General features: G+C 58.7%; 48 protein-coding genes, 6 tRNA genes, 1 pseudogene and 1 riboswitch (2 of these 56 running past the window's edge). Of the genes and pseudogenes, 40 read left to right on the forward strand and 15 right to left on the reverse strand.

The features are described from left to right. Both ACTG2T_RS00510 and lrp read right to left on the reverse strand, forming a co-directional pair. Positions 1-633: pseudogene (locus ACTG2T_RS00510) on the reverse strand (DNA translocase FtsK 4TM domain-containing protein); it reaches 1,883 nt to the left of the window's first position. Between the two features lie 203 nt (positions 634-836). After that, positions 837-1,328, reverse strand: a complete 492-nt coding sequence (gene lrp / locus ACTG2T_RS00515; protein WP_005300047.1) for a leucine-responsive transcriptional regulator Lrp — start codon at positions 1,326-1,328, stop codon at positions 837-839. Positions 1,329-1,478: 150 nt separating this feature from the next. Here lrp and ald point away from each other — a divergent pair, with 150 nt between their 5' ends. The 3 genes from ald to ACTG2T_RS00530 all read left to right on the forward strand — a co-directional run bounded on the left by ald (position 1,479) and on the right by ACTG2T_RS00530 (position 5,040). Next, on the forward strand, positions 1,479-2,594 hold the full coding sequence (ald, locus tag ACTG2T_RS00520) for an alanine dehydrogenase (RefSeq protein ID WP_330124426.1): 1,116 nt from the start codon (positions 1,479-1,481) through the stop codon (positions 2,592-2,594). A gap of 185 nt (positions 2,595-2,779) precedes the next feature. Continuing rightward, entirely contained in the window at positions 2,780-3,730 is a 951-nt protein-coding gene (gene trxB / locus ACTG2T_RS00525) for a thioredoxin-disulfide reductase (protein ID WP_019445530.1), read from the forward strand. Between the two features lie 62 nt (positions 3,731-3,792). Continuing rightward, positions 3,793-5,040 (forward strand): diguanylate cyclase, encoded by a 1,248-nt coding sequence (locus ACTG2T_RS00530; RefSeq protein ID WP_330124427.1) that lies wholly within the window; start codon positions 3,793-3,795, stop codon positions 5,038-5,040. Positions 5,041-5,148: 108 nt separating this feature from the next. Here the strand turns inward: ACTG2T_RS00530 and ACTG2T_RS00535 are convergent, their stop codons facing one another. Then, complete coding sequence (locus ACTG2T_RS00535; RefSeq protein WP_005337104.1) at positions 5,149-5,619, reverse strand: glycine zipper 2TM domain-containing protein; 471 nt, start codon at positions 5,617-5,619, stop codon at positions 5,149-5,151. Between the two features lie 19 nt (positions 5,620-5,638). On the opposite strand from ACTG2T_RS00535, the gene aat reads away from it, so the two are divergent. The 3 genes from aat (at position 5,639) to infA (ending at position 7,346) form a co-directional block, all read left to right on the forward strand. Then, positions 5,639-6,346, forward strand: coding sequence for a leucyl/phenylalanyl-tRNA--protein transferase (gene aat, locus ACTG2T_RS00540; RefSeq protein ID WP_069527212.1), 708 nt, complete (start codon positions 5,639-5,641; stop codon positions 6,344-6,346). Next, positions 6,343-7,059, forward strand: a complete 717-nt coding sequence (locus ACTG2T_RS00545; protein WP_005351203.1) for an arginyltransferase — start codon at positions 6,343-6,345, stop codon at positions 7,057-7,059. The genes aat and ACTG2T_RS00545 overlap by 4 nt, the downstream gene beginning before the upstream one ends. Before the next feature lie 68 nt (positions 7,060-7,127). After that, positions 7,128-7,346 (forward strand): translation initiation factor IF-1, encoded by a 219-nt coding sequence (gene infA, locus ACTG2T_RS00550; protein ID WP_005300033.1) that lies wholly within the window; start codon positions 7,128-7,130, stop codon positions 7,344-7,346. 68 nt (positions 7,347-7,414) lie between these two features. On the opposite strand, the gene clpA is transcribed toward infA, so the two are convergent. Together clpA and clpS are read right to left on the reverse strand one after the other, a co-directional pair. After that, complete coding sequence (gene clpA, locus ACTG2T_RS00555) at positions 7,415-9,670, reverse strand: ATP-dependent Clp protease ATP-binding subunit ClpA (RefSeq protein WP_330124428.1); 2,256 nt, start codon at positions 9,668-9,670, stop codon at positions 7,415-7,417. 59 nt (positions 9,671-9,729) lie between these two features. Continuing rightward, positions 9,730-10,047 (reverse strand): ATP-dependent Clp protease adapter ClpS, encoded by a 318-nt coding sequence (gene clpS, locus ACTG2T_RS00560; protein WP_005337111.1) that lies wholly within the window; start codon positions 10,045-10,047, stop codon positions 9,730-9,732. A gap of 229 nt (positions 10,048-10,276) precedes the next feature. Here clpS and cspD point away from each other — a divergent pair, with 229 nt between their 5' ends. Then, positions 10,277-10,495, forward strand: a complete 219-nt coding sequence (cspD, locus tag ACTG2T_RS00565) for a cold shock-like protein CspD (protein ID WP_005300025.1) — start codon at positions 10,277-10,279, stop codon at positions 10,493-10,495. Between the two features lie 117 nt (positions 10,496-10,612). On the opposite strand, the gene folD is transcribed toward cspD, so the two are convergent. Continuing rightward, complete coding sequence (folD, locus tag ACTG2T_RS00570) at positions 10,613-11,467, reverse strand: bifunctional methylenetetrahydrofolate dehydrogenase/methenyltetrahydrofolate cyclohydrolase FolD (RefSeq protein WP_005346435.1); 855 nt, start codon at positions 11,465-11,467, stop codon at positions 10,613-10,615. Positions 11,468-11,680: 213 nt separating this feature from the next. On the opposite strand from folD, the gene ACTG2T_RS00575 reads away from it, so the two are divergent. The 8 genes from ACTG2T_RS00575 (at position 11,681) to ACTG2T_RS00610 (ending at position 18,016) form a co-directional block, all read left to right on the forward strand. Continuing rightward, a tRNA-Pro gene (locus ACTG2T_RS00575) sits at positions 11,681-11,757 on the forward strand. 37 nt (positions 11,758-11,794) lie between these two features. Next, a tRNA-Arg gene (locus ACTG2T_RS00580) sits at positions 11,795-11,871 on the forward strand. A gap of 52 nt (positions 11,872-11,923) precedes the next feature. Then, positions 11,924-11,999 (forward strand) — tRNA-His (locus ACTG2T_RS00585). A 309-nt stretch (positions 12,000-12,308) separates the two neighbouring features. Next, positions 12,309-13,019: a two-component system response regulator RstA gene (gene rstA / locus ACTG2T_RS00590; RefSeq protein WP_330124429.1), complete on the forward strand. Its 711-nt coding sequence runs from the start codon at positions 12,309-12,311 to the stop codon at positions 13,017-13,019. A 21-nt stretch (positions 13,020-13,040) separates the two neighbouring features. Next, positions 13,041-14,366 carry a two-component system sensor histidine kinase RstB gene (gene rstB, locus ACTG2T_RS00595; protein ID WP_330124430.1) on the forward strand — a complete coding sequence of 442 codons (1,326 nt, stop codon included), beginning with the start codon at positions 13,041-13,043 and terminating at the stop codon, positions 14,364-14,366. A gap of 54 nt (positions 14,367-14,420) precedes the next feature. Next, complete coding sequence (locus ACTG2T_RS00600; RefSeq protein ID WP_042055686.1) at positions 14,421-14,603, forward strand: hypothetical protein; 183 nt, start codon at positions 14,421-14,423, stop codon at positions 14,601-14,603. Between the two features lie 153 nt (positions 14,604-14,756). Beyond that, positions 14,757-17,306, forward strand: a complete 2,550-nt coding sequence (gene mprF / locus ACTG2T_RS00605) for a bifunctional lysylphosphatidylglycerol flippase/synthetase MprF (RefSeq protein WP_330124431.1) — start codon at positions 14,757-14,759, stop codon at positions 17,304-17,306. Positions 17,307-17,317: 11 nt separating this feature from the next. Continuing rightward, entirely contained in the window at positions 17,318-18,016 is a 699-nt protein-coding gene (locus tag ACTG2T_RS00610; RefSeq protein ID WP_330124432.1) for an AcvB/VirJ family lysyl-phosphatidylglycerol hydrolase, read from the forward strand. 309 nt (positions 18,017-18,325) lie between these two features. Here ACTG2T_RS00610 and ACTG2T_RS00615 read toward each other — a convergent pair. Next, positions 18,326-18,413 (reverse strand) — tRNA-Ser (locus ACTG2T_RS00615). 183 nt (positions 18,414-18,596) lie between these two features. Beyond that, positions 18,597-20,333: a C4-dicarboxylic acid transporter DauA gene (gene dauA / locus ACTG2T_RS00620; protein WP_330124433.1), complete on the reverse strand. Its 1,737-nt coding sequence runs from the start codon at positions 20,331-20,333 to the stop codon at positions 18,597-18,599. Between the two features lie 487 nt (positions 20,334-20,820). Between dauA and ACTG2T_RS00625 the strand changes: the two genes are divergently transcribed. After that, positions 20,821-20,896 (forward strand) — tRNA-Asn (locus ACTG2T_RS00625). A 4-nt stretch (positions 20,897-20,900) separates the two neighbouring features. Continuing rightward, a tRNA-Asn gene (locus ACTG2T_RS00630) sits at positions 20,901-20,976 on the forward strand. Positions 20,977-21,200: 224 nt separating this feature from the next. Here the strand turns inward: ACTG2T_RS00630 and ACTG2T_RS00635 are convergent. Continuing rightward, entirely contained in the window at positions 21,201-22,190 is a 990-nt protein-coding gene (locus ACTG2T_RS00635; protein WP_330124434.1) for a DUF2860 family protein, read from the reverse strand. Positions 22,191-22,467: 277 nt separating this feature from the next. On the opposite strand from ACTG2T_RS00635, the gene ACTG2T_RS00640 reads away from it, so the two are divergent. The 8 genes from ACTG2T_RS00640 (at position 22,468) to ACTG2T_RS00675 (ending at position 32,235) form a co-directional block, all read left to right on the forward strand. Further along, positions 22,468-22,953 (forward strand): YqhA family protein, encoded by a 486-nt coding sequence (locus ACTG2T_RS00640; protein WP_005333692.1) that lies wholly within the window; start codon positions 22,468-22,470, stop codon positions 22,951-22,953. A gap of 128 nt (positions 22,954-23,081) precedes the next feature. Continuing rightward, complete coding sequence (locus ACTG2T_RS00645; RefSeq protein ID WP_330124435.1) at positions 23,082-23,531, forward strand: hypothetical protein; 450 nt, start codon at positions 23,082-23,084, stop codon at positions 23,529-23,531. A 4-nt stretch (positions 23,532-23,535) separates the two neighbouring features. Further along, positions 23,536-26,526, forward strand: a complete 2,991-nt coding sequence (locus tag ACTG2T_RS00650; RefSeq protein ID WP_330124436.1) for a YncE family protein — start codon at positions 23,536-23,538, stop codon at positions 26,524-26,526. Further along, positions 26,526-27,365 carry an FTR1 family iron permease gene (locus ACTG2T_RS00655; RefSeq protein ID WP_100645635.1) on the forward strand — a complete coding sequence of 280 codons (840 nt, stop codon included), beginning with the start codon at positions 26,526-26,528 and terminating at the stop codon, positions 27,363-27,365. Before ACTG2T_RS00650 ends, ACTG2T_RS00655 begins: the two co-directional genes overlap by 1 nt. A gap of 102 nt (positions 27,366-27,467) precedes the next feature. After that, positions 27,468-28,892, forward strand: a complete 1,425-nt coding sequence (locus ACTG2T_RS00660) for an NAD(P)/FAD-dependent oxidoreductase (RefSeq protein WP_330124437.1) — start codon at positions 27,468-27,470, stop codon at positions 28,890-28,892. A 34-nt stretch (positions 28,893-28,926) separates the two neighbouring features. Continuing rightward, complete coding sequence (locus ACTG2T_RS00665) at positions 28,927-29,487, forward strand: hypothetical protein (protein ID WP_330124438.1); 561 nt, start codon at positions 28,927-28,929, stop codon at positions 29,485-29,487. 158 nt (positions 29,488-29,645) lie between these two features. Further along, complete coding sequence (locus tag ACTG2T_RS00670; RefSeq protein WP_330124439.1) at positions 29,646-30,953, forward strand: hypothetical protein; 1,308 nt, start codon at positions 29,646-29,648, stop codon at positions 30,951-30,953. A 70-nt stretch (positions 30,954-31,023) separates the two neighbouring features. Then, positions 31,024-32,235: a Bcr/CflA family multidrug efflux MFS transporter gene (locus tag ACTG2T_RS00675; RefSeq protein ID WP_042055658.1), complete on the forward strand. Its 1,212-nt coding sequence runs from the start codon at positions 31,024-31,026 to the stop codon at positions 32,233-32,235. Between the two features lie 75 nt (positions 32,236-32,310). Here ACTG2T_RS00675 and nhaD read toward each other — a convergent pair whose 3' ends face one another. Both nhaD and ACTG2T_RS00685 read right to left on the reverse strand, forming a co-directional pair. After that, positions 32,311-33,735 carry a sodium:proton antiporter NhaD gene (gene nhaD / locus ACTG2T_RS00680; protein ID WP_330124440.1) on the reverse strand — a complete coding sequence of 475 codons (1,425 nt, stop codon included), beginning with the start codon at positions 33,733-33,735 and terminating at the stop codon, positions 32,311-32,313. Between the two features lie 107 nt (positions 33,736-33,842). After that, the gene (locus tag ACTG2T_RS00685) at positions 33,843-34,310 is read right to left on the reverse strand and encodes a DUF4357 domain-containing protein (protein WP_005333716.1); all 468 of its coding nucleotides are present in this window, start codon (positions 34,308-34,310) and stop codon (positions 33,843-33,845) included. Positions 34,311-34,507: 197 nt separating this feature from the next. Between ACTG2T_RS00685 and ACTG2T_RS00690 the strand changes: the two genes are divergently transcribed. From ACTG2T_RS00690 to dgt, 6 genes are all read left to right on the forward strand, one after another. After that, complete coding sequence (locus ACTG2T_RS00690) at positions 34,508-35,188, forward strand: ABC transporter ATP-binding protein (RefSeq protein ID WP_265776054.1); 681 nt, start codon at positions 34,508-34,510, stop codon at positions 35,186-35,188. 30 nt (positions 35,189-35,218) lie between these two features. Then, on the forward strand, positions 35,219-37,642 hold the full coding sequence (locus tag ACTG2T_RS00695) for an ABC transporter permease (protein ID WP_265776053.1): 2,424 nt from the start codon (positions 35,219-35,221) through the stop codon (positions 37,640-37,642). An 88-nt stretch (positions 37,643-37,730) separates the two neighbouring features. Next, positions 37,731-38,804 carry a lipocalin-like domain-containing protein gene (locus ACTG2T_RS00700; protein WP_330124441.1) on the forward strand — a complete coding sequence of 358 codons (1,074 nt, stop codon included), beginning with the start codon at positions 37,731-37,733 and terminating at the stop codon, positions 38,802-38,804. 234 nt (positions 38,805-39,038) lie between these two features. Beyond that, positions 39,039-39,521 carry an MgtC/SapB family protein gene (locus tag ACTG2T_RS00705; protein ID WP_240337334.1) on the forward strand — a complete coding sequence of 161 codons (483 nt, stop codon included), beginning with the start codon at positions 39,039-39,041 and terminating at the stop codon, positions 39,519-39,521. 585 nt (positions 39,522-40,106) lie between these two features. Further along, on the forward strand, positions 40,107-40,841 hold the full coding sequence (locus tag ACTG2T_RS00710; protein ID WP_330124442.1) for a hypothetical protein: 735 nt from the start codon (positions 40,107-40,109) through the stop codon (positions 40,839-40,841). Between the two features lie 67 nt (positions 40,842-40,908). Further along, a complete protein-coding gene (dgt, locus tag ACTG2T_RS00715; RefSeq protein ID WP_181221962.1) occupies positions 40,909-42,363 on the forward strand; it encodes a dGTPase in 1,455 nt (484 codons plus the stop codon). Positions 42,364-42,547: 184 nt separating this feature from the next. Here dgt and ACTG2T_RS00720 read toward each other — a convergent pair whose 3' ends face one another. Continuing rightward, entirely contained in the window at positions 42,548-43,339 is a 792-nt protein-coding gene (locus ACTG2T_RS00720; RefSeq protein WP_181221961.1) for an alpha/beta fold hydrolase, read from the reverse strand. A gap of 118 nt (positions 43,340-43,457) precedes the next feature. On the opposite strand from ACTG2T_RS00720, the gene ACTG2T_RS00725 reads away from it, so the two are divergent. From ACTG2T_RS00725 to ACTG2T_RS00735, 3 genes are read left to right on the forward strand one after another with little or no spacing between them, the layout of a single operon-like run. Further along, positions 43,458-43,841, forward strand: a complete 384-nt coding sequence (locus ACTG2T_RS00725) for an MmcQ/YjbR family DNA-binding protein (RefSeq protein ID WP_330124443.1) — start codon at positions 43,458-43,460, stop codon at positions 43,839-43,841. Then, positions 43,838-44,326, forward strand: a complete 489-nt coding sequence (locus ACTG2T_RS00730; RefSeq protein WP_265776051.1) for a GNAT family N-acetyltransferase — start codon at positions 43,838-43,840, stop codon at positions 44,324-44,326. Before ACTG2T_RS00725 ends, ACTG2T_RS00730 begins: the two co-directional genes overlap by 4 nt. 57 nt (positions 44,327-44,383) lie before the next feature. Next, complete coding sequence (locus ACTG2T_RS00735) at positions 44,384-44,719, forward strand: DUF3802 family protein (RefSeq protein WP_005333735.1); 336 nt, start codon at positions 44,384-44,386, stop codon at positions 44,717-44,719. A gap of 261 nt (positions 44,720-44,980) precedes the next feature. Here ACTG2T_RS00735 and msrA read toward each other — a convergent pair whose 3' ends face one another. Then, entirely contained in the window at positions 44,981-45,613 is a 633-nt protein-coding gene (gene msrA, locus ACTG2T_RS00740) for a peptide-methionine (S)-S-oxide reductase MsrA (protein WP_005333739.1), read from the reverse strand. Between the two features lie 268 nt (positions 45,614-45,881). On the opposite strand from msrA, the gene argA reads away from it, so the two are divergent. Then, positions 45,882-47,210, forward strand: coding sequence for an amino-acid N-acetyltransferase (argA, locus tag ACTG2T_RS00745; RefSeq protein ID WP_330124444.1), 1,329 nt, complete (start codon positions 45,882-45,884; stop codon positions 47,208-47,210). Between the two features lie 107 nt (positions 47,211-47,317). After that, a riboswitch (Lysine riboswitch) is annotated at positions 47,318-47,541 on the forward strand. 90 nt (positions 47,542-47,631) lie between these two features. Then, complete coding sequence (gene lysC, locus ACTG2T_RS00750) at positions 47,632-48,984, forward strand: lysine-sensitive aspartokinase 3 (protein ID WP_005352746.1); 1,353 nt, start codon at positions 47,632-47,634, stop codon at positions 48,982-48,984. 82 nt (positions 48,985-49,066) lie between these two features. On the opposite strand, the gene ACTG2T_RS00755 is transcribed toward lysC, so the two are convergent. Continuing rightward, positions 49,067-50,152, reverse strand: coding sequence for a hypothetical protein (locus tag ACTG2T_RS00755; RefSeq protein ID WP_330124445.1), 1,086 nt, complete (start codon positions 50,150-50,152; stop codon positions 49,067-49,069). A 255-nt stretch (positions 50,153-50,407) separates the two neighbouring features. On the opposite strand from ACTG2T_RS00755, the gene ACTG2T_RS00760 reads away from it, so the two are divergent. Next, positions 50,408-52,663 carry an LTA synthase family protein gene (locus ACTG2T_RS00760; RefSeq protein ID WP_330124446.1) on the forward strand — a complete coding sequence of 752 codons (2,256 nt, stop codon included), beginning with the start codon at positions 50,408-50,410 and terminating at the stop codon, positions 52,661-52,663. A gap of 64 nt (positions 52,664-52,727) precedes the next feature. Here ACTG2T_RS00760 and ACTG2T_RS00765 read toward each other — a convergent pair whose 3' ends face one another. Next, positions 52,728-53,744, reverse strand: a complete 1,017-nt coding sequence (locus tag ACTG2T_RS00765) for a S66 family peptidase (protein WP_330124447.1) — start codon at positions 53,742-53,744, stop codon at positions 52,728-52,730. Between the two features lie 265 nt (positions 53,745-54,009). Here ACTG2T_RS00765 and ACTG2T_RS00770 point away from each other — a divergent pair, with 265 nt between their 5' ends. The 3 genes from ACTG2T_RS00770 to asrB all read left to right on the forward strand — a co-directional run. Further along, a complete protein-coding gene (locus tag ACTG2T_RS00770; protein ID WP_330124448.1) occupies positions 54,010-54,852 on the forward strand; it encodes a patatin-like phospholipase family protein in 843 nt (280 codons plus the stop codon). Between the two features lie 200 nt (positions 54,853-55,052). Beyond that, a complete protein-coding gene (gene asrA / locus ACTG2T_RS00775; protein ID WP_330124449.1) occupies positions 55,053-56,111 on the forward strand; it encodes an anaerobic sulfite reductase subunit AsrA in 1,059 nt (352 codons plus the stop codon). A gap of 1 nt (position 56,112) precedes the next feature. Beyond that, positions 56,113-56,951: the 5' portion of an anaerobic sulfite reductase subunit AsrB gene (gene asrB / locus ACTG2T_RS00780; protein WP_019446166.1), read on the forward strand. Its footprint extends 1 nt past the window's final position; only the first 839 of its 840 coding nucleotides appear in the window; the start codon lies at positions 56,113-56,115; the stop codon is cut by the window's right edge — 2 of its three bases fall inside, at positions 56,950-56,951.

The following is a 56,951-nucleotide window of genomic DNA, read 5'->3' on the forward strand; positions in this document are numbered from 1 at the left end:
ACGCCAGCCACCGGTCAGCCAGCGGCCGAGGGTGGTCGGGAAGTGGTAAACAGCGCTGACCGAACCGGTACAGGCCGCACCGATCTGCTCGACGATGGTGAGCCAGGACCAGCCGGTAAACAGGGTGATGCCGGTTGCCACGAAGCAGAGCAGCATCAGGTTGGCACCGACGCCGCCAAACAGCGGCACCACCGCGGAGGCGATCACATCCCCCACCAGACCACCGGCGGAGAAGTTTTGCATATCGTTGAAGTTCATGCTGGCAATGGCCGACATGCCGAGTACGGTCAGGATAAAGCCGATGATCCGCACCCCCAGGGTGAGGTAATCCACATCGAGCAGACGGCTCGGGCGCCAGAACAGACTCCAGCCCAGCAGCACCACCAGCGGCGGCACCAGATAGGAGAAGGCACCAAAGGTAAACATGGTGATGTCAGCGAGCCAGGCTCCGGCACTACCGGCGAGGTTCTTCACCTCCCCTTGCCAGGAGGTCTGGGACCAGCCGGGATCAGCGGGATGATAGGACAACAGGGCAAGCAGAAGATAAGCAGCCATCAGGGTGATGGCGATCAAGACGGCTTCGAAGATCCGTTGTGTACCTGATAAAGGAGTAAACAGCTTTTTATCGGCCAAACTCCGGCTCCTTTCTGAAAACATGTAATGCAGGAAATAAGGGGGCCTAGTATCCCCGAAAAGCCCATCGATTGTCAGCCAGAGCCTGATGGGACGGGGGCCATATTTGCAATTATCTTTACAAGAAGAAACGAGCGGACCGGCCGCTCGTTTCTGACTGTCATGGTGTCTCATATGGAAAAGATACCACGGCATAACCTGCTTTATCGGGTGCTGATCACCAGACGACTGCTCTGCTTGACCTCTTCCATCACCACGTAGGTGCGGGTGTCATTGACACCGGGCAGACGCAGCAGGGTTTCCCCCAACAGACGGCGGTAAGCCGACATGTCGCTGACTCGGGTCTTGAGCAGATAGTCGAAGTCACCGGAAACCAGATGACACTCCTGGATCTCTTCGAGCACCTGAACAGCCTTGTTGAACTGTTCAAACACATCAGGCGCCCCGCGATTGAGGGTTATCTCTACAAACACCAGCAGAGATGCGTCCAGATAATGAGGGTTCAGAATAGCGGCATATCCTTCGATATAACCTTGTCGCTCGAGGCGACGAACCCGTTCCAGACACGGTGTAGGACTCAGGCCAACTCGCTTGGACAACTCAACATTCGAAATCCTGCCATCCTTTTGCAGTTCATTAAGAATGTTGCGGTCAATCCTGTCCAAATCCTTTAGCCGACTCTTAGCTTCCATCATTTTATTCCATCCTTTGGCTATTTTTTGGTAAGAATCACCAGTCATTTTATAATTATGGTCACAAATCCTGTCAATACCTGAATATACTAGGCGCAAATGTTGGTTAACATTTTGGCAACATGAAACACCAATCTATAGACGAGGGATAGCATGATTATCGGTGTACCTAAAGAGATAAAAAACCATGAATACCGCGTAGGCATGGTTCCGGCCAGTGTACGTGAACTGACAGCACGAAACCATACTGTTTTCGTCCAAAGCGGTGCCGGAAACGGCATTGGCTTCAGCGATGCAGATTATATCGCTGTTGGAGCCGAAATTTTGGCCTCTGCAGCAGAGGTTTTCGCCAAAGCCGAGATGATCGTCAAGGTCAAGGAACCTCAGCCTGTCGAATGTGCCATGCTGCGTCCGGGTCAAACCCTGTTCACCTATCTGCATCTGGCGCCAGACTTGCCCCAGACCGAAGCCCTGCTGAAAAGCGGCGCCATCTGTATCGCCTATGAAACCGTCACCGACGGCCGTGGCGGCCTGCCCCTGCTGGCCCCCATGTCGGAAGTGGCCGGACGCATGTCTATTCAGGCGGGTGCTCAGGCGCTGGAAAAATCGCGCGGCGGTAGCGGTGTTCTGCTTGGTGGCGTACCCGGTGTCGAACCGGCCAAGGTGGTGATCATCGGTGGCGGCGTGGTCGGCTCCAATGCAGCCCGCATGGCCATTGGCCTGCGCGCGGATGTAACCATCCTCGATAACAACGTCGATACCCTGCGCCGTCTCGATAACGAGTTCCAGGGAGCGGCCAAAGTGGTCTACTCCAACAGCGAGACGCTGGAGCACCATCTGCTGGCGGCCGATCTGGTCATCGGCGGCGTGCTGGTGCCGGGTGCCACTGCGCCAAAACTTGTCCGCCGTGACCACATTGCGCGCATGAAGCCGGGTTCTGCCATCGTCGATGTGGCCATCGATCAGGGCGGCTGTGTGGAAACCTCCCACGCCACCACCCACCAGGATCCGACCTATATCGTCGATGAGGTGGTGCACTACTGTGTCGCCAACATGCCAGGGGCGGTGGCCCGCACCTCGACCGTGGCGCTCAACAATGCCACCCTCCCCTTTATTATCAAGCTGGCCCAGCAAGGGTATCGTCAGGCACTGCTGAGCGATCCCAACCTGTTGCACGGGCTCAACGTGATGGAGGGCAAGCTCACTTGCAAGGAAGTAGCCGTGGCACATGGCCTTGCCTACACGGATCCCCTGACCCTGCTGAACTGATCTGCGCTGGCCTGCGCCAGTTGGAGATGAGTGAAAATCCGCCCGCGATGGGCGGTTTTTTTATTCCTTTATTTTGCATGTCATCCCTTGTGAACACGATTAGTGCAATCGACTCACCAGCCTTTGACCCCGGATCACGAATTACCTACAATCGCGCAAACTCATCACATCCCGGAAATGACATCATGAGCCAAGTCACTCACAGCAAATTGCTGATCTTAGGGTCAGGCCCGGCCGGTTACACCGCGGCCGTCTACGCCGCCCGCGCCAACCTCAATCCCCTGCTCATCACCGGCATGCAGCAAGGGGGTCAGCTGACCACCACCACCGAAGTGGAAAACTGGCCCGGTGATCCGGAAGGCCTGACCGGCCCGGCCCTGATGGAGCGCATGAAAGAGCATGCAGAGAAGTTCGATACCCGCATCCTGTTTGATCACATCAACAGTGTCGAACTGACTCAGCGCCCGTTCCGCCTCAAAGGAGACAACGGCGAATACACCTGCGATGCCCTGATCATCGCGACCGGCGCCTCCGCCAAGTATCTGGGTCTGCCCTCCGAAGAGGCCTTCAAGGGTCGCGGCGTCTCCGCCTGTGCCACCTGTGACGGTTTCTTCTACCGCAATCAGGAAGTGGCGGTGATCGGCGGCGGCAACACCGCAGTTGAAGAAGCCTTGTATCTGGCCAACATCGCCAAGAAAGTGCACCTGATCCACCGCCGCGACGAATTCCGTGCCGAGAAGATCCTGATCAAACGTCTGCACGACAAGGTCGCGAGCGGCAACATCGTGCTGCACACCCACCAGACCCTGGACGAAGTGCTGGGGGATCAGATGGGGGTCACCGGTGTGCGCCTGCGCAACACTCAGGACAACAGCACCAGCGAGCTGCCGCTGATGGGCGTCTTCATCGCCATCGGCCACCAGCCCAATACCCAGATCTTCGATGGCCAGCTGGAGATGCAAAACGGCTATCTGAAGGTACGTGGCGGCCTCGACGGTTTTGCCACCCAGACCAGCATTGAAGGTGTCTTCGCTGCCGGCGACGTGGCCGACCACAACTACCGTCAGGCGATCACCTCTGCCGGTACCGGCTGCATGGCAGCCCTCGATGCCGAACGCTACCTCGACGCGCAATAAACAAGCGTAGTTGTGATATAAGGCATACCAGTCGGTATGCCTTTTTTATTTAAAGGAGTCTAATGAAACAGAAGATATTGATTGTCGAAGATAGCCTGACCATCCGCCGTATGCTGACTCAGGCCATTGCCCAGCAGACAGGCCTCGAGATTGACGCCTTCGATACCCTCGAAGGAGCCCGTCACTGTCGGGGCGAGGAGTATGTGGTCGCGCTGGTGGACCTGACCTTGCCGGATGCGCCCCGTGGCGAAGCGGTCAACGAGCTGCTGGCTCGAGGTTTGCCGGTGGTGATCCTCACTGCCGACATCAGCGAGGATAAACGTGCCGCCTGGCTGGAAACCGGCGTGCTGGACTATGTGATGAAGGATTCGCGCCACTCGCTGCAATATGCCGTCAGTCTGGTGCACCGCCTCTATCTCAACCAGTCCATCGAAGTGCTGGTAGTCGACGACTCACGCACCTCCCGTCACCGCACCATGGCCCAGTTGCGCAAGCAGTTGTTGCAGGTGCATGAGGCCAGTCATGCCCGTGAAGCGATGGCGATGCTGGAGCAACACCCGGACATCCGGCTGGCACTGGTCGACTACTATATGCCGGATATCGATGGCATCAGTCTGGTACGGATGCTGAGAGAGCGTTACAGCAAGCAGCAGCTCGCGATTATCGGGATCTCGGTCTCGGACAAACGCGGTCTCTCTGCTCGCTACCTCAAGCAAGGCGCCAACGACTTTCTCAACCAGCCGTTCGAGCCGGAAGAGCTGCAGTGTCGGGTCAGCCACAATCTGGAAGCGCTCGAGCAGTTCAACAGCATTCAGGAGTCAGCCAATCGTGACTACCTGACCGGTCTCTACAACCGGCGCTACTGGTTCAACGAAGGGCAAAAATGGTTTGAAGAGCATCAGCGCCAGCAGACGCCTCTTGCACTCTGTGTGCTCGATGTGGATCACTTCAAGCAGGTCAACGATCACTGGGGCCATGCCATCGGCGATCAACTGCTCTGCCATCTGACCCGGCTACTGACCCAGTTCTTCCCCGATGCCATGATAGCCCGGTTTGGCGGAGAGGAGTTTGCCATGATGGTGCCTCACTGTACCGTCCCTGTGTTGATCAAGCGTCTTGAAGGGCTGCGTCAGCAGCTGCGCCAGCAACCCTTGTCATCGGAAACCCCGCTCTTTGTTCGCGCCAGTTACGGCGTGATCAGCGTCGGGCGGATATCCATGGACGAGGCGCTGAGCGTAGCGGATCGGCTGCTCTATCAGGCAAAGAACACCGGTCGCGACAAGATAGTCTCTCAAGAGACAGCTATCTGAATCCTCAGGGCATCAGTCCCGTGTATTACCGCCCGACAGACTTTCCAGCAGGAGAGTCTGCGGGTTCCTTTCCTGCCACAGTCTCCCCATCACAATGACTATCGAAAGTCAGTAAGTCTTGTCGACCCGCACCCCATCATCGAAGTAGAGAATGCGCACCTTGTCCCCATTGGCAAAGACCATGGCGGGATCATAATCCTGGATCACGTTAATAAGGGCATTTTGCTCGTTGCGGATCAGCAGCTCCACCAACTTGTTTTCCACCACGGTTCCCCCGGACTGGTATTGCTGCGCAGCCGCAGCTCCCGCCAGCGCCCCGACGGCGGTGGCGATTTCACGACCATGACCGCCGCCAAACTGGTTGCCCAGCAGACCGCCCAACACGGCACCTCCCAGCGTCTTCCAGCCAGAGTGCTCTGACTCCAGGATCTGGCGCTGGGTAATATTGCGCACCGTTTCGACCTGACCAAACACCACCTGATTGACTGGCCGCGCGGTATTGCGCTGGTAGACCTCCGCCCCGGCGGGCGCCGTGACAAAGCAGAGCAAGCTGGATACTATCAGGATAATGGCCTTCATCTATGAACCTCGTTGCCTTATGTCTCGCTATCTTACCCAACTGGATGATGAGCTTTGCTGGTTTCCCGACCCCAGCCATGCGCTGGAAGAGCCCAACGGCTTGCTGGCGATCGGCGGGGATCTCTCCCCAGCCAGATTGCTGGCAGCTTATCACAAGGGGATCTTCCCGTGGAATGAACCCCACCAGCCGACCCTGTGGTGGTCACCGGATCCCCGCGGAGTGATCCGCCCAGACCAACTCCATGTGGGGCGGACACTGCAGAAGATTATCCGCCGTACCCCATTCGATATTTCCGTCAATCGCGCCTTTAATGAAGTCATTACCGCCTGCGCCGCCCCTCGTCGCACTGCCGATGGCACCTGGATCAGCCAACCCATGATCGAGGCCTACCAGCAGTTGCACCAACTGGGTCATGCCCACTCTATCGAGATCTGGCAAGAGGGAGAGCTGCAAGCGGGACTGTATGGCCTCTCTATCGGCCGACTGTTTTGCGGTGAATCCATGTTCAGCCGGATTGATAACGGCGCCAAACTTGCCATGGTGGCACTCTGTCGCCACTTCGCCCGCCATCGCGGCGCCCTCATCGATTGCCAGATGCAAAACCCGTTTCTGGCGACCCTGGGTATCGAGGAGTGGCCACGGGCCCGTTTTCTGGCTGAGCTGGCGCGCCTTGGCCATCAACCACTGTTGGCTTCCTGCTGGCAAGAGGGGGAGATCAGCTTATGACTGAAGAAGTGATCCTCAAAGTAGGGCTGACTCCCAAGCATCCCTGCAGTTATCTGGACCATGAACAGGAGCAGTTGCTGGTGCTGATGGATCACAATCTGCTCAACGCCAACGGTTACGAGCGATTGTTGACTGCCGGTTTTCGCCGCAGTGGCAACGACATCTATCGTCCCCACTGCCCGGCGTGCCATGCCTGCCAATCCCTTCGTATTCACAGTGAACACTTTCGTCCCAGCCGCGGCCAGAAGCGGATCCGCCAGCTCAACAGGGATATCGAGATCGTCCTGAGCTACGACGACAAACCCGAGTATTACCTGCTCTACGAACGCTATATCCGCGAACGCCACCACGATGGCAGCATGTATCCCCCCAACCGCAGCCAGTATCGCGGTTTTCTCCATTGTGACTGGATGCCGCCACTCTATCTGGAGATGCGCAAGGAGGGCCGTCTTATCGGCGTGGCCACCACAGACCTGCTACCCCACTCCTTGAGCGCCATGTACACCTTCTTCGATCCGGATTATGCCGATCGCTCCCTGGGCACCTTTGCCATCCTTTGCCAGCTCGATCTGGCCAGGCGAACCGGGCGAAGCTGGCTCTATCTTGGCTATCTGGTAGAGGCGTGTCGCAAGATGAATTACAAACGCAATTACCTCCCTCATGAGCTGTTAATTCAGGGGGAATGGAAAAATATCGACACCAAGCCCGAGTAAACTTTACACATAGCCTTAAATCCGGCATGATCCAGCGGTTTTTTGTTGTGGCTTATCAAGAGGATTCAATGGCTAAAGAAGACAGTATTGAGATGCAGGGCACTATTCTCGAAACCCTGCCCAATACCATGTTCCGTGTGGAACTGGAGAATGGTCACGTGGTTATCGCTCATATTTCAGGCAAGATGCGCAAAAACTACATTCGTATCCTGACTGGAGACAAAGTAACGGTAGCACTGACTCCCTACGATCTCTCCAAGGGACGTATTGTTTTCCGCTCTCGCTAAGCCAGGAATTCAGCAAAAAACCCCAACCTTTCGGTTGGGGTTTTTTGTCGTTTTCTGATCACTGACGCTTAGTGGGAAACAGCTTCAACATTGACCTGAAAATCAAAGCTGAGGCTGTCATTTACCAACTCAACCTTCACTATCCCCCCGTCAACCAGTGAACCAAACAGGATCTCTTTGGCCAGGGGTTTCTTGAGGTGCTCCTGGATTACCCGACCCATCGGTCTGGCCCCCATGGCTCTGTCATACCCCTTCTCCGCCAACCAGTGGCGGGCACGCTCGGACACCTCGAGAGAAACTCCCTTCGCATCCAGTTGAACCTGCAATTCGACAATAAACTTGTCGACCACCTGATGGATCACCGTCATATCCAGATGGTTGAACCAGATGGTGTGATCAAGCCGGTTGCGAAACTCCGGACTGAAGGTCTTGTTGATCACCGCCATGGCATCGTGGCTCAAATCCTGTTGCTGGAAGCCAATCGATTTGCGCTGGGTCTCCTGCACACCGGCGTTGGTAGTCATGACCAAAATCACGTTACGGAAATCCGCCTTGCGCCCGTTGTTGTCGGTCAGGGTGCCGTTGTCCATCACCTGCAACAGCAGATTGAATACGTCCGGGTGAGCTTTCTCAATTTCGTCAAGCAACACAACGGAATGAGGATGCTTGATCACCGCATCAGTCAGCAGACCCCCCTGCTCAAAACCGACATAGCCGGGAGGCGCACCAATCAGGCGAGATACGGTATGGCGCTCCATATACTCAGACATATCAAAGCGCAGCATCTCCACCCCCAGCGCCTTGCCCAACTGCTGGGTCACCTCTGTTTTACCGACACCGGTAGGACCGGCAAACAGGAAGCAACCAACCGGGCGACGCTCGTTGCCAAGTCCGGAGCGTGACAGGCGAATCGCATCGGTCAGCACCTCGATGGCTTTATCCTGCCCAAAGACCACCATCTTCAGATTGCGCTCCAGGTTCTTCAGTACTTCTTTATCTGAAGAGGAGACTGATTTTTCCGGAATGCGGGCGATCTTGGCCACAATGGACTCAATTTCCTGCACATTGATCACTTTCTTGCGCTTGCTCGCCGGCAGCAACCGTTGACCGGCACCCGCTTCGTCGATCACGTCGATCGCCTTGTCGGGCAAGTGACGATCATTGATGTACTTGGCAGAGAGCTCGGCAGCTGCACGGATCGCCTTGGCGGTATAGCGCACGCCGTGGTGAGCTTCATAGCGACTCTTGAGCCCCATCAGGATGCGAGTGGTGTCATCGATAGTCGGCTCGACAATATCGATCTTCTGGAAGCGACGGGCCAACGCACGGTCTTTCTCGAAGATCTGGGCGTACTCCTGATAAGTGGTGGATCCCACACAGCGGAGCAAACCATTGGAGAGCAACGGCTTGATCAGGTTGGCCGCATCCAGCTGACCACCGGAAGCAGCACCGGCACCAATGATGGTATGGATCTCGTCGATAAAGAGGATGGCCCCTTCCTGACGCTCAATCTGCTTGAGCAGTACCTTGAGGCGCTTCTCGAAATCACCACGGTATTTGGTGCCCGCCAGCAGAGAACCCATATCCAGCGAGTAGATGGTACTACCGGCGATCACCTCGGGCACATCGCCTTTAACGATACGGTAAGCCAACCCTTCGGCAATGGCGGTTTTACCCACGCCCGCTTCACCCACCAGCAGCGGGTTGTTCTTGCGACGGCGGCAGAGCACCTGAATGGTACGATTGAGCTCCTGATCACGGCCAATCAGCGGATCGATGCGCCCTTCCAACACCAGCTGGTTCAGGTTGGTGGCAAAGCTCTCGATCTGTGCGGCCGAAACATCATCATCAGACTCGGGATTGTTATTGCTGCCGAGATCCGGCTTGCTGTCCTTGCGCACCCCGTGGGAGAGGAAATTGACAACGTCGAGACGGCTGATCTCGGCTTTTTTCAGGAAATAGGCAGCTTGTGACTCCTGCTCACTGAAGATAGCGACCAGCACGTTGGCGCCGCTGACTTCGGTATTGCCGGAGGATTGCACATGGAAGACGGCACGCTGCAACACGCGCTGGAAGCCCAGTGTCGGCTGGGTTTCACGATCTTCATCGTCGCGCGGTATGAGCGGAGTAGTTTGGGTGATGAATGCGCGGATCTCCTTGCGCATCTGCTCGACATCGGCACCACAGGAGCTCAGCGCCTCATGGGCTGAACTGTTATCCAGAAGGGCTAACAACAGGTGCTCGACGGTCATGAATTCGTGGCGCTCGTCACGGGCCAGTTTGAAAGCCTCGTTCAGCGTCTTTTCTAGATCTTTATTCAACATAGGCACCTCCCCTAGTACAGCTACAATGTGGTGTCACACTCGCCATCAAGTCATCAGATTCAAGCCTTTTCCATAGTACAGAGCAGTGGATGTTCGTTGTTACGTGCATAGGTGTTGACCTGGACAACCTTGGTTTCGGCGATCTCTGCGGTAAACATGCCGCAGACACCCTTACCACTATAATGCACACTCAGCATGACCTGAGTCGCCTTGTCCAAATCCATACCAAAGAACTTTTGCAGCACCTCCACCACAAACTCCATGGGCGTGTAGTCATCGTTGTTCAACACAACCTTATACATGGGTGGCGGCTGCAGCTTTGTTTTCTCTGCTTCTGCAATCTCTTCATTAGCAAAGAGTTCTTTCTGCTTGCTCATAATCGCGCTTTGGTACCTCTAGATTACTACCGTCTAACACAAGGTTGTCAATAGACTTGTTAACCAGATCACATCAGCTGTTAACAACTTCTTGACTCGCTCAAAAGTTAGACTAGATTGGTTACTTGCTAATCTGTGCCCGTCTGCTATGGGCCCATGTCCCTAGTTATAAAGGGCTGGCGCAGGTTACTCAACGACTTCTGGGTAATCAATAAAAGGATGTAGAAGTATGGCAACCGGCACAGTTAAGTGGTTTAACAACGCAAAAGGATTTGGGTTTATCTGTCCGGAAGGGGGCGGTGAGGATATCTTCGCTCACTACTCCACGATTCAAATGGAGGGCTACAAGACCCTGAAAGCGGGTCAGGCTGTCAATTTTGAACTGCAACAGGGGCCGAAAGGAAATCACGCCTCTGTGATTGTGCCAAACGAAGCACAAAATATGTAAATAACACCCGTTGGATAAATAAAAAACCGGTTCCTCTCTGAGCAACCGGTTTTTTATTGTCAGATTTCTGGCGAATCCTGCCTCCTCACGGGATCACAGGGTTATCACCAGCCATAATCAGTCGTGATATTCACTGCAGGCGATCAGGGTATTTTCCATCAGGCTGGCGACCGTCATCGGGCCCACACCACCGGGTACCGGAGTAATGAAGGAGGCATGGCTGCGCGCCGTCTCAAACTCCACATCACCGACCAGCGAACCATCAGCCAGGCGATTGATGCCCACATCAATTACCAGTGCTCCCGGTTTGATCCACTCCCCAGGTATGAAGTTGGGCTTGCCGACTGCGACAACCAGCAGATCGGCACGGCGTACCTGATCTTCCAGATCCCGGGTAAAACGGTGACAGGTCGTGGTCGTGCAGCCCGCCAGCAGCAATTCGAGGGTCATGGGACGCCCAACGATGTTGGAAGCACCGACCACAACGGCGTGCAAACCATGGGTTTTGACACCGGTGGTCTCGATCAGTGTCATGATCCCTTTCGGAGTGCAAGGGCGCAGCGCCGGAATACGTTGGGCCAGACGACCGACGTTATACGGGTGAAATCCATCTACATCCTTGTCAGGCTGGATCCGCTCCAGCACCTGAGTGGTATCAAAGTGATCCGGCAACGGCAACTGAACCAGAATGCCATCTACGTGGCTATCCGCATTCAACTGGTCGATCAGCGCCAGCAGCTCTTCCTGACTGGCAGTGGCACTCAGGTCATAGGAGCGGGAGAGAAAACCCACCTCCTCGCACGCCCGACGTTTACTGCCGACATAGACCTGAGAGGCTGGATCCGCCCCCACCAGAATGACTGCCAGCCCTGGAGCCCGTTTCCCTGCCGCCAACCGCTGTTGGACTTGCGCCGCGACCTGGCTGCGAATCGTTTGCGCAACCTGTTTTCCATCTATGATTTTGGCAGACATCGTTCTCCACTCACCATGTGTTCAACTGCCGCGCATTGTCGCATTTTTTTAGCCGGGATGTTAGCGGCAGACGCACGCCATACCTGTAGCGGGCAATAAGTAGGCACTTGAATTTACTGGGGGAAAAAGTCGTTGACGCTGGCCCTTACGCTTGGCTATGATGCCCGCCCGTTGCCCAGTACGACTCATGTCGATATGCTGGTCAGGGATTTTCGGTGATTAGCGCAGTCCGGTAGCGCATCTGGTTTGGGACCAGAGGGTCAAAGGTTCGAATCCTTTATCACCGACCATGTTCATCGACTCGTCGTCAAGACGTGTCGATACAAAGCGCCCTTAGCTCAGTTGGATAGAGCAACGGCCTTCTAAGCCGTGGGTCGCAGGTTCGAATCCTGCAGGGCGCGCCATTGATGTTCCCCAATCCTTCTGGATTGGCGAGCGTTGATGAAAATTTCAGTGGTGGCTGTAGCTCAGTTGGTAGAGTCCCGGATTGTGATTCCGGTTGTCGTGGGTTCGAGCCCCATCAGCCACCCCATTATTCTGTCGATAATCGCCGTAAGGTGATGTCCATCGACCTGGTGCAGTGACCTTCTGGTCTGCTTCGCAAAAAACCGGCCTTGGCCGGTTTTTTGTTTTGCGCTCCACAATGCGATGCCTTGTCTGCAAGGCCATCCTCCAGATCGATAAACAGGGCTCCGCCCATTTGTCACGCTTCGCGCTCCCCGTCGATACACAGCCACACTCCCCCGCACATCAGTCTGCCCGGTTCTTTTTCTGTATTTCCCAAGCGCCATTGATATGCTGATCGCTCTTCTTCTCTCCTGCTTTTCGTTGGAGCTTTTCTATGCAACGCATTCTTTTTGTCGAAGATGATCCCGAGATTGGCCAACTCATCAGCAGTTGGCTCGGTCGCCACGATATGGACGTGATCCTCGAGCCCAGAGGGGATATGGCGCTGGCTCGGGTCGAGGCCGAACAGCCCGATCTGGTGCTGCTCGATATCATGTTGCCGGGGCAGGATGGCATGTCCCTCTGTCGGGATCTGCGGCCGCGCTTCGACGGCCCCATCGTGATGCTCACCTCACTGGATAGCGACATGAACCAGATCCTGAGTCTGGAGCTGGGCGCCAACGACTACATCCTTAAAACCACCCCGCCCCCCGTGCTACTGGCCAGACTGAGGGTGCAGTTTCGCCAGCACCAGCAAGCATCAACCCAACCGGCAGCCACCAGCAGCGTTCCACAGCAACTGCAATTTGGTCGGCTGCGGGTGGATGGCCCGGGGCGAGATGTGCTGCTCGATGGCGAGAGCGTTGCCCTCTCGACCGCTGACTTTGATCTGCTGTGGGAGCTCGCCTGTCACGCGGGCCAAATTTTGAGTCGGGAAGCCCTCTTTCGCAGCTTGCGCGGCCGGGAGTATGACGGCCAGGATCGCAGCATGGATGTGGCCATCTCCCGCCTGCGCCGCAAACTGGGTGATAACCCTGACAACCCGACCCGGATCAAGACGGTGCGCCAGAAAGGCTACCTCTTCGTCCCCCACGCCTGGGAATAACCCTCTTTCGGGAGCACCGCCATGCGCCGCCTCTTTATCCAGTTCTATCTGTTGCTGATCGGCTGCTTCACCCTGGCCATCCTGCTGGTTGGTGTGGTCTATCAGGTGACCGCCGAACGGGCGGGTGATCGCTATCTCGAACGCATGATGCAGGGCTCTCTTGGCCTGTTGACCGGCGAGTTGGCAAGAACCCCGCCAGAGCGCTGGCCCGATCGGCTGGCCGAGCAGAGCAGTCAGTTTACCCTCCCCCTCAAGATCGGCGAGCTGGTACGCCAGCCTCTGGCCAGCGAGGATCAGGCGTTTCTGGCCGCCGGCAACATTGTCATCGTCGAGGAGGATGACACCTTCCTGCAGCGCATCCCCGATACCGAGCGGGTGCTGATTGTCGGCCCTGTACCCTACCTCTCCTACCTGCACGAGCTGCACTGGGTCGATGTGGGCCTGCTGCTGGTGATCGGCCTCTCTCTCGGCCTGCCCATCCTTCTGTGGCTGCGGCCCCACTGGCGCGGCTTGCAGCAGTTGGAGCAAACCGCACGTCGCGTAGGCGATGGGGATCTCTCCTGCCGAACCAATCTGCCACCGGGAAGCAGTCTGGCCCGGGTGGGACGCACCTTCGATCAAATGGCGACCCAATTGCAGGCCATGATTGCCAGCCGCAAACAACTGACCGATGCCATCGCCCACGAGTTGCGCACCCCGCTGGTCCGGTTGCGCTATCGGCTTGCCATGCTCGATCCTGCCCCTGCCGAGCAGGAGCAGCAGGCGCTGGAGCGAGATCTGGGAGCGCTGGACGCCCTGATCGAAGAGATGCTCACCTACGCTAAGCTGGATAGACCCGAGCTGCCGTTGCAGCGCGACGAGCTGGAGCTCAGTCACTGGGCACAAGCGCATCTCGGCGACTGGCAAGCGCTGGCACCCGAGAAGAGGCTCACCCTCGATCTGCCGCCACGCCACATGCCCTGGTGCGGCGATCAGCGTCTGCTGACGCGCGCGGTGGAGAACCTCATCGGCAATGCCCTGCGCTACGCCGAGAGCGAGGTTACCCTCTCCATCTCGCGGCTACAGGAGAACTATCTGCTGGAGGTGAGCGACGATGGACCGGGGATCGATCCGGCGCTAGCGCCCCAGATCTTCGAGCCGTTCGTGCGCCTTGATCAGAGCCGGGATCGTCGCACCGGCGGCACCGGACTGGGGCTGGCCATCGTGCGCAGCATTGCCCGTCATCACGGGGGCGATGTGGCGTTGCTGGCCAGTGACCACGGCGCCCGCTTCTGCCTCACCCTGCCTGTACATTTGGATACAAACCGTCACCAACCGCTCACTGACGGGCCGCCACAACCGTCATAGGATGACTGTCATGGAGAACGCTCCATAACATCAACCCGAATAAGGAAATTGAACATGAAAAAGATCATTCCCCTGACCCTGGCTGCCGTCTTCGCCCTCACCTCCGGTTTCACCATGGCGGCCACCCCGACCAAGACAGCCGCGCCGCAGGCGACCCAGACCAAGGTGGTGAAAAAACACCATAAAGCCACCCACGCCAAGACCCCTGCCGTCAAAGTCGCGCCGAAAACCAAGTGATCCAACCGGTCACTGGATAGCACCAAGGGAGGCTGATGCCTCCCTTTCCATCTCTTCCCGAAATTTTCCTGACGAGCGCCTCCCTCGTCCAAACCGGATCCACGACCCGGCTCCCCCTTTGCGGGAAACGGTCAATGACCACAGGAACATGGCATGTGGCGTCATCTGTTTAAATGGCTCGGCCCCTTGTGCAGTTTGCTGCTGCTCGGCACCGCACTGACCGTGCTGTATCACCTGACTCAGGCATGGCACTGGCACGATATTCGTGTGGCCATCTGGTCCCAACCCCTGCCGCGACTGGCGGGGGCCCTGTTGCTGACCCTGCTCAGTTATGGTTGCCTCTGCAGCTATGACATACTGGCGCTCCATGCGCTGGGCAAGCGCCTTCCCTGGCAACAGGTCAGCATCACCTCCTTTATCGCCTACACCTTCTCCAACACCTTGGGATTTGCCCTGCTGACCGGCACCTCGGTACGCTATCGCCTTTACTCCGCACTGGGGCTCGCCACCGGAGAAGTGGCCCGCGTGGTGCTGTTCTGCTCCATCACCTTCTTCCTCGGCCTGCTGGCGTGGGGAGGTGGCGCCCTACTGACCTGCGATGTATCACAGTTGCTGCCTGACTGGCCGCAATGGGCAGATACCCTGCTCAAGCTGGCGGGCATGATGGCTCTGCTGTTGGTGGCCTGCTACCTCTGCTGGCCCGCCCCACGTCTATCTTTGCGGAAACACACCCTGACCCTGCCGGGCTTTCGGATACGTCTGTTGCAACTGTTGGTCGCGCTGGCCGACTGGATGGCCGCCGCCGCCGTGCTGTTTGTGCTGTTGCCTGCAGATAGCGTCCCCTACCCTGTGCTGCTCAGTGCCTTCGTGCTGGCCAGCTTCCTCGGGGTACTGGCCCACGTGCCGGGCGGGATCGGGGTGTTCGAAGCGAGCATGAGCCTGTTGCTGGCTAACTACCTGCCAACCGACAAGCTGCTCGCCTCGCTGCTGCTCTATCGCTGCATCTATTACCTGCTTCCCTTTCTCTGTGCCCTGCTGCTCTTTGCGAGTCAGGAGATGCTGCAACAAAAAGCGCGCTGGCAGCGGCTACAGGGGCTGATGAGCGCGGTGCGCGAATTTCTGCCTGCCCTTATCAGCATGGGCACCTTCGCCGCCGGCAGCCTGCTGCTCTGCTCGGGCATGATCCCGACCATGCGCAGCCACATCGAGGTGTGGCTGCAAGTGCTGCCGCTCCACCTGCTCGAGCTCTCCCACGTGCTCGGCAGTGTGAGCGGCATCCTCCTGATCCTGTTGGCGCGCAGCCTCTATCGCCGTCACGACGCCGCGTTTCGCATCACCCAGCTGCTGCTGGCACTGGGGATCGCCTTCTCCCTGCTCAAGGGTGGGGACTGGGAGTCAGCCCTGCTGCTCGGCAGCTTCCTGTTCATAATGACCCCCTGCCGCTCCCTCTTCTATCGCAAGGGGTCGCTGCTCTATCCCCAGTACACCCCGGGCTGGCTCATCTCGGTCGGCGCCGTGCTGCTGGGGGCGCTGTGGCTGCTGCTCTTCTCTTATCGCCAAGTGGAGTATGACCACGCCCTCTGGTTCCACTTCTCGCCCCACGGCGGGGCTGCCCGCGGCCTGCGCGCCATGGGGAGCGTGGTGGCCGTGCTGGCCGTGGCCGGAGTTGCCCAATTGCTTGCACCGCTGCGCATGGTCGGTGAAAAGCCGGACAAGGAGACGCTGGCGCGCGCCCACGAACTGGTGGTGCGTGAAGGGGGGATCCACGGCTATCTGGCCCAGTTGCAGGACAAGTCCCTGCTGTTCCACCCCGCCGGTGACGCCTTCCTGATGTATGGCATCGAGGGCAACAGCTGGATTGTGATGGGGGATCCCGTCGGTCGCCCCGAGCAGATCGAAGAGCTGCTCTGGCAATTTCGCGAGCGCTGCGACGAGCACGACGCCAACCCGGTCTTTTATCAGGTCTCGGCCCGCTATCTTCCGCTCTATCTGGAGCTGGGGCTGATCCCCTTCAAGCTTGGTGAAGAGGCGATGGTCGATCTGGCCACCTTCGATCTGGCAGGCAGCCGGCTGCGCAACCTGCGCCAGAGCCACGCCAAGGGCAAACGGGAAGGGTTGACCTTCGAGGTGGTCGAGGCCAGTGCCGTGGCCCCCCTGCTGCCCAGATTGCAGACCGTCTCCGATACCTGGCTGCAGAGCAAGATGGGCAAGGAGAAGGGCTTCTCGGTCGGCCGTTTCGAGCCTGACTACCTGACTTTAAGTCCGGCTGCGCTGGTGTGGCACGAGGGGCAGATCGTCGGCTTTGCCAACATCTGGGTGAGCGATAGCAAGGAGATGCTCTCCATCGATCTGATGCGCTACAGCCTGGATACCGGCACTGCCCCCATCATGGATTTTCTCTTTGTCGAACTGCTGCTGTGGGGCAAGGCGCAAGGGTACGCCAGCTTCAATCTGGGGATGGCCCCCATGTCCGGCTTCAACGATCACCCGCTCAACAGCTACTGGGCCCGCCTTGGCAATACCCTGTTCGTCCGTGGCAGCCGTTTTTACAACTTTCAGGGGCTCAGACGCTACAAGGAGAAATTTTCGCCCCGCTGGGAACCCCGCTACCTGCTCTGCAGCAGCAAGCTGGTACTGCCCAGAACCCTGACTCACCTGATCACCCTGATTAGCCGCGGCCCGCTGGGGCTGATCAAGAAATAGGAGCATGGCCAATGAGAGCCTTGATTTTGCTGTTACTCAGTCTCGTACTGCCCGTTTCGTCTTTTGCGGCGCACGCCGCCCCGGTCAAGGATGACCTGAGCCTGATTGAGCTGCCGGTCAAGCAGCCATCCGACGCCCCCATGGTGATCTTTCTCAGCGGCGATGGTGGCTGGGCGGCCCTCGACAAGGGGTTGAGCGCCCAGTTTCAGTTGCACGGCATGCCGGTCGTGGGCTGGAGCTCCCTCACCTACTACTGGAAGAAGAAAACCCCGGAGCAGGTGACCGCCGATCTGGAGCGGATCCTCAATGATTACCAGACTCGCTGGCAACGTCCCCGCTGGCTGCTGGTCGGCTTCTCGTTTGGTGCCGAGATTGTCCCCTTCGTCATCAACCGGTTGCCGGAGCACTATCGTCAGGGGCTGGTCGGGGCCGTGATGCTCTCCCCCTCCACCAGCTCGGACTTCGAGATCCACGTCAGCGACATGCTGACCCACAAGGCCCGCAGCTACCCGACCGAACCGCAGGTGAAAACCATCCGGGATCTGCCGATGGTCTGCCTGCAAGGTGCCGATGATGACGACGACGACCGCCTCTGCCCCCGTCTCAACCAGCCCAACGTCACCACCGTCACCCTGCCGGGCGGCCACCACTTTGAGGATGATTACCCGGTGCTCTATCAGGCCATCACCAAGCAGCTGAACGTGCCCTGAATCAGCAGCCTGTAGAGCATTAACCGGTATCACCACGGAATGCCTTTTAAGTACCGAGCAGGGCAAATCAGCGAGCAATAAAAAGGGCCTCTCTTGCGAGAGGCCCTTTAACTGAATTCGACAGCAAGTTTGACAGGATTAGGCTTGGGTTCGGCAGCAAGATCACTGCGGCTGTTCACTCCAATTGGCCAATCGGCTCAGCCAGATGCTGGGCTATCAACAATGAGGATTTGCAGTCCTATGCTGACAACCGCTCGGGATTGCGTCATAAAACAAAAGCCCTGATGTTTCCATCAGGGCTTTGCAATTTGGCGGTGAGGGAGGGATTCGAACCCTCGATACGTTGCCGTATACACACTTTCCAGGCGTGCTCCTTCAGCCACTCGGACACCTCACCAAATTTTTGCTCACTGCTTTATGTGCTTGAGCAGCACATTCGCTGGCGGACCATGCCGCGGCGACGGGGCGTAATGTAAGGGATACGATGGCTTTTGGTCAATGCAATTTTTTACTTTTTGCGTTCGTTTGCTCAATATCCGAACCAAGTGACCAAAAATATGCCGTTTCGTATCCCTTTCAATCAATTTACTGCCGCTTCGTGCAAATGTTCACCTTTGAGCGCCTCTTCCAGCGAGCCGTAAAATTCCAGCTTGCCGGGCTGCGGCCGCACCTTGGCACGGGCCAGGGTCTTGAGCGGTTGGAACTGCAACTCAGCCACCCGCAACTCGACACCGGCTTTGGCCATCTGCTTGCCAAAGTGGAGGAAGGCTGACAGGCCGCCCGCATCGAGGATGGAAACCGCCTCCATCTGCAACACCAGCACCTTGTGCCCTTTCACTTGCGCTTCCAGCTCGGCAAAGACCCGTTCGGCCGCTGCGAAGAAGAGCGGGCCGTTGATCTTGTAGAGCAGGCCATTGTTCGGCACCTCATGGGCATAGCGCTTGTGTTCGGCCAAGTCGTGCAGTTTGGTCATCTTGGCGATTTCGCGCATAAAGAGCAGGGAGGCCAGAATCACCCCGAAAGTGATGGCGATGACCATGTCGAAAATGACGGTGAGCGACAGGCAGACCAGCAGCACCAGCACATCGGATTTAGGGGCGCGACGGATCAGCTCCACCACCTTGTGCGCTTCACTCATATTCCAGGCCACGATGAGCAGCAAGGCAGCCATGGCCGAGAGCGGCAACCAAGAGAGCCAAGGGGTCAGCACCAGAATGGCGGCCAGCACCACCAGCGCATGGACGATCCCCGAGACGGGGGACGTAGCGCCGGCACGCACGTTGGCGGCAGAGCGGGCGATGGCAGCAGTAGCGGTAATACCGCCAAAGAAGGGGGCGAAGATGTTGCCAAGCCCCTGCCCCACCAGTTCGGCGTTGGAGCTGTGTTTGCGACCTGTCATGCCATCGAGCACCACGGCGCAGAGCAGCGACTCGATCGCCCCCAGCATCGCCATGGAGAAGGCGGCAGGCAGCAGCCGCTCAACAGCCGCCAGGTTCCATTCAACCGGCAAGCCATCCGGTCCGGGCAAGGCCCAGGGCATCACCAGGGTCGGCGCGATGGGCGGGATCCCCATCCCTTGAGTGCCATCGGCCAGGGTATAGCTGAACTTGCTGCCGATGGTGGCCACATCCACCCCGAAGTAATGGAGGCCAAAACCCAGACCCACCCCGACCAGCACCGCGGGCAAGTGGCCGGGCACCGGCAGACGCAGGCGCGGCCAGAGCAGCAGCACGGCCAGCGTTGCGACCCCCACCAGGGTATCGCCCCACTGCCAGCTTGGCAGGGCGGCGGCCAGCGCCTCGACCTTGCCCAGATAGGTTTCCGGCATCTCGGGCACGCTTAGGCCAAAGAAGTCCTTGATCTGCAAGGTGGCGATCACGATGGCGATACCACCGGTAAAGCCCAGCGTCACTGACGGGGGAATGTACTCGATAAGGCGGCCAAGACGGGCCATCCCCATCGCCACCAGAAAGAGGCCTGAGATAAGCGTCGCCATCAACAGACCGCCAACCCCGAACTGCTGGGCGACCGGGTAGAGGATCACGACAAAGGCTGCGGTCGGGCCGGAGATGGAGTAACGGGAACCACCGGTCACGGCGATCACGATACCGGCGATGATGGCGGTATAGAGACCGTGTTGCGGCGGTACACCGCTGGCGATGGCCAGCGCCATGGCGAGCGGGATGGCGATGATGCCCACCGTCACACCGGCGATAAGATCACGGCCGAAGCGGGCCATGCTGTAGGGTTCATCAATACAGGACTGGCGTAAGGCTATGGCGAGCTTCACGCTATTTAAAGAGGCTTGCTTGTGCATGTATATCGTAATACCAGAAGAGGGAGATAAAGGCCGGAGAGATCCGGCGCCCGATCATCATCAAGGGCCGGCAGGGCTGTCGACGCGGCGATGGTATCCTGCGTAACCTTACTCCAGACGGGCCATTTTTTCGATGGGCAGGATCAATGAAACGCGCGCTCACCCATTATTTGGCCTATTTGCCGCCAAATCGCCGATCTTGGCTCCTGCTCTCCCCCTTTTTGCCACAAAGATTACCATTTGAGCCTCGCCTGGTTACCAGCACGTTCGCGACATCATGCTGCCATCATCAGGTTGATGCGAACCGAACCAATGTTCCCGGCATCAGTTGGCCAATGCGATGGCAAGGGACTGATTGTGCTGAAAATAAACCGCAAAGCGCAACTTTTGGGCAAACAGTCCGAAAATCCGGTTTTCGGGAAATTCGCGGGTTGACACCCGCCGCCCTGGTCATTAATATTCGCCCCGTCTTAACGAGACAGGCAATTCCTCCTTAGTTCAGTCGGTAGAACGGCGGACTGTTAATCCGTATGTCACTGGTTCAAGTCCAGTAGGAGGAGCCACTTTTCCCTCGTAGTTCAGTCGGTAGAACGGCGGACTGTTAATCCGTATGTCACAGGTTCAAGTCCTGTCGAGGGAGCCAAATTCTAAAGCTCAGCCTTTTGGCTGGGCTTTTTCGTATTTTCTGTTCTCCCCCTTCCCTACCTCGCGCGTCCCTCAAATGCCCTCTCTCATAACGCCTCTTGCCTGCATGTGATGACCAACCTGCATATAGCTTGAATTGTCTATTGAGCGCCATCCCATCAACAAAGAGCTGGATTGACCAGCCCCTTTGTGTGCACCTCATCTCACTGCCGGATGCCGGGATCAGAAGCGGTAGAGCAGGCCCGTGGTGATGCTGGTGGCGCGAATGTCGTAAAAGTCGATCCAGGAGTCTGCATTGGCGTAGCTGGCGCTCAGGAGTGCAGAGAGCGGCGCAATGCCAAACAGCTGGTGCCAGAAGAGGGTGGCATCGATGGCCATGTCGCGGCTGTCGGCACGCTGGCCAAACAGCGGGTTGGCCTCGTCATAGTCGCGCTTGCCCAGATAGAGGTTGCTGACAAATGACCAGCGGGGCGAGGTTTTGGCGTACGTAAGCTGCAACCCCTTGCTCACATAAGACTCGGCCCTGCCCGCCAGATCCGCCCTCTGATAGCGCAATGCCGGCTCGAGGAACTGATCGTCTGCCAGCCGGAACTGGTAGGAGAGCTCGGCGGAGTTGACCCGGCCATTGCGATCCAGCATCCCCATCACAGCGCGACCATATTGCTCGCCGCTGGACTCCCCATCCACCTTGACGTCGCGGCTGGTGATGCTGCCACTGAGCGCACTGCCCCAGATGTTGTCCCACGCCAGACGGGCGCCGCGGGATCGCACGTCACTCTGCTCGCGTTCCACACCCACAGCAAAGGGATCGCGCCAGACCTTGACCGGGGTGGCATTGAACACCAGCGAACCGGCCACGATCCCCTTGTCCCCCAGTTGCTGGCGCAGCCCGAACTGCTGGGTACCGTCGCCACGAATGGCATCCTGAATGAGGTTGCCCAGGAACAACTGGCTACCGGTGGAGGCAAAGGTGTAACGCAGATCCCCGTTGATCACCGGATCAAGGTGACGCTGCTGCGCCGCAGCACCCAAAGCGTCAATACGCTCGCTACCTGCACTCCCCGTGGCAAAATTGGACTTGGTCTCGCCAACGCTGACCCCCGCCAGCACACTGCCGGAAAAACCAGACTCCCCGGGAATGGCCCCCAGCTCTTGTGCCTGAACCCCGCTTGCAACCAGCATCCCCATACTCAACAGCAGACCAATACGCATCGCAACACTCCTGGCAAGCGACCACAAGAGTGGGCCGAGCCTGATAAATAGGAGGGAGGCAGTCGCCCCCCTGAATTGAGAAGCGGCATGTTACGGCAGGGAAAAATCACAAATAAGACAGCGGGATGCGGTTTTATTTTTTATGATGGCTTTTTATTTTTTTATAGGCGCAAGCAGGAGGCGACTCGGCATAATGAGCCCCCACAGCCTTGCAACGTTGCGGGCTGCTCGCGTCATACTCACTCTATTTAGCCCTGTTCCCAACATCGGAGTTCTCATGCGTCGATTCAATTTCATGCTCAATGGCAGCAGATTGATGATGTTCCCCTTCTACATTGGCATCCTCATCTGCGTGGTATTGCTGATGGTGAAGTTTGCCATGCAGCTCTATCAGCTTTCTGTAAACATTTTCGAGATCCCCTATCTGGACCTCATTACCGGCGTGCTGACCCTGGTGGACTTTATACTGGTGGCCCAGATGCTGATCCTGGTTGCTATTTGTGGCTATGTGCAATTTATCCAGACGGAAGAGCAGCGCGCCTCCCTTAGCAGCAACTGGCTTAGCAAGATCAACTTTGCCTCCCTCAAGCTCATCGTCATCAACTCGCTGGTGACTATTGCCGGAGTGGAGGTTCTCAAAGCCTTCCTCGAAGATGGCATCATCAATGAAGTCGATATGAAGTGGTCCGTGGTGGTGTTTCTCGCCTTCTCGCTGGCCGCGCTCATCTATGCGGTGACCGAGCGGATGGCGGAGCATAAATAGTCGAGTTTGATCACTGTGCTTGTTCAGCCTTGATTCACCAGCAATACAATTGATAACACTTTTCATTACTCTTACTGCGTTATAAACTTGCTCCCCCCGGGCTGCCCCGCCCGGGTGCTGGAGCCTTTATGACAAGCCTTTCTCTCTCACCCCGACAATTCTGGCAGTGGCTGGCCTACCACCATCAGGCCGCCGAGGGCACCCTCTATCTGATGTTCTTCTCCGGCCTGCTGCTGTGGGAACCGCTGACTCCGCTCTGGTCGCTGGCACGCTGGAATCTGTTTTTCCATGTGATGCTCTCGCTCACCCTGTTCCCGCTGCTGTTTGGCGCCTTCTGGCTCTCCCATCGCAGCTTGTTGAATCGCAGCAACAAACCTTTTTTGCGCACCACGGGGCGGATTATTGAAGCCCTGCTGCTGACCTGTCTGGCCAGCGGCCTGCTGCTGGTACTGCACGGCACCCCGGGCGATGCCATGGGCAACCTCGCCAGCTGGGCCCACTGGTTGAGCGCATTGGCGTTAACTCCTCTGGTGCTGCGCCACGCCTGGCGCTGGACCATCTTGAAATGGCGCACCTGATCCCATGTTGAAGTCTTCGTTCTCTGCATATTTGTCACCCCTGCTGGCCCTCCTCCTGCTGCTGACCAGCCCCTTTGCGTTGGCCCAGCAGATGGGCACAGGGATGCTTGCCTATGAGGAGGGGCAAAGCCCGCGCCTCGTCACCGCCAACCTGAGCGCAGGTTCCGTCACCCTGCTTGAGCGCGATAGCGGCAAGCGCCTCAAAGAGGTGCCGCTGGGGGGCGATCTACGCCAGATTGCCCGCGCCGATGATGGCACTCTGCTGGTCACCGACTACAGCGGCGATCGCCTGCTGCTGCTGGATGATGATCTCGATCTGGAAAAGGCGATCCCCACCGGTCATCGCCCCTATGGGGTCATCTTCGATGCCAAGCGGCAGTGGTTCTGGGTCACGTTGTTCGAATCCGCTCGCCTGCAGGCTTACGACAGCGCCGGCAACCTCCAGCTGGATGCAGAAACCGCCGAGACTCCCCGTGGACTAGCCCTGACCAACAACGATCGCCTGCTGCTGACCCACGCCATGACCGGCCAGCTCGCCATCTATGATCTCGCCAAGCTTGGCCACGGCGCCAAGGGTTCCTCGCTTCCCAAGCCCAAGCTCATTACCCTGACCGAAACCCATAGCGACACGCCGAGCGACTCGCAGGGCTTGCCGCGCCAGCTCGATGGCATCGCCCTCTCCCCCGATGGCAGCGAGGCCTGGCTGCCCCATGTGCTCTGGAGCTTCGATCACCCCTTCCAGTTTCAGAGCACCGTCTTTCCGGCCGTCTCCATCATCGATCTCGATGAGGAGAAAGAGCGGGTCGATGAAAGAAAACAGCTCTTTTTGCAGATCAATCTGCCAAGCGTCGGCAACCGCAGCCAGATCGTCTCCAACCCGTTTGCAGCCCGATTTGCCGCCGATGGCAAGCGAGTCTATCTGACCCTGGCTGGCTCGGAAGATCTGCTGGTGTTTGACCTCTCCCGCAGCGGCAAGTCCAACAACAACCGTCACCGCCGCAAGAAGTTTCAGGGGGGCGCCAAGGCGACCCAGCTCTTGCGTCACCTGCCGGGCCAGAATCCGCGGGATCTGCTGATCGATGGCGACCATATTCTGGTGCACAACGCCATGGGGCAGGATCTTACCCGCCTCAATAGCGGCGGTAGCGGCCCGTTTGCCCGAGTCACCGTCGATCTGCCCCACTTCGCCAAGCTGGTAGAGACGGATCCGCGCCCCGAACCGCTTCAGCGCGGTGAGCGGCTGTTTAACCTCGGTAACACAGCGTCCAACTCACGCTTCCCCATGGCGGGAGACAACTGGATGAGCTGCAACTCCTGCCATCTGGATGGGTTCAACTTCACCAACCGCTATCTGATGGCGGCCCATCGCCAGCAGAGCGGCGACAACGCTATCAACGGCCACGCCAACCTCACCAACATGGTGGCGGGGGATTTTGTCGGCGAATACCTGCGCATGACCCAGCAGACCCAGGGCGGCATGGGCCATGACACCCGAGATGGCGCCGAGGCGGTTGACCCCGCGAGGCCCCAGTCCGAGGTGAAGGCGATGATGGAGGACTTGCACGCCTTCGTCACCGCTGATGGCAACCTCCCCTATCTGGCCAACTGGCTGCGGCTCGATGCCCCGCGCACCGATCCCGCCAAGGCGCCGACTACCCACCCGAAGGAGTGGCTGAACTCCGCCTCCTGCCAGAACTGCCACCAACAGGCCTTCAAAGATTGGAGCGAGAGCAACCACCGGCTGATGGGCAACTCCCATCCCTACTACAAGGTGGTACAGGCGCTGGCCCGCGAAACCGAAGGGGAAGCGTTTGGCCAATGGTGTCAGGGCTGCCATATGCCCCAGCAGGTGATGACCGGCCAGCTGGATCTGCCCAAGGGCTCCCACATGTTCGAGCAGGGTGGCGCCTCGCTGACTGCCGCTCACAAGGCGGGTGAACCTGTGGTTGAGGAAGGGACCGGCTGCGTGCTCTGCCATCGCATCACCAAGGTAGAAGATGCGGGCGGCAACAGCGCCTTTACCGTGAATTTGAAAGACCGCGAGAGCTATGTGTTCGAGGATGCCGCGGGTGGCAGCCTTAAGCACTGGCTGGCTGAGCGGCAGATCAACGCCCGTCCGGCGGCCCACAAAGCCTCCTATCAGAAGGATTTCTACCGCGACGCTACCCTGTGCAAATCGTGCCACAACGAGTTTGCCCCGGGCTCCGGCGCCAATATCGTCAACACCTGGGACGAGTGGGAAAAATCCAGCTTCGCGAACGCGGAGGATCCCGCCAAGCGGCGCACCTGTATCGACTGCCATATGAACCCGGAGCCGGGCAATGGCGGCGCGCCGGTGGCGGGCCAGTCCACCGAAAACGGCACCATGAAAGCCCGGCTCTATCGCCACAACTTTACCGGCGCCCAGCACCAGCTGGTGGGGCTGCGCAATCCCGACCTTGAACAGGAGAGTCTGGCGCTCTTGCGCTCCAGCGCTACCCTCTCCGCCCGTATCGAACAGGCGGCCGATAGTCAGCGGCTGGTGGTGCGGGTCGCCAATACCGGCGCGGGCCATGCCCTGCCCACCGGGGTAGCCGATTTTCGTGAACTCTGGCTGGAGCTGACCGTCACCGACGCCAACGGCAAGGTGGTGCTTGCCAGCGGCCAGCCGGTGGATGGTGCTGTCCCTGAGAATGCGAGACTGTTTCGCAAAGTGTTCGGTGATGCCGAGGGCAAGCCGGTGGGGCTCAAGTTCTGGCGCTACGCCAAGCTCTTGGAAGATACCCGCATTCCGGCCGATGGCTGGCGGGATGAAGTCTGGCCGCTGCCCGCAGAAGCCCAAGGGCCCTTCAAGACCGATATCAAACTCAATTTCCGCACCTACCCCAAGTGGGTCAATGATGCGGTGCGCGCCGCCGAGCCCAGCTTGCCGGAGCCACCCATAGTGCAGCTAAATCGGTTGCAACTTACCTTGCAGCCTCTCCCCGTCACGCCCGCTACGGAGCCTCAATCCTGATGTTTGCAAGTTTTCTCATTACTCTGCGCGAGGGGCTGGAAGCCTTCCTGCTGGTCGGCATCTGCCTCTCCTACCTCGCCAAGCTGGGGGCGAGCCGCTACAACAAGTTCATCTATCTGGGGGTGGGGCTTGGCCTTATCGCCTCCCTTGTGGTCGCCTTCCTGTTCCAGGTGGTGGTGAGCCAGTTCGAGAGCGAGCGCTACAACCACCTGTTGATGGCGGGGATCCTCATCTTCGCCACCTTGGTGCTCACCTATATGGCGATCTGGATGCAAAAGCAGGCCAAATCCCAGGTAGGGGCCATGACGGCGCGCATCGATGCGGCCATCGATGGCGGCAACCTGTTTGGTCTGGTGCTGCTTGCCTTCCTCGCCGTCATGCGCGAAGGGTTTGAAACCGTGCTCTTCTTCTCCGCCCTGCTCTACTCCGGTCAAGGGGTGGATCTGCAATCCGGCCTGATGGGCGCGCTGGCGGGGCTGCTGGTCTCCATCGCGCTGGTGTGGGGGCTGCTGCGCTCCACCCGCAAGGTGGCGCTGGCGCCTTTCTTCCGCTGGACCGGCCTGCTTATCATCATCATCGCCGCAGGCTTGCTCTCGTCCGCCGTCAACATGTTGCAAGCGGCAGACATCATCACCTTCTGGACCACGCCGGTGTTCGACATCAGCCACATTCTCGACGATCAGGGGGTATTTGGTACCTTCCTGCGTGCCCTGTTTGGCTACAATGCCTCACCCGCTGGCTTGCAGCTGCTGACCTGGGCCCTCTATCTGGCGATCTTCGTTACCCTCTGGCAGCGCAGCTATCGCCCGCAGGTGAGCGCCGCATCCAGCAAGGGCTGAGCCCGCACGCCCTGTGGCAACAAGGCCACGGGGTAACAACACCATTCGGGAGCCGCGCCTTGGCGCGGTTCCCTTATCTATCAAGCAGTTTCGGAATAGGTCATGAGCGATAACAACAAGAAAAGCATTGCAGTGCTGGGCGCTGGCCCCGCCGGTTTGATGGCGGCCTGGCGCCTGCGCCGCGCCGGTTTTGCAGTCACCCTGTTCGAGCAGGAGCCGGTGGTCGGCGGCATGTGCGCTACCCAGACCTTCAAGGGACGCGATGGGGAGTATCGCTTCGACTACGGCGGACACCGCTTTATCACCAAGAACCCCGAGCTGCTCGCCTTTATCGACGAGCTGATGGGGGACGATCTGCTCCACGCCGAGCGCAAGAGCGTGATCCGCTTTGGCGGGCGCACCTATGACTACCCCTTGAACCTGACCAACCTGCTCAAGACGGCGCCGCTCGCCCTGATGGCCGGTGCGGTAAAAGACTTGCTGCTGTTGCCCTTTAGCAAGAAGCCGGATGATTTCGCCAAGGCAAGCTTTGCCGAGTGGATCCAGAGCCACTTCGGCCGCACCCTCTATCGCCAGTTCTTCGAGGGCTACACCGGCAAACTGTGGGGCATCAACCCGGACAAGCTCTCCGCCGACTGGGCCGGTCAGCGCATCAGCCTCATCGACCTCAAAGACGTGGCGCGCCGCCTGCTACCAAGACGCAACGGCAGTATCTCGGTGCGCACCTATGCCCGCAAATACCGCTACCCCAAATATGGCTTCGGCCAGATCTTCACCACCTTGGGGGAGCGGCTGGTAGCAGAGGGCGTTGAGCTGAAAACCGGCGCCACCATCACCCGCCTTGAGCAGGCCGATGGCCGCATCGAACGGGTTTATTGGAAACAAGATGACGTTGAGCAGAGCGAGCAATTTGATCAGGTGATCTCCACCCTGCCGCTGCCGCTCACCTGCCAGCATCTGGGCTTGCCGTGCGATCTGCACTACCGGTCGCTTCGCTTCGTCAATATGCCGCTCAAACAGGAGAACCTGTCGGACAACACCTGGCAGTACCTCTCAGACCCCCATATTCTGGCCACCCGTCTGCAGGAGCCGCGCCGCCGCAGCCCCTTTATGGCGCCACAGGGCCAGACCTCGGTAATGCTGGAGATCCCCTGCAATCCGGGGGATGCCACCTGGCAGGCGCCGCTCTCTGATCTGCGCGGTCGGGTTACCACTGATCTCGCGAGTCTCGGTGTCGATACCGCCAAGCTTGGCGATGAAACTTTTGAAGCGCGCAGCGAATACGCCTATCCGCTGATGGATCTCGGCTATCAGGCGCGCCGCAACGAAGCCATCAAGGCGCTGATGCCCATCACCAACCTCATCATGACCGGCCGTCAGGGGACATTCCGCTACATCTTCACCGACACCGCCATGGAGATGGGCATGATGGCTGCCGACATGGTGATCGACGGGGTGGACAGACGCCACGCCATCTTTAACCATCGCAACGAAAATACCGTGATTGAAACCCAGAGCGTGGCCTGAGTGCCACGCCATTGGCATAAGTAAGGAGAACAGGATGACCATCCGCCCGGGTTTACTCGCCCTCACCCTGCTGCTGGCCCTGAGCGGGCAGGCGCAGGCTTACTCCTACGCCGCCGCCGGCAAGGAGCCACTGATCGACGCCCGCGAAGCGCTGCTGGGCGCCGCCACTGACGGCAAGGATGCCAGCGCCACCTTGAGCGAGATTGCCGACGAGCTGACCTATCTGGAACAGCACCACAAGGTGGAGCTGCAAGGGCCGCTGGCAGCCGCCATCAAGGCCAAAGATGCCGCCGCCACCGCCGCCCTGCTCAACCGGGCCTACAAGGCGGAGATCGAGCGCCGGCTCGAAGGGGCCAGCCAGAATCTTGGCGACTACCAGACCGCCAAGGTGCTGGTGGTCAAGAGCAAGCGCTTCCTCGACTTGATCCTCCCATCACTCAATGAAGGGGATCGCAAGGCCGCCGAGCTGGCGCTGGCCAAGGTGCTGGATGCCATCGGCAACCCGGGGGTATTCGGGGTGGGCGCCAAGCCCGCCGATGCCGCCGCCTTTAGCGATGCAGAAAAAGCGCTGATGGCCGTGCTGGCGCCGCTTTGATGGCAACCTGCCAAGCATTGCGCCATCTCGCTGTGACAAACGGTGGGTTTCGCTGCGCTCTACCCACCCTACGCACGGCCTACCGATAGATGCACCCGGACACTGGTTTGCCCCCTTCTCCCCTTGCGGGAGAAGGGCTGGGGATGAGGGGTAAGTTAATGGCCCAGCGTTGGCCTTCCCCCTGCTCCACCATCATTTGGCTGCTCATTCTGCTGCAACTGGCCTTGCTCGGCTGGCTGCTGGCCTTCCCAGTGGCGCTCGATTCCGACGATGCCCTCAATTTTGCCCACGGGGTGACGCGCTTTAGCGTGCTGGAGTTCTCCCCCCACTTTCCGGGCTACCCCGCCTTTATCTGGCTGGCGCGGCTGATCAATCTGGCGGTGGACGATCCGGCCCGCGCGGTGCAGTGGGCAAGTCTGCTCGGTAGCAGTCTGCTGGCGCCCCTCGCCGCCTTGCTGGCGGTCAGATTGTGGCAACGGCCCAGCCTGCTCGCCCCAGTCTGGCTGCTGGTGCTGGCCCTACCGCTCACCCCGACGCTGGCGCTATCCGGCCTTTCGGACGGGCCCGCACTCGCCGCCTGGCTCGGGGCGATCTTGGCCTTGCAGCAGCGCAGAATTGCACTGGCGGGTCTGTTACTGGGCCTTATGCTGGCGCTGCGCCCCTCCTATTTTGTGCTGGCGCTGCTGCCCTTGTTGCTCGGGCTGGCGCAGCAGAGCACGCGCGTCAGGTTTGTGCTCCCCATCGTGCTGGTGGGGCTTATCAGCCTGCTGTTTGTCTGGCAGGCCGATGGCTGGGCCTATTTCAGCGAGGGGCGGCGCTTTACCGACGGCCACTTTACCCTCTGGGGCAACACGGCGGCGGCCCATGGCGATCGACTGCTCAGCTGGGCGCGCACCTTCAACGATCAGCTCACCCCGCTTTGGCCCTTGGCTGTTGGGGCACTGCTGGTACTGCCGCTTTGGCAAAGATCAAAAAACAACCCTGCCGCCCTCCCCCCACTCTGGACGCTCTACTGGCTCGTCCTGCTGCTCTGGACCCTGTTTGGCCAGAATCCCGACAATCCCCGCCATCTGGCCCCCATCACCCTGCTCGGTATTGTGCTGCTGGCAGGCTGGCTGCCACGTCGTGGCGAGTGGGTGGTCGCGGTCGCCGGATTGCTGCTGCTCGGCGCGACCTTCACCCTGCCCCGTCCGCCCGCCATGGTGCAGGCGGCAAGGCTCGCAGAGAAAAGCTGCCCGGCGCTGGTGACCCAGTGGGGGGTAAGATTGCTGCGGGAAACCACAGCCTTGGCCGTCACCGATGGCTGGTACAAGGGGGATGCTGCGCTGGCGCTCTCTTGGGGAGCCTGCCGCCTCAGTCGCCGCCCCATCGCCGCGAGCGAAATGCCCAGCGCGGTGCGCCAGTACTGGTTTGCCCCGCGCTTTGCCGCCGAGCCCGGCCTCTGGCTCGCCATACCGGATCCATAGCCGCGACAAAACTGATAGACTGCTTTTTTCGCGCTTTTCAACCCGACGTTTCGCATCAACTGGACACCCTATGCCCCAATCGCCAACAGCTCAGGCTGCCGCCCTCTCCCCCCGTTTCCTGTTTATCCTGCTGGGCGCCCTGGCGGGTCTAACCCCACTGGCGGTGGATATGTATCTGCCCGCCATTCCGGCCATCGCCCGGGATCTGGCCACCAGCATCGACGGTGCCCAGCTCACCATCAGCGCCTTTCTGGGCGGCTTTGCCATCGGCCAGCTCTTCTACGGCCCGCTGGCCGACAGCTATGGCCGCAAGCCGGTGATCCTGGCGGGGCTGGTGATGTTTGCCATCGCCTCGGTCGGTTGTGCCATGGCGGACTCCCTGCCCGAATTGCTGGCCTATAGGATGTTGCAGGCGGCGGGCGGCGCGGCCGGCTCTGTGGTGGTCAATGCCCTGCTGCGCGATCTGTTCGAGAAGGATGCGTTTTCTCGCGCCATGTCGTTCGTCATTCTGGTGATGACCTTGGCGCCGCTGGTAGCGCCTGTGGTGGGCGGCTATATCAGTGCCCACGCCGACTGGCGGGTGATCTTCTGGCTGCTGGTGGGGATCAGCCTGCTGATCTGTCTGGTGATGCAGTGGAAAATTCAGGAGACCCTGAAACCGGAACACCGTCAGCCCCTTAATCTGGGCCAGATCCTCAAAAACTACTGGGGGGTGCTCTCCCATCGCGGCGCCATGGGGTACGTGCTGTGCGGCTCCCTCTCCAGCTCCGGCATGTTCGCCTTCTTAAGCGGCTCCCCTTACGTCTATATCGAGTATTTCAAGGTGCCGACCGAGCACTACGGCTGGCTGTTTGGCCTCAATATCCTGCTGATGATGGTGGTCACCTTCGTCAACAGCCGACTGGTGAAAGGGGTGGGCGCCGAGCGGATGCTGCAATACGGCCTGCTGGTGCTGCCCTGCGCGGGCGCCCTGCTGGTCTACAACGCCTGGAGCCAGACCGGCGGTCTGTGGGGCATCGTCATTCCGGTGGTACTGTTTGTCGGCCATATCAGTCTGGTGGGCGCCAATGCTATGACCGGCCTGATGGGCCACTTCCCGCAATCTGCGGGCACCGCATCGGCACTGGCGGGCACCCTGCGCTTTGGCATCGGCGCCCTGGTCGGCATTCTGGTCAACCTCAATCCGCCCCACTCGCCGCTGCCCATGGCCATCGCCATCGCCTGCTGCGGCGTGGGTTCCACTCTGAGTTACTGGCTGCTGACCGGCAAGCGAGGCGATTGATCCCCCTCCCCCGATCAGAAAAACGAAAGAGGCTTCCGCCAACGGAAGCCTCTTTTCGTACTGGCGCCCAGACGTTCAGAACTGGGCACTGTTGAGCCAGAGGTGCGCCCCTATGCTCACCAGATAACCGAGCAAGATGGCAGGCAGCCACTTCAGGTGGCCAAAGAAGGTATACATGCCGTGGGCCTGTCCCATCAGGGCCACCCCGGCCGCAGAGCCGATGGAGAGCAGGCTGCCGCCCACCCCGGCGGTCAGGGTCACCAGCAGCCACTGCCCCAGCGCCATATCCGGGTTCATCGACAGCACGGCAAACATCACGGGAATGTTGTCGATGACGGAGGACAAGACCCCGATGAAGATGTTGGCCATGGTGGGATCCCCAGCGTCATACAACCAGTGTGAGACCAGCTCCAGATACCCCATAAAGCCCAGCCCACCGACACACATCACCACCCCGTAGAAGAAGAGCAGGGTATCCCACTCCGCCTTGGCCACCTTGTTGAACACGTCAAATGGCACGACAGACCCCAGACTGCGCAACCGCACATCATCGCCATTGCGTTCATAGAGCGCACGCTTGCGGGCAAGAGAGCGCGGCAGCGACTTGCGCAAATAGAAGCCGAAGAACTGCAGATAGCCCAGCCCCAGCATCATACCCAGTACGGGCGGCAGATGGAGGAAACTGTGGCACAGCACCGCCGTGGTGATGGTCAGCAAGAACAGCACGACGATGCGGCGGGCTCCCCGCTTGAGATCGACCACTTCGTTATCAGCCTCCGGCACATGGCGCGGCACCATCAGGCTCATCAGAATGGCTGGCACCAGGAAATTGAGCAGAGAGGGGATCAGCAGGGTGAAGAACTGGCCAAATTGCACCTTGCCCGCCTGCCACACCATAAGGGTGGTGATATCGCCAAAGGGACTGAACGCCCCTCCGGCGTTGGCGGCGATCACTATGTTGATGCAGGCAAGATTGACAAAACGCCGATCACCGTTGGCCACTTTCAACACGACGGCGCACATCAAGAGCGCTGTGGTCAGGTTGTCTGCCACCGGCGAAATACAAAAAGCAAGCCCGCCGGTCAACCAGAACAGGGTGCGCAAGTGAAAGCCGGATCGCACCAGCCAGGCGCGCAGGGCATCGAACAGCCGCCGATCCTCCATGGCGTTGATATAGGTCATCGCCACCAGCAGGAACAGCATCAACTCGGCATATTCCAGCAGGGTATGGCGAAATGCCTGCTCGGCGACAGGGCTCATCCCCTGCTGTGCATAGGCGATACCGATCAGGATCCAGATCACCCCGGCGGCCACCAGCACGGGTTTGGACTTGCGCAGTTGCAGATACTCTTCAGCCATCACCAGGGCGTAGGCCAACACAAACAATCCGACACAAAAAAGTCCGATTGAAGAGGATGTCAACAGAACAGGGCCACTACTGGCATGGGCGGGAGGGATAAACAGGGACAGCAGCAAAATAACAGGGGTGAGCGCAGACATGGTCTCTTCCTTTTAGAACCGTCTGGCAATGATGCTAGCACCTGGATGAAAAGAAAAATTCATCCAGGTCAATTAACGCTTAATTGGTTTGCTGTCGAAACGCGGGATTATTTCTTGCCGAAACCCGACTGCTTGAGGGTATAGCCTGCGCTGTTTTGCCAGGCATCCAGACCGCTGCGGTTATTGCCCGCCACCAGACTGGCGGCCAGACTCGGGCTGTTGAACAGCTGATCGGCGGTAAAGACAAAGCCGCCCTGACTGCGGGGCACTATGACCCCCTTCTCCAGCAGTTCGTGACGCAGCTCGATCACCGCTTCACGCAAAGAGGCGGCATCCTCGCCATTGGCGGTGGAACCGGCCAGCACCATAAAGCCCGGATTTTGCCGCTTGCCCACCGGATAACCGTGGGCCTCGGCCCCTTTGCCGTTGAAGTGGTAGAGCTCGCGCTCCCCCGGCCGGTTGTCAGAGAGTGCCTTTTGCAGGGTCATCAGCTCGTTGTAGATCTCGATGGGGACGACGGCAGCCTGCTTGTTGCCCTTGCTATCGATGATAAAACTGACTTGCTTGTGTAACATCCTTGCTCATCCTGTGACCCATGGAAGCCCCTATTCTAACCACCTCGGGCAAGCGGGATCCAGCGAGGATCCACTGCTCTTTTGCCGCCTTGATCACTAACTGGCACTCTTGATCAGCCGTAAGGGGTGTTGATCATTGTCGGCCGTGCTAGCGTACCAAGCATGATGAAAGCCATTGACCATCAAACGGTTATCCCATGCTGACACTGCGCAACCTCTGCAAGAGCTTCGATAACGGCAGTGAACGACTGCCGCTGTTCCACCATCTCGATCTCGCCCTCCCCGCTGGCGAGATCACCCTGCTGCTGGGCCAAAGCGGCTGCGGCAAGTCGACCCTGCTCAATCTGATCGCCGGGCTGATTGCACCGGACGAGGGGGAGATCTGGCTGGGGGAGACCCGGATCGACACCCGCTCCCCCGACGAGCGGGCGCGCCTGCGGGGCCGCCATTTCGGCATCGTCTATCAGGATTTCAACCTGCTGCCGACCCTCAACGTGGCCGAGAATCTGGCCCTGCCGCTCGCCATCAACGCTCTGCCACCGGATGAGACAAGGATTGACCAGTTGCTGCATCGGCTCGATATGAGCCACAAGCGCCATGCCTGGCCGGAGCAGCTCTCCGGCGGTCAGCGACAGCGGGTGGCGCTGGCCCGCGCCCTTATCCATCAACCCGGTTGGCTGCTCGCCGACGAACCCACCGGCAGCCTAGATGAACACAATGCCGAACAGGTGATGGAGTTAATGATCGCGGCGGTGCGCGACACTGGCGCAGGCTTGCTGCTGGTGAGCCACAACCCCGCTTATGCTGCGCTGGCAGACAGAGTGCTGCGCCTTGAAGGGGGGCAACTTATCGAGCTCAAGGGGCCCCGTCATGACTAAGCAGCGACTGCGTCTGTCGGGGGCACGCTGATGCTGCCACTCAAAGCGCTGCTGCGCCTCTATCGCAGCCACCCCTGGTTGCTGCTGATGAGTCTGGCCGGGCTGGTATTGGGAGTGTCGCTGGTGGTGGCCATCGAGCTGCTCAATCACAGTGCCCGCACCAATTTCGTCGCCGCCCGCAGCCAGCTGGCAGGAGAAGCCAACTACCGGCTGGCCCCCGCTGGCGGGCTGGATGAGCAGCTTTACGTGCAGCTGGTGACCAGCCAGCCCGCCCTCGATGCCATGCCCCAGCTCCATGGCTGGCTCAAGGATGAAGAGGGGCGCAGCTTTCAACTGCTGGGAATGGATCTCTTCAACCCCGGTCCGCTGCGCCAGCTGTTTGGCGCCCAACCCGCGAGCGAGCCCGCCTTTTCCCTCAACCGCGCCGACAGCATCTGGCTGTCGGCCCCCGAAGCGGAGCGCCTTGGCTGGCAAGCGGGCCAGAGCCGCCGTTTTGTATTGGGCGGCAGCGATGGCGCCCGAACCCTGACCTTGACGCTGGCGGGCACGTTTGAACCGGGCGCCGTGCCCATGGAGCGACTGCTGATCACCGACATCGGCCTCGCCCAGCCGCTGCTGGATAAAGCGGGTCGGCTCGATCGCATCGTCTTCAAGCTAAGTGACGCCGAGGCTCGTACCCTGCAGGCCACTCTGCACACCCGTTACCCGAACCAGCCCTTGTGGCTTGAGCCCATTAGCCCGGCGCTCGATGCCAGCCAGCTTGGCGATGCGCTGGCCCTCAACCTGACGGCGCTGTCATTGCTCGCCATGGCGGTGGGACTGTTTCTGGTGTTCAACGCCCAGCGATTTGTGCAGAGCGTGCGCCGCCCCCAGCTGGCCCAGTTGATCATTCTGGGGATGGGGCCGAGCCGAGTGCTCCGCTGGCTCATTCTGGAGCTGCTTATTCTTGCCACCATCGGCACCCTGCTAGGGGTGCTGCTCGGCAGCCTGTTGGCGCTGGCACTGATGGGGCAACTGACCCAGGCGCTGGCCGATCTCTATGGGCCCAACCCCATTGATCTGTTGCGCCTCTCCCCTGTGAGCCTGCTCAAGGCGCTGTTGATCGGGCTGCTCGGCACGCTGGCCGCCAACCTGCCCGGCTGGTGGCAACTGCTGCGCCAATCCCCCCTAGAACTGCGTGCCGGCAGCAGCCGTCCTCCCGCTCACCCGTGGCGACGGCGCGTGCTGGCCATCGCCATCTTGCTGCTGTGCGCTCTGTGCCTGTGGTTGCCGCAAACCGGTCTCACCGGTGCGCTGTTTATCGCCGGCGGCTGGCTGCTGGCCATGGCGCTCTGGCTGCCCGATGCCCTGCGCGGCCTGCTTGGCTGGTTGCGACGGCGCGCGGGCGGCCCCCTCACCGCCCGGCTCGGGGTGGCCGAGACCCTCTATCACCTCGATCGCACCGCCATCGCGGTGATGGCATTGCAGCTGGCCATCGCCGCGGCCATCGGCATCGGGGTCATGGTGTCGAGCTTTCGCTCCAGCGTGGAGATCTGGCTCGGCCAGCGTCTGGCCGCCGATCTCTATGTCACCGCCCCCAAGGGGGTGGCGGGCAGCAAGGGCACTTTAAGCGACACAACCCTTAAGACCCTGCTCGCCAATCCGCTGGTGAGCGCCGCCTCGCGCCGCTCGGTTCACCCCGCCCGCTGGCAGGAGCAGCCCATCGAGTGGGCGCAGATGGACTTTATCCCCCAGCTTAAAGCGGCCTATCCGCTGCTGGCCGGACGCTGGCCGACCCGTCCCGACGAAGTGCTTGCGAGCGAACCGCTGACGGTGCGCCTCGGGGTCAAGGTGGGCCAGACGTTGGCGATCAGTGGCGAACAGGGGCCAAGGCAGTTCACCGTCACCGGCGTCTATCAGGACTACGGCAGCGACAAGGGGCAACTCCTGCACGCCTTCGAGGCGGGGGCGGTGCAATCCCTCGCCCTCTTTAGCAACGACCCCGAACAGCTGGCCGATCGCCTGCGCGAGCGCTTTGGCGAGCAGCTCAATCTGCTCTCCGCCCCCGCCATTCACAGCGCGGCGCTCAAGGTGTTTGACCAGACCTTTGTGGTGACCGAGCTATTGAAACTGCTGATCCTCGGCATCGCCTTTGTCGGGATTGGCTCGGCTTTTATGGTGCTGGGGCTGGCGCGCCGTGGTGAGCTGCAGACCTTGCAGAGTCTGGGCTTGAGCCCCCACCACTGCCGCCAGCTGCTGGTGTGGCAAGGAGCGGGATTGGGGCTGCTCACCGCCCTGCTGGCCCTGCCGGTGGGGTATGGCCTCGCCTGGGTGCTGATCGAAGTGGTCAATCCCCGCGCCTTTGGCTGGCGCCTCGCCTTCGAGGCCGCCCCCCTTCATGCGGTCACCGCCCTGTTGCTGGCACCGGTCTGTGGCGCATTGGCCTCCTGGTATGCGGCAAGGAGAGTGGTATGAGCCAACAACCGCGAGATACGCCAGCATGCTGGCTCTCACACCTGATACGCGGCGCATTGGCCTCCTGGTATGCGGCAAGGAGAGTGGTATGAAACAGATCAAAGGGTGGCCGCTGGCGCTGGGTATGCTCTGGACGCTCTATAGCGGGGCTATCGCTGCCAGCGATCTGGGCGCCCTGCTCGGCGGTGGCAACGACAGCTTTAAAAAGGTGCTGCCGGGGCAAACCATCCAGCTGCCGGAGGATCACGCCGCCCACCCCGATTACCGCTCCGAGTGGTGGTATCTCACCGGCAATCTCAAGGATGAGGAGGGGCGCGAATATGGCATGCAGTGGACCCTGTTTCGCCAAGGGATCGAACAAGAACTCCGCACCAGCAACCCCTGGCTCACCCCCCAGCTCTGGCTGGCCCAGTTTGCCATCACGGATCTCGACCGTGGCAGCCACCAGCAAGATGAACGGGCCAGTCGGCAGGGGCCGGGACTGGCGGGAGCCAGCGGCGGTCAATATTGGCTAAGGGAGTGGCGGCTTGCCTCGCAAGGGGCGGCGCTCTTCCCCGCCACCCTCAAGGTGCAGAGCAAGATTGGCGAGCTGAACCTCACCGTCACTGCTGCCAAGCCGCTGGTGCTGCAAGGCAAGGCCGGTTACAGCGAGAAGAGCCCGGGCAACGCCTCCTTTTACTACTCCTACCCGCGCCTGCAGCTGAGCGGCACCCTGACTCGTGATGGCGAGACCCGCACCATCACCGGCCAAGGGTGGTTTGATCACGAGTGGAGCAGCTCGGTATTGGCCGAGTGGCAATCGGGCTGGGACTGGTTTTCGCTCCAGTTGAACGATGGCCGCGAGCTGATGCTGTTTCGCCTGCGCACCAAGGCGGGCCGCGCCGAGCCTGAGAACCGTTACGGGATTTTGATTGAGCGGGATGGCAGCAGCCGGGTGATCGCCCCCGACGCGATTCGCCTTACGCCGGGCAACACCTGGCGCGGCCCCAAGGGGCAAGCGTACCCCGTTGAGTGGCAGCTAAACGCCGCCGGAATGAGCCTCACCATCAAAGCACGTCAGCCCAATCAGGCCATGACAGGTCGCTTTGACTACTGGGAGGGTGCAGTCTCTGTCTCGGGGGATGCCAAGGGGGTCGGCTATCTGGAGATGACCGGCTATTAAGCCTGCGACCATCGCCGGTCATCCCTTATTCTGACGCTTGATTCAAAAGCAGGGCGCTATCAAGAACTCATTAAAATCCGACAACTTGGAGAGGTTTCTACTCAACAAGGGAAGTCAGCGTTTGATACCCTGCGGATACGGTCTCATGGCGTATTTTCGTACAGCCCCCATGGCGACAGTATTAACCGGTTTGATTCGTTCAATTCATATGCAGCATGCACAAGGATGGCATTTATGTGGCAAGAGATCTGGCAGACCATCGTCTCCGAGTTCGCCGATATTCAAGATATCAAGCAGATGACCCAGATTGTATTGCGCCTGCTGGTGGCTGGTCTGCTCGGCGGTCTATTAGGCTACGAACGTGAACAGAAAGGGAAAAGTGCCGGGATCCGCACCCATATGCTGGTCAGTATTGGCGCAGCCCTGTTCGTGCTGATCCCCCAGCAAGCTGGCGCATCAACTGCCGATCTGACCCGGGTGTTGCAGGGTCTCACTGCCGGGGTGGGATTTCTGGGAGCTGGCACCATCATTCTGGGCACCCGACAAACAGAAACCAAGGGGCTGACCACGGCCGCCGGTATCTGGGTTACCGCCGCCATCGGCATTGCCGCGGGTATGGGCCGAGAGTCCACCGCGGTGCTCGCCACCCTGATCGCGCTGTTTATTCTGACCATCGTGCCTTGGCTGCTGGGGATCAAAAAAGAGGGCCGTGAGTAATCCTCACTGGCCCCCCACTGACTGCGGCCCTCTGCAGATACCGGCCACCCGAGTGGCCGGTCTGCTCGATGACCCGAACCCCATAGCCCTGATAACAGGGCATAACCGTGATATTGCCCAGCCACTTCTGTCACTTGGCGCCAGTCGTCAAGGATGCCTTGTCTGCTTGTTTATTGAACACACTTACCCACTCAACCCGCAGCCAACTTGGCTCAAGTCTGATCCTTGTCAAAAAACCTTTCAAAATCCGAGCGATAACTAACTTTTTACTCACTTTTGTTGGTAGGTGTTTGATACCTTGCTCATCTGGCCCTCACAGCCCCAAAAGCAGCCGAGGTAAGCCCATGATTTACCCATTTTCATTCTGGTTAAAGGTCGCACGCGGGGAGCTGTAACCCCGTGCGGTAGCTATCTTCTCTGCTGATGGGTAAATTCAACGTTATTAGTAATAATATTAGCGTTCAAAAAATATCAAGTATTTCCATATATCAACCACAAGTGAACAAATCATTATTATTTAGCGTTTACATATCAGCAACATCGCCAATGGGATTATTATTTTATTAAATACATCAAGTGATGAGGATGACAGTGAAGAGCCTTTTAATCCGTTATTCTTTACATATTTGCTTTGCTTTTTTGGGATTTTATGCTTCTGCGGTTGTTTTAGCATATTCAGATAGTGAATCACGTGACTTTATATCAATACTAAATTCACTTGGTGTTTTTCTTGCGTCAGCAGGTGCTATCGCAGCATTACTTACTCTTTTTCATGTTGTTTATTCCAGAGCGGAAGACAAAGAAGAATGTGAGATTAACTACCTGAGATATATAATTTTTATCCTAGAACGTCAAGCAATGTTTATATCAATGTTTGAGAAAAGAATAGCAATATTCCAGAGTTTGGATGAAACCACTAGAGCCTTACAACTAGAATCACTAAAGTTTGACGATTCTCTGTGCGATGCCATAAATATTGAAAGGAGTCTTTTTTTGTTATCGTCATCAAACTCAGACTTATTATCAGAGTTAGACCGTAGCCAAAGAGACTTCAAATCTCTTTCTTATACAATTATGAGAAGAAATAATCTATATATAAACGACTACCAACGAAAAGTTCAGCATCATTTATATCCAGGTGGATATTATAGCCTAGCAGAGCTAGAAAAAATTGTAGGAAATGCTTTATTGCCTTCTCTCATTGAATTTACCAATGAAATTTTCATGCAATTACCAAGGGTTAGAAGCCATATAATAGATGTTCACTCTCAATTAAAAATAGAGTTTAAAAGGAAATATCCACACCGACTATACTCTTAAAAACCAAAAAACAGATATAGTTCAACATAAGCTCAAGATATTTTAAGTATGTACCCAAGAGGCAAGAATGGATTATTCAATTAAGTTAAAAACAGACCGCTATAGAATATCAACAGTAAATGGCAGAGACTTCAATGAAGAAATGGAGAGTGATAGAGGGCGAGCCCTAACATCTGCCGCTCTGCGACGTCTTCAACAAAAAACTCAGGTTTTTCCACTAGAAAAAAATGCAGCTGTTCGAAGTAGGCTCACCCACTCCCTTGAAGTTCAACAAGTCGGGAGATATATCAGCAAGCTAGTATTATCAGCACTACCATTAACTGACTGTGGATTAGATGATAAAATTGATGGTTTTATTAGCGCTGTTGAAATTTCATGTTTACTGCACGATATAGGAAACCCTCCTTTCGGTCATTTTGGTGAAATGGCCATAAATATATGGTCTAAAGAAAAGGTCTCTCCGATATTTAATGCATTATATAGTAAGGTTGAGGATTGTCAGAATGTAATTCAAGACATTATTAATTTCGAAGGAAATGCGCAAGGCATTAGGATTTTACATAGCCTTCACTCATTAAATTTAACATATACTCAGTTAGCATGCTTAATAAAATATACTCGTCCAGCATATCACCCAAAGCCAGGTGGGAGTTCAACACATAAATATCGTTGTAAAAAACCAGGCTTCTTCCTCTCTGAAGAGGATCTAATTAATAACATCCAAAAAGCTCTATCAATAACAGCTGGTTGTAGATTCCCCCTTACCTATATAATGGAGGCTGCTGATGATATTTCATATTGCATAGCCGATCTTGACGATGCTGTGGACAAAGGGATTTTGTCTATTGAAAAACTACATAGCGAAATAACTAAAACCTGGGATTATTTAAAAATTAAGATTAGTAATGTAGATGAGAGAAACTATCTTAATGAAATAATTAACAAAGCATATGGTGCCTACCAGAACACACCCACAAATAAAAATCATGCATACATACTCACCCTTAGAACAATTTTAGTAAATGATCTGGCAAGGTATGCAGCAGTAAGATTTGTCAATAATCACCAATCTATTTTTGATGGTCACTTTGATGAATCACTACTTGATGGCAATGATAAATATCATTTTGCTACCGAGACTTTACGTTTAGTTGCAATTAACAATGTTTTTAATTCTAAAGAAGTTGAAAAATTAGAACTGAAGGGATATTCCGTGATCTCTGGATTATTAGACCTTTATACTCCATTGATTAAACTTAGCTTTGAGGATATCAAAGCCCTCACTCAAAATAACCACCTTAAGAGTCATCCCATAGAAACAAGACTATTCCATAATTTGTCAGAGAAGTATAGAACCACATACTCTCTATCAACTAAAGAAATTTTTGAAACAACAGAAGTAACTAGCAATCAAAAATTATACGAACATTATTATAGAGTGAGGTTAATAATAGATTACATCAGTGGTATGACAGACCATTTCGCATTGAAAGAGTACCAAGACCTCAGTGCTTCAACATAAACTATAACTTTACGTTATCCTCCATGAATTTAACTTAAACCTAGATCTGAAACGTAAAAAACTACGGTAAATTGCCAAAAAGTAGCCCCGGTAAATTCACTTTACTGGGGCTACTTTTATCTATCCGTGCACTAAAACTAGATGAACGTTTGGTGATAATGAAGTCAGATATATTGGCGAAAATTCATTTCATCCCTACCCCCAGCGATTGAATAAACGCCAGGGTACGACGATTAAACTGCTCCGGCTGCTCCACATTGCAGACATGGCCGCACTGTTCAATGACCGCCAGCGAAGAGCTGGCATCGCGGGCCACCTGTTCGCGCACCGGCGCCAGAAACATATGATCCTCCTCCCCCATCACATAAAGAGTGGGAATGGGCAGGGAGCGTTCGCGAAAATAACGCATCAGCGGGTTAACCTCGGTGGCAAGGCGGAACCAGCGTTTGAACTCTTTCTGGCAGAGCTTACGGGCCTCGCGCACAAAGAGGTTGCGCGACTCCTGATGGTGCTGGCGCGGCATGATGATGAAGGCAAACAGCCGGTAGAGCCACATATAGGGCAGGAAGTGCTGGCCGAGTCGGCCCAGCTGCACCAGCACCCGCGAGCGGATATCGAGCCGCAAAATGGCGCCCCCCAGTACCATGCTTTTCACCCGCTCCGGGCAGAGCTCGGCCAGATGGCGAATAAGGATGGTGCCAAGGGAGATGCCGACAAAGTGGGCGCGGCGAATATCGAGATGATCGAGCAGCCGAACGATATCTTCGGTCACTTCCCGAAAGCTGTAGTGGCCCTTGACCACCTGTTGCAGTTGGTGGGACTGGCCGTGGCCGCGCAAATCCAGCAGCAGCACGTTGAAGTGCTCGCGATAGGCGCGCAGTTGCTTGAACCAGATGGAGGAGCTGCCACCGGCACCGTGGACAAACACCACCCAATCCCGCTCGGGACCCAGTTCGAAAGTCTTGTGATACAACATCCAATAGGCTCCCTTGGTGATGGGGGGTATACTCGGCTGCGCGCATATTAACAGAACAGCCCCGCCGATAGATATGCGCCTGACATGACCCGGATCACCCCTTGCGCGAGAACTTTCCATGGATTTGACCCGTTTGCGCCACTTTCTGCTGACCCTGCCGGGCGCCACCGAAGATACCCCATTTGGCCCGGAGATCCTGGTCTACCGCATCGCGGGGAAGATGTTCTCGCTGGTGGATTGGCAGGCCGAGCCACTAACCATCAACCTCAAATGCGAGCCCGAGCTGGCGTTGCTGCTGCGCGAGATCCACCCCGGGGTCAAACCGGGCTGGCATATGAACAAGCAACACTGGAACACAGTGACCCTGAACAGCACCTTGCCAGATGATCTGTGGCAGGGCTGGGTGCACCACTCCTATGAGCGGGTTGTCGCGGGTCTGCCCAAAGCCAAACGGCCACAGGCGCCGCGCCCCCTCTCCCCCACTGACGACCCAACCTTATGACCCCAGCACTTAATCCAGCACTTTGTATTGTCCCCCTTGGCGAGGCACATATCCCCGCCCTCGTAACCCTGTTTGAGCAGGCGGTGCGACGCAGCGGCCCCGAGCACTACAGCGCCGAGCAGGTGGAGCAGTGGGCCCTCGGCGCGCGCCATCCGGGCTTTGTCAGCCAGCTGCGCGAGCACCACGGCTGGGTGGCGGAGCAGGCAAATGTGCCCCTCGGGTTTGTCACTCTGAGCCCCGATGGCCACCTCAGTCTGCTCTATGTGAGCGCCGACCATCAGCGCCAGGGACTGGGCAATCTGCTGCTCACCACGGCGCTCGCGGGGGCTCGAGGGCTCGGTATGACCCTCATCACCACCGAGGCCAGCGCCTTCAGTTATGAGCTATTTTTACGACATGGCTTTACGTTGACCGGGCTGGAGTGCGTGGAGCGGGGCGGAGTCAGTTTTACTCGCCATCGCCTGCACTGCTGCTTGCCAAGCTAGGGCAAGCCACTAAAATACGCTTAATTTTCGTATTGTTACTGTATTGAGGCAGCAACCATGGTGGTAGAAAGTGAAGGCTATATCTCGCTGATCGAGTATCTGGTGGAGAGTTTGGGATTGTTTGAATCCCAGCAGCAGAACGATGGTGAAGAGACCATCGAAGATCTGGTCAGTGGCCGAGTTGCCAGCAACCTGATGGCCATTTGCGAGCAAAACCCCCAGCTCGATCCCAAGGTACGTTTCGCCATCATGCAGGAGGCCGACGCCGTGGTCGCCGATCTGGAAGAGGTGCTCTCCGCCGTCTGGCTGCGCGCCCCTACCCCGGAACAGAAAACCTTCCTCATCGAGTTTATCGATCTCATCAAGAACCTGTTCGACAGCGCCATCGGCTGATCTGCCGTCCGGCTCTCCCGCCCAACGCAAGATTGCAAAACAGCAGATAAGGAAAAGGGCCGCCTTGGTGGGCAGCCCTGCTTGCTATCATTTTCAACCCGCCAGTGCGTTCATTCATCAGGCGGTTATCAAGGCAAGAAATGTGTCTGGACTTTGCATCCGATCCCTGGACGCTACCTAGTTAGTCCCGACTGGTCGCAATAAGTTCCCTCCTCCGACCATTTATTTTCACTTTTATTAAGAAATCGACTACAAACCTGTTCAGCGGTTAAGGCTGGGCGGCAAACAGACTCCAATGCCACCCAATCCGCAGTAACCATCCGGGTTTTTCTCCAGATATTGCTGATGGTAATCCTCGGCGTAGTAGAAGGGCGCCAGCGGCAAAATGCGGGTGGTGATGGCACGGCTGTCGCCGCTTGCCGCCATCGCCTGCTGATAGGCCGCCATGCTCTGCTGGGCAATGATCTGCTGGCTCTCGTCGCCATAGAAGATCACCGAGCGATACTGGGTGCCAATGTCCCCGCCCTGACGCATCCCCTGCGCCGGATCGTGCTGTTCCCAGAACAGTCTGAGCAGATCGCCATAGCTGATCACCGCCGGATCAAACACCACCTGCACCGTCTCGGCATGGCCGGTCAGGCCGCTGCACACCTCTTTGTAGGTGGGATTCTGGGTCACGCCGCCCTGATATCCGGCCGCGGTGGAGTAGACGCCCGGCTGCTGCCAGAACAGGCGCTCCACGCCCCAGAAACAGCCCATACCAAACCAGGCGATCGCCATGTTCTCGGGCCAGGGACCCTGGGTCGGGTTGCCATTCACCGCATGCTGCTGACCAATCACCATCGCTTCGCGTCGTCCCGGCAGGGCATCTGCCGGTGAAATAATCTGTTCCATGAATTCTGTCCTTGTATAAAACCCTGTGAAATCACACAGCTGACGAAAAGGAGCATCGAAGATAGCAGTTTATCGCGCCGGATCAACCGGCGGGCCCCTCCCCGCTCGCTCCGGCGGCCATCTGCACCGTCCGTCACTCTTTCCCGATCCGCACGGCCAAGCCGCCCCTCGTAGAGCAGAAACGGCCAAAATCAATATTTAGTCTTGATTTGTGAATTAATTTTCATATATTGAGCCAATCGCTGTTTTTTTATGGAAGAAATATCAAGTGCGTGAACGCGAACCCAGTCTGGTCAATGCCTTCCGGCAATCCACCCCCTATGTCAATGTGCATCGGGGTGCCACCTTTGTGCTGATGATGGGGGGAGAAGCCATCTGCCACCCCAACTTCGCCAATATCGTCAGCGATATCGCTCTGCTGCAGACACTGGGCATACGCCTGGTGCTGGTGTTTGGTTCACGTCCGCAAAACGATGAAGCGCTGGCCCGCGCCGGTATCGAGGCCCAGTATCACAGGCGGATCCGGGTCACCGATGACGAGAGTTTCACCATCATCAAGCAGGTGTGTGGCGGCCTGCAATACGACATCACCGCCCAGCTCTCCATGGGGCTCGCGAACACACCAATGCAGGGAGCTCGGATCAGCGTGGTGAGCGGCAACTTCGTCACCGCCCAGCCGCTGGGGGTGGATGATGGCATCGACTTTTGCCACAGCGGCCGGGTGCGCCGCATCGACGTGGAGGGGATCACCCGCCAGCTCGATCAGAAGAGTCTGGTGCTCATCTCCCCCATCGGCTGCTCGGTCACCGGCGAGAGCTTTAACCTGAGCTCCGAAGAGGTGGCCCGCCGGGTGGCGGTCGACCTCAAGGCGGACAAGCTCATCTGCTTTAGCAGCACCCAGGGGGTGATGGACAGACGCGGCGAAGCCATCTCCGAGCTCTTCCCCGAGCAGGCCGAAGAGCTGCTGGTTGAGCTGGAGCAGGCTGGCGAAGAGATGTCCGGCACCGCCCGTTATCTGCGTGCGGCCATTGCCTCCTGCCGTGGCGGCGTGCCCCGCTCCCATCTGGTGAGCTATCAGGATGATGGCGCCATGCTGCAGGAGCTGTTCAGTCGCGACGGCCTCGGCACCCAGATAGTGCGGGAAAGTGCCGAGCAGGCCCGCGCCGCCACCATCGAGGATATCGGCGGCATTCTGGATCTCATTCGCCCGCTGGAGGAGGAAGGCATTCTGGTGCGCCGCTCCCGCGAACAACTGGAGATGGAGATCGACAAGTTCACCATCATCGAGCGCGATGGTCTCATCATCGGCTGCGCGGCCCTCTACTGCTTTATGGAAGAGGCGATGGCGGAGATGGCCTGCGTCGCCATCCACCCCGACTATCGCAACTCCAACCGGGGGGATCAGCTGGTGGCCAAGGTGGCCGAGCGGGCCAAGCGGCTCGGCATTCGCCGCCTGTTCGTACTCACCACCCGCTCCATCCACTGGTTCCGGGAGCGGGGCTTCGATCCGCTGGAAGTGGAAGATCTGCCGGTGGCGCGCCAGCGTCTCTACAACTGGCAGCGCCGTTCCAAGGTTTTGTCAAAGACCATTGCCTAAGCCATTGATTCTGCGTTGAGTTAGCCGACAATTTGAACTTTTTCACAAACTCGATTGACAGTGCAATCCAACGCAGGTTATTTCTAAATGCACTCCACCGCCCTGGTGGAGCCAGAAGAGGAGCGCTGCCCAGGCAGCCCAAGGGAGGACGCCAGCGTCCGGTGAACTTGGGTCAGGGGGAGCAGCGCCGAGACGAGTGAGGAGACTGGTAACCTCAACGTCGGCTGCGGGGGCTGAATCCCCCGGGTTGTCATCGGTAGTGATCATCCCACACCGCGCTCTGTCAGGGGCGGTACGGGATGGGCTCTGCAGGTGGAGTGCTTCTGGCCGGGATAGCTTCGTTCATTCCTGCCATTTTCAGCCTCCTCCTCTCTTTTTTGCCCGATGGAACCGGAATCTTAAAATAAGACAGGAGTAAGCAATGAGCCCGATCAATGTCGCCAAGTTTGGCGGAACCAGTGTCGCCAACTTCCCGGCCATGAATCACTGCGCCGACATCGTGCTGGCCAATCCCGCCACCCGGGTGGTGGTGCTGAGCGCCAGCGCCGGTGTCACCAACCTGCTGGTCGCTCTGGCACAAGGGGAGCTGGACGAAGCGGGCCGCGACGAGCAACTGGCCAAACTGGCCGGGATCCAGCAGGCCATTCTGACCGATCTCGGCAACCCCGTTGATGTGAGCGCCCTTATTCATGGTCAGCTGGACGAAATTCGCCTCATGGCCCAGCAAGCCCACCAGCATACCGATGCGGAGCTGGCCGATCGCCTCATCGCCTGCGGCGAGCTGATGTCTACCCGCCTCTTTACCGAACTGCTGCGCCAGCGCGGCGTCAAGGCCCACTGGCAGGATGTGCGCCAGCTGATGCGCACTGACAGCCGCTTTGGCAAGGCCACCGTCGATCTGGCCACCACCCGCACTCTCTGCCAGCAGACGCTGGGCCCGCAGCTTGGCGACAGCCTCATCATCACCCAAGGCTTTATCGGTGCCGATGGCGATGGCCGCACCACCACGCTGGGGCGCGGCGGCTCTGACTACAGCGCAGCCCTGCTCGCCGAAGCGCTCGATGCCGCCAGTATCGAGATTTGGACCGATGTGCCCGGCATCTACACCACGGATCCGCGCCTCGTCACCCGCGCCCGCCCCATTCCCGAAATCAGCTTTGTCGAGGCGGCCGAGATGGCCACCTTCGGCGCCAAGGTGCTGCACCCGGCCACCCTGCAACCGGCGGTGCGCCAGAATATTCCGGTGTTTGTCGGCTCCGCCAAGGACCCCGCCGCCGGTGGTACCTGGATCCGCGCCAGCACAGATTCAAGCCCGCTGTTTCGCGCCGTCGCCCTGCGCCGCCAGCAGGTGCTGGTGACCCTGCACAGCCTCAACATGTTCCACGCCTACGGCTTTCTGGCCGAAGTGTTCGGCATTCTGGCCCGTCACCGCATCTCGGTCGATCTCATCACTACCTCGGAGGTGAGCGTGTCACTGACCCTGGATCACACCGGCAGCCAGAGCAACGGCGAACCGATCCTGAGCGACAAGGTACTGACCGAGCTGGGGCAGCTCTGCAAAGTGGAAGTGGAAACCGGTCTGGCACTGGTGGCGCTCATCGGCAACCGGATGAGCGAAGTGAACGGGGTGGGCAGTCAGGTCTTTGACGCCCTGCGCGAGCACAACATCCGGATGATCTGCTACGGCGCCAGCGCCCACAACCTCTGCTTCCTGGTCAAGGAGAGCGAGGCGGGCAATATCGTCAACCGCCTCCATCAGGAGCTGCTGGACTGACCCTCACCGCGAGGTAAACCAGACCATGCAACAGGGCGCCCGCAAGGCGCCCTGTTTATTTGTATTCCGCAAAGGTATCGGCTCAGGCAAGGCTGGTGGCTGGCAACTGACAGGCCACGGCTTCGCGGCGCAGCTGCTGCAAGCGGGCCAGCAGCCCGGTCTGGCCCGGCTCCGTCTCCTGAGGCGAGAGATTGTCCACCAGCAGCGGATAGTGATCCGTCACCGCCTGCATCAACCAGTCGAGGCGACGCAGGGTGAGCGGGCCGCAGCTCTGGCCGCTCAGATCATCGGCCACATCGAGCCGGTGGCTGCGATACATGTCCCGCCACCAGTTGGCGACCAGCGCCTCGTCGCTCGCCAGCGCGGCGCTCCACTCCCCTTGCAGGGCGTGCAGGCGGGCCAGCACGGGCGCGCTGGCCCCTTCGCGGATCAGGTGGTGGATCTCCCGTTTCACCCATTTCAGACAAAGCTCGCGCCAGTAGCGAAATTGCGGCAGAGGATCGGCCTCATCGAGCCAGAGTCCGGAGAGGGTGCGGGTCTCCAACCGCTCCGGTACATGGAACTGCGGGTCGACCAGACCGTTGGAGTTGTATTCAAAGCGGGGATCGAAGGTCCACATATAGCCAAAGTCGAACACGCAGATCTGCTCGCCGTCATCGAGCAGGTTGCCCGGGCTCGGGTCCCAGTCAAACCAGCCCCAGCGGGCCAGCTCCCCCTGCACCTCCAGCATCTGGGCCAGATTGCGTTCGTTGAGCTGATGGACCGGCACACCCCGCAACCAGGGGGAGACCAGCACCCCGGCCCGCGCCGAGCCGAAGCTGGTGCAGACCACGTGGGAGAGGACAGTTGGATGCAACTCGCGCAGCGCCTCGATTTCGCGCCGCCGCTCCAGCTCGGTCAGAAAGGCGGTCTTGCCATCTAGGTTGGCCACCAGTGAATCCTGACGGCGCCGCTTGAGGCACCAGTGATGCCCCTCCACCTTGAGGTGAAACACCTCGGCGGTGAGGCCGTGGCGATAGACCTTGACCACAGCCGGATGGCTATCCTTCAGCTTGACCAGTTGGGCCAGCGGCAGCGGGCAGTCGCGCTCGCGTCCGATCCGGATCTCTTCCTTGCTCTCCAGCATGCGCAGCAATCTGGCCTGACGCGCCATCACTTTGGGATTCATACATGTACCTCCAGTCGCTATCGAGAGACTAAACAGCAGATCCCTCCCAAGCCAGTGGCAAAACCCCATGATGACGCTTTCATCACATATTCCGAACAACCCCTCGATCGGGATCACAATTTGCAAGGTTGAGCTGTAACCAAATATTCATTAAGTGGTCATTAAATTGACAAGCTGAAACAAGGCCCGCACCATCGGGTCAAACTCTATGCGGATGAACGATCTCTCCCTCACTCGCTCAAAGGATGAGCTTATATGAATCGCCCCTCCTCAGGCCGCCCCCGCGTCCTGAGCCTGCACTCTCTACTGCTTGCCCTGCTGGGCGGATTGCTGCTGCTGACCCTGTTGTTGCCACTGATCAATCCCGGCAGTTGGCTGGGCCGTGCCCAGCCGCTGGTGCTGGGCCCCGCCGACAATCCACTGGCCACCCTCACCCGCCACGCCCTGCTCTATAAAAGCGACAGCCGCGGCCTCTATCTGGTGGTACGCAGTCAGTGGCAGTTGCGAGGGCCATTGCAAGCAGGGGACAAGGTGCGAGTGGAGCTGCTCAACGACAAGGGGGAGCGGATCGACCAGCTCAGTCAAGCGGTGGATAAGCGTCAGGTGTGCCGCAATAACCGCTGCTCGCTGGATCTCAACAGCACCTTGCGCGCCCCGGACGATGCACTGGCCAGCCGTTATCAGCTGCGCATCGGGCTGCTGCTCAAAGATCGCCCCGAGAGCGGCGACTTCAGCCAGATCCTGCAAACCCTGCCGGAGCAGGGCTTCAACCTCACCTATCTGGTGGTGAGCCTGACTCTGGTGCTGGCCCTGAGCGCCGCCGTGCTCAAAACGGTGCTGCCAAAGCTGCGCCGCAGCCTGCGCTGGCGGATCATCGGCAGCCTGCTGCTCGGCAACCTCACCTTCGTGCTGCTGCACGGCTTCGTGGTGTTCAAGCTGGGGGAGTTTCTGCTCTGGTCAGGCTTTCGGCCGGAGCACTACTATCTGGCCTGGGGCAGCATGGTGCTGGGCTGGAGCCTCTGCGCGCTGGCGGGCTTCAACCTCTATATGGGGCTGGTCTTTACCGCGCTGTCAGGCATAGGTCTGCTGGCCAACTTTATGAAGATCGCCATCTACGGCGTGCCGCTCGGCGGGGACGATTTTGGCAACCTGCTGGCGCTGCTGCGGATCCTGCTCGACCAGCATCCCATCCTGCCCATCTTCACCGTGTTGCTGGCACTGTTTCTCTGCTGGCGCTTTGCCCTGTCACGCTGGGTGCTGCGCACAGCCGCTGCCACCGTCGCCTTCTTTGCCCTGTGCGTCTTTGCCACCCAGACCGGCAACAAGCTACTGGGAGCCAACATTCGCTACGTGGATCGCGCGGTCAACTACCACAGGGACATCATCCGCTCAGGTCCCGGCCTCTATCTGTTCAATCTGGTGGACGAGATGCTGCAAAGCGGCAGCGTGTTTCGCTACCCCTTGCAGATCAACGAGCTGACTCCGCAGCTGAGTTATCCGCCCCAGGGCATTGCACCGCGTTGGGATCTGGTGATCGTACTGCAATATGAGTCGCTCTGGCTCGACTGGAAGGGGCGGATCTGCGCCCCGGCCCCCACCCTCTCCCTGCCCGCCAGCGTGCAGCAGTGGCAAAAAACCATCCACTCCCCCACCACCGGCGGCATGACGGTACTGGCGGAGTTCGAGATGAACACCGGCCTGCCGGTGGGCTTGCTCAAGCAGGGGGTGGTGCCCTACTACTACCTCTCTGAGCAAGTGCCAGGACTGGCCCAGAGCGCCAGACAGAGCGGCTACCAGACCCTGTTCGCCCACCCCTATGTGGAAAAATTCTGGGGCCGCGCCAAGGCGATCCCGGCGCTCGGCTATGAGGAGCGCTGGTTCGATACCCGCTTCACCACCCTTGAGCACAAGGGGCCCTATATCTCCGATGATGCGCTCATCGACCACCTGCTCAAGCGCAGCGAACAGGATGACAAACCGCTGTTTGCCTATGCAGTCACCATGCAGGGGCACGGCCCCTTCGATGGCCCCCGTTATCAGGGGCAGGAGCGCAGCGGCGCCTGTCCGAAACAGAGCGAGAGCGACACCCAGCTGCTCAACACCTACTACACCGGGGTGGTGGATGCCATGGCCTCGCTGGAGCGGCTGCTCAAGACCCTCGACCAGTCGGGCAAGCGCTATCTGGTGGTGGCCTTTGGCGATCACCAGCCGTTTTTGATGTCTGCCGGCAAGGGGATTCACGGTGACAAGCCGGCGCGCGATGCCACCTACCAAATCCCCATGATGGCCTTCACCCGCGCCGATGACCCCCTCAATCTGGCGACCCAGTTTGCGCCGGTGCGCCAGCTCTACCAGATGGGTCAGGCCACCCGCCAGCTGCTGGCGGGGGATATCACCCCCATCGAAGAAAAACCCCTGCTTCATCCGGTGCTGGGGGAGGAGAAAGGGTTCGACCCTTCAAGCCTGGTGCCGCAGATCCGCGCCAGCTTCCGGCCCGATGCCCTGCCCTGATCCCTCTCCACAAAAACAGACAAGGCCGCATCAGCGGCCTTGTTGTTGGACATTCATTTCGCCCTCATTCTGCTCGCCACCAGGGCTCCAGTAGCGTGAGCTGCTGGCGGTCGAGATCGAGTGCCGCCACGATGCCCAGCGGCAACGTCAGCATGGGGTGAGTATGGGCGCAGTCAAACTCCGCCAGAATGGGGAAGTTTGGCTCCCCCACCACCTCCAGCAGGATATCGAGGGGGCGCTTGCCGCTACCCTGATCGTTGAACAACTCGTGCTTGCCGAGGATAAGCGCGCCGATCCGCTCAAACACCCCGCACAGCTTGAGATGGGCAAAGGAGCGCTCCAGCGTCTCGGCAGATTTCAGGCTGTCCTCCAGCAGCAAAATATCACCGCGCTCGATGGGCGGCATATAGGGGGAGCCCCAGATCCCCGCCATGGTGTTGAGGTTGCCGCCCATCAGCCGCCCCTCAACCCGGCCTGAGCCCACCGAGATCAGCCGATTGGGCTGGCACTGCTTGGCCCGGGTCTGGTTCTCCCAGTCCAGCCGTTCATCGCTCCACTTTGCCGGGGTGGGCAGCGTGCAGGGGACGCCAGCTTCGTCGGCCAACGCAATCTGTAAAAAACTGGCCAGCGTCTCATCCACCAGCGGCGGCAACTCGCCAAAGGAGGCCACCAGCGCCGGGCCATAAAAGGTAACCAGGCCAGTTTGGGCATGGATGCCGAGCAGCAACGCCGTCACGTCTGAGTAGCCGACGATGATCTTGGGATCGCGCCTCAGCGCCTCAAAATCGAGATAAGGGAGCAGGGAGTTGGAGTTGCTGCCGCCAATCACCGACATGATGCAGCGCACTTCTGGGTCGCGAATAAGGGCGTTGAGCTCCTCGGCCCGCGCAACGATGGAGCCGGAGCGCCAGTGATCCTGCTGGCCGGTGAGGCTGCCCGCCTTGAGCCTAAAGCCCAGCCCCTCAAGAAAGGCTTTTGCGCGGGCAAAACGGTTGGGGGCCCAGGCGGTCGCCGCGCTGGAGGGGGAGAAAAAAGCGATGGTATCGCCACGTTGGAGCAGCGGGGGAACCAATAACGTCATGACACACTCATCCTTGCCAATATCCAGCCATCACAGAGTCATTGAGACTCCTACACAACCCCTTTGATCACAACGGGTTTATCACCATTGTTTAGAAATACAAAACACTTGATTCATTATTAACAGATATTCTAAACACTATCCCCTTCCTAGAATGACCTCATTGCGATGGCCAACCCCGGTTGGTTGTCAGAACGGTCGGCCTGACAGCCCGGACGTTCTCTTTCCCACTTTTTCTCTCTGACTTATCAATGAGGTGCCTGTCATGAACAAAAACGCATCCCCCAGCGCATTGGTTGTAGAAGGCGGCGCCATGCGCGGCATATTTGCCAGCGGCGTGCTGGATGCGTTTATCGAGCATGACTATCGCCCCTTTGACTTCGCCATCGGTGTCTCGGCGGGAGCCACCAACTTGCTGGCTTATCTCGCCAGCCAGCATGGCCGCAGCCACGAGATCCTGACCAAACTGGCGTGCAGCCAGCAGTTTATGGATCCCCTGCGCTTTGCCAAGGGGGGCAATCTGGTGGATATCCACTGGCTGTGGAACACCAGCTGCCGCAAGTATCCTCTCGACATTCACGCCTACCGGGAGACCGGCATCCCCTTCTATGCGGTGGTGACCAATACCCTGACCGGCAAGGCGGAGTACATCCGGGTCAAGCCGGAGAACATGAACGAGGTGCTGCCTGCCAGCTGCGCCATTCCCCTCGCCTCCCACGAATACCCGGAGGTGCACGGGGTGCCGATGACAGATGGCGGGGTGGCCGACTCCATCCCGGTGATCGAGGCCTACCGCCGCGGTGCCCGTCACCTGACGGTGATCCTCTCCGAGCCCCTTGGCTACCGGCTCAAGCCGATGCCCTTCCCCTGGATGATCCGTACCCTGCTCAAGACCCGCCCCGCACTGGCACAGGCGCTGGAGCTGCGGGATCGCAGCTACAACGAGGCGCTCGATTTTATCGCCAATCCGCCGGAGGACTGCCAGATCGAGGTGATCGCCCCGGCCGACTACTTCCCCGTCTCCCGTTTCACCCGCGATATCAACAAGCTGGAGATGGGATACGTGATGGGCAAGTGCGCAGGCTATCAGGCCGCCCTGCTCAATTGATAAGGATTTTACAGGCATGACCCGACCTGCCGCGACGCACGCGCCGCCAACACAATAACAATCGGGTCAGTTGAGCAACATGAGTCATAAAAACAGACCGTGGCGAGGCAAGCGCGGCCAGAACCGATGCCAGACATCCTGACCGGCCCGCTCCTCATCCCTATGCCAGGGCATCTCACCCTCATACAAGGTGTTTATTTATGTCGTTTCTTCTCACCCAGCCCGCGCTGGCGCAGCTGTTCGAGCGGCTGCTGCCCGATTACCGGATCATGGCGCCCGCGGCCGAATATCGGGGCGGCCGCTTCTCCGACACCGACAACGTCACCTACCACAGCATCCGCCATCCGGCCGATCTGGTGTGGCAGGAGAAGTCCCACTTCTCCCCGAAAGAGGTGGAGCTCCCAATCACCCAGACCCTGTTCCACTTCGACAATCTGGAGCTGCGTGAATCAAAGGTGGAGGCCAAGCCCACCCTGCTGTTCTTGCGCAGCTGCGATATCCACGCCCTGCGCAGGCTGGATCAGGTCTACCTGAAAAATGGCCAGAACAGCGACGTCTACTACGCCCGGCTGCGCAGCAAGCTCAAGCTGGTACTGCTGGAGTGCCGCGAGAGCTTCGAGAACTGCTTCTGCGTCTCCATGGGCAGCAACGAGACCCAGGACTACGCCGCCGCCATTCGTCTGAGCGATGAGGGTGCCCGTATTGAGGTGAAGGATCCCGAGCTGCTCGGCTACTTTGCCGAACTGGGTGAATCCGACGACTTCACCCCGGAATTTGTCCAGAGCAACCCGGTCAAGGTACGCACCCCGGACAGCGTCTGTGACGACCCCCAGCGGATCCGCCAGATCCTCACCGCCCATCCGGTCTGGGCCGAGTACGACAGCCGCTGCATCGGTTGCGGCCGCTGTACCACCTCCTGCCCGACCTGCAGCTGCTACAGCGTGCATGACCTCACCTATGCGGAGAACCCCCATCAGGGCGAGCGCCGTCGCCAGTGGGCCAGCTGTATGGTGGATGGCTTTAGCGACATGGCCGGTGGCCACGGTTTTCGCGCCAAACATGGCGAGCGCCTGCGTTATCGCGCCCTGCACAAGGTCAACGACTACAAGGCCCGTCAGGGGGAGGAGCACATGTGCGTCGGCTGTGGCCGCTGCGACGATCGCTGCCCTCACTACATCTCCTTTAGCAACATCATCAACAAGATGACCGATGTGGTCGAACAGACCATCGCAGCCGACAACGCGCAGGGGGCGAACTGATATGTGCCAGTGCCAGCAAACCGCAACAGCAGAACAACAGCAGGAAGCAGTCGAAAACCGCCTGCTGCCCAAGGCCTACACCATTCTGGCCATCGAGCGTCACACCGAGCTTGAGTGGAACTTTCGGGTCTCCCGCGACTTTGATGTCCACTACGGCCAGTTTGTGGAGATCTCCCTGCCCACCGTTGGCGAAGCGCCCATCTCGGTCTCCGACTATGGCGATGGCTATGTGGATCTGTTGATCCGCAAGGTTGGCAAGGTAACCGATGCGCTGTTTGCCCTCGATGTGGGCGACAAGGTGTGGATGCGCGGCGTCCACGGCAACGGCTATCCGCTGGAGACCTACCGCAACCAGCACCTCATCGTGGTGGCGGGCGGCACCGGCGTCGCGCCGGTCAAGGGGCTGCTGCGCCGCTTTAGCAAACACCCGGAAGAGGTGAAATCCCTCGACATGATCCTCGGCTTCAAGAACGAGCAGGCGGTGCTCTATCGCCACGAGATGCCGCTCTGGGCCGAGCAGCAGAACCTTATCGTCACCCTGGACGAGGGCAAGGAGAGCGAGCAGTTTCGCATCGGCCGGGTCACCGACTACATCGACCAGCTGGATCTCGCTGACAAGGAGGATATCCAGGTGATCGTGGTCGGCCCCCCCATCATGATCCGCTTCGTGGTGCTCGCCTTCCTCGAACGGGGCATCCCCAAGGATCGCATCTGGGTCGACTACGAACGCCGCATGGCCTGCGCCGTGGGCAAGTGTGGCCACTGCCGGATGGGCGACACCTATATCTGCGTGGATGGACCGGTCTTTCGTTTTGACCAGGCCCAGCATCTGATCGACTG

It is taken from the genome of Aeromonas sp. 75A (genome assembly GCF_051919425.1).
In the GTDB taxonomy this organism is placed as follows: Bacteria; Pseudomonadota; Gammaproteobacteria; order Enterobacterales; family Aeromonadaceae; genus Aeromonas; species Aeromonas veronii.

Excerpts from the sequence above, each read along its gene's own strand:
- lrp (WP_005300047.1), bottom strand. The coding sequence starts at position 1,328 with ATGATGGAAGCTAAGAGTCGGCTAAAGGATTTGGACAGGATTGACCGC.
- ald (WP_330124426.1), top strand. The coding sequence starts at position 1,479 with ATGATTATCGGTGTACCTAAAGAGATAAAAAACCATGAATACCGCGTA.
- trxB (WP_019445530.1), top strand. The coding sequence starts at position 2,780 with ATGAGCCAAGTCACTCACAGCAAATTGCTGATCTTAGGGTCAGGCCCG.
- ACTG2T_RS00530 (WP_330124427.1), top strand. The coding sequence starts at position 3,793 with ATGAAACAGAAGATATTGATTGTCGAAGATAGCCTGACCATCCGCCGT.
- ACTG2T_RS00535 (WP_005337104.1), bottom strand. The coding sequence starts at position 5,619 with ATGAAGGCCATTATCCTGATAGTATCCAGCTTGCTCTGCTTTGTCACG.
- aat (WP_069527212.1), top strand. The coding sequence starts at position 5,639 with ATGTCTCGCTATCTTACCCAACTGGATGATGAGCTTTGCTGGTTTCCC.
- ACTG2T_RS00545 (WP_005351203.1), top strand. The coding sequence starts at position 6,343 with ATGACTGAAGAAGTGATCCTCAAAGTAGGGCTGACTCCCAAGCATCCC.
- infA (WP_005300033.1), top strand. The coding sequence starts at position 7,128 with ATGGCTAAAGAAGACAGTATTGAGATGCAGGGCACTATTCTCGAAACC.
- clpA (WP_330124428.1), bottom strand. The coding sequence starts at position 9,670 with ATGTTGAATAAAGATCTAGAAAAGACGCTGAACGAGGCTTTCAAACTG.
- clpS (WP_005337111.1), bottom strand. The coding sequence starts at position 10,047 with ATGAGCAAGCAGAAAGAACTCTTTGCTAATGAAGAGATTGCAGAAGCA.
- cspD (WP_005300025.1), top strand. The coding sequence starts at position 10,277 with ATGGCAACCGGCACAGTTAAGTGGTTTAACAACGCAAAAGGATTTGGG.
- folD (WP_005346435.1), bottom strand. The coding sequence starts at position 11,467 with ATGTCTGCCAAAATCATAGATGGAAAACAGGTTGCGCAAACGATTCGC.
- rstA (WP_330124429.1), top strand. The coding sequence starts at position 12,309 with ATGCAACGCATTCTTTTTGTCGAAGATGATCCCGAGATTGGCCAACTC.
- rstB (WP_330124430.1), top strand. The coding sequence starts at position 13,041 with ATGCGCCGCCTCTTTATCCAGTTCTATCTGTTGCTGATCGGCTGCTTC.
- ACTG2T_RS00600 (WP_042055686.1), top strand. The coding sequence starts at position 14,421 with ATGAAAAAGATCATTCCCCTGACCCTGGCTGCCGTCTTCGCCCTCACC.
- mprF (WP_330124431.1), top strand. The coding sequence starts at position 14,757 with ATGTGGCGTCATCTGTTTAAATGGCTCGGCCCCTTGTGCAGTTTGCTG.
- ACTG2T_RS00610 (WP_330124432.1), top strand. The coding sequence starts at position 17,318 with ATGAGAGCCTTGATTTTGCTGTTACTCAGTCTCGTACTGCCCGTTTCG.
- dauA (WP_330124433.1), bottom strand. The coding sequence starts at position 20,333 with ATGCACAAGCAAGCCTCTTTAAATAGCGTGAAGCTCGCCATAGCCTTA.
- ACTG2T_RS00635 (WP_330124434.1), bottom strand. The coding sequence starts at position 22,190 with ATGCGTATTGGTCTGCTGTTGAGTATGGGGATGCTGGTTGCAAGCGGG.
- ACTG2T_RS00640 (WP_005333692.1), top strand. The coding sequence starts at position 22,468 with ATGCGTCGATTCAATTTCATGCTCAATGGCAGCAGATTGATGATGTTC.
- ACTG2T_RS00645 (WP_330124435.1), top strand. The coding sequence starts at position 23,082 with ATGACAAGCCTTTCTCTCTCACCCCGACAATTCTGGCAGTGGCTGGCC.
- ACTG2T_RS00650 (WP_330124436.1), top strand. The coding sequence starts at position 23,536 with ATGTTGAAGTCTTCGTTCTCTGCATATTTGTCACCCCTGCTGGCCCTC.
- ACTG2T_RS00655 (WP_100645635.1), top strand. The coding sequence starts at position 26,526 with ATGTTTGCAAGTTTTCTCATTACTCTGCGCGAGGGGCTGGAAGCCTTC.
- ACTG2T_RS00660 (WP_330124437.1), top strand. The coding sequence starts at position 27,468 with ATGAGCGATAACAACAAGAAAAGCATTGCAGTGCTGGGCGCTGGCCCC.
- ACTG2T_RS00665 (WP_330124438.1), top strand. The coding sequence starts at position 28,927 with ATGACCATCCGCCCGGGTTTACTCGCCCTCACCCTGCTGCTGGCCCTG.
- ACTG2T_RS00670 (WP_330124439.1), top strand. The coding sequence starts at position 29,646 with ATGGCCCAGCGTTGGCCTTCCCCCTGCTCCACCATCATTTGGCTGCTC.
- ACTG2T_RS00675 (WP_042055658.1), top strand. The coding sequence starts at position 31,024 with ATGCCCCAATCGCCAACAGCTCAGGCTGCCGCCCTCTCCCCCCGTTTC.
- nhaD (WP_330124440.1), bottom strand. The coding sequence starts at position 33,735 with ATGTCTGCGCTCACCCCTGTTATTTTGCTGCTGTCCCTGTTTATCCCT.
- ACTG2T_RS00685 (WP_005333716.1), bottom strand. The coding sequence starts at position 34,310 with ATGTTACACAAGCAAGTCAGTTTTATCATCGATAGCAAGGGCAACAAG.
- ACTG2T_RS00690 (WP_265776054.1), top strand. The coding sequence starts at position 34,508 with ATGCTGACACTGCGCAACCTCTGCAAGAGCTTCGATAACGGCAGTGAA.
- ACTG2T_RS00695 (WP_265776053.1), top strand. The coding sequence starts at position 35,219 with ATGCTGCCACTCAAAGCGCTGCTGCGCCTCTATCGCAGCCACCCCTGG.
- ACTG2T_RS00700 (WP_330124441.1), top strand. The coding sequence starts at position 37,731 with ATGAAACAGATCAAAGGGTGGCCGCTGGCGCTGGGTATGCTCTGGACG.
- ACTG2T_RS00705 (WP_240337334.1), top strand. The coding sequence starts at position 39,039 with ATGTGGCAAGAGATCTGGCAGACCATCGTCTCCGAGTTCGCCGATATT.
- ACTG2T_RS00710 (WP_330124442.1), top strand. The coding sequence starts at position 40,107 with ATGACAGTGAAGAGCCTTTTAATCCGTTATTCTTTACATATTTGCTTT.
- dgt (WP_181221962.1), top strand. The coding sequence starts at position 40,909 with ATGGATTATTCAATTAAGTTAAAAACAGACCGCTATAGAATATCAACA.
- ACTG2T_RS00720 (WP_181221961.1), bottom strand. The coding sequence starts at position 43,339 with ATGTTGTATCACAAGACTTTCGAACTGGGTCCCGAGCGGGATTGGGTG.
- ACTG2T_RS00725 (WP_330124443.1), top strand. The coding sequence starts at position 43,458 with ATGGATTTGACCCGTTTGCGCCACTTTCTGCTGACCCTGCCGGGCGCC.
- ACTG2T_RS00730 (WP_265776051.1), top strand. The coding sequence starts at position 43,838 with ATGACCCCAGCACTTAATCCAGCACTTTGTATTGTCCCCCTTGGCGAG.
- ACTG2T_RS00735 (WP_005333735.1), top strand. The coding sequence starts at position 44,384 with ATGGTGGTAGAAAGTGAAGGCTATATCTCGCTGATCGAGTATCTGGTG.
- msrA (WP_005333739.1), bottom strand. The coding sequence starts at position 45,613 with ATGGAACAGATTATTTCACCGGCAGATGCCCTGCCGGGACGACGCGAA.
- lysC (WP_005352746.1), top strand. The coding sequence starts at position 47,632 with ATGAGCCCGATCAATGTCGCCAAGTTTGGCGGAACCAGTGTCGCCAAC.
- ACTG2T_RS00755 (WP_330124445.1), bottom strand. The coding sequence starts at position 50,152 with ATGAATCCCAAAGTGATGGCGCGTCAGGCCAGATTGCTGCGCATGCTG.
- ACTG2T_RS00760 (WP_330124446.1), top strand. The coding sequence starts at position 50,408 with ATGAATCGCCCCTCCTCAGGCCGCCCCCGCGTCCTGAGCCTGCACTCT.
- ACTG2T_RS00765 (WP_330124447.1), bottom strand. The coding sequence starts at position 53,744 with ATGACGTTATTGGTTCCCCCGCTGCTCCAACGTGGCGATACCATCGCT.
- ACTG2T_RS00770 (WP_330124448.1), top strand. The coding sequence starts at position 54,010 with ATGAACAAAAACGCATCCCCCAGCGCATTGGTTGTAGAAGGCGGCGCC.
- asrA (WP_330124449.1), top strand. The coding sequence starts at position 55,053 with ATGTCGTTTCTTCTCACCCAGCCCGCGCTGGCGCAGCTGTTCGAGCGG.